This window comes from Escherichia sp. Marseille-Q3837, assembly GCF_916618735.1.
Classification (GTDB): domain Bacteria; phylum Pseudomonadota; class Gammaproteobacteria; order Enterobacterales; family Enterobacteriaceae; genus Escherichia; species Escherichia ruysiae.
This window is the reverse complement of sequence record NZ_CAKAKC010000001.1, coordinates 1-57,671: the sequence shown is the minus strand read 5'-3', so window position 1 is coordinate 57,671 and position 57,671 is coordinate 1. Positions and strand designations below refer to the sequence as shown.

Genomic DNA, 57,671 nt, shown 5'->3' with positions numbered 1-57,671 from the left:
ACCTTGCCAGTATGGACCAGCGATCCTGATTCGTTGTGCCAGCAAAGCGAGATTCAACAGCAGCCGTCGGGCAATCCGTTTGATCAGTCTTCTCAGCCGCAGCAACCTGCGCAACAGGAGCAGAAAGACAGCGACGGCGTAGCAGGCTGGATCAAGGACATGTTTGGCAGTAATTAACGTTCTCAGGCAGTAATGCGTTGATACTAATGGCAGGTTCTCTGTTGATACAGGGAACCTGCTAAATTTAGTGGGATGCAAATATCAGAAGAAATTGACCTGTTTAATATTCAACGCAATGAATTTAAATATTTTTTGCGTGAAACATTCTTCCTTTGATGCCAACAGACATCCTCTCAGAATAGTCGATGAAGCGTATCGACACAGCCTTTGCCGGACTTAATGAGAAAGCGAATCAAAAAGGTAAATAGTGAATGACTATAGCAGTGCACGCTAATGAGGTATCTCTCAACGTTGTTATTGGTATTAATGAGGGGGGCAAAAGATGATGCGCTCTGGTCAGCAAGAATCACATCCTGAGAATCACTATCAGGCATTATTGCAGGAAATTATGGCATTAAGTGGCCTGGATCCGAAAGGCGTGGCGCAGTATCTCGGCACTTCTTACATTTCAGTTGCTCGCTGGATTCGCGGGGATATTGAACCCAGTGCCGATACGATAAAAGAATTGCATGAGCTACTTGCGAAGCTCAATGCGGGTCTGGCGATCGATCTTGCGAATCTGAATACGACACGAACATTCGCCTCTCGTGGGATACGTAAAAAAACGACAGCCGACAAATATGAAGGCACGATTGTGCTGCGCGATGAGCCGAGGCTGCCTCTGCTCTCCCGACTTAAAAAAGGAGAACTTTGGGGCAATGGTGAATACCTGTTGGCTGAAATTCTTTCATCACATTCTGAAGCTGCGCAGACCGTGAAAGAGGCTGTGGCGGAGGGCGTTTCAGCAGGAAAGAATACGTATACTTATGACGCGCATACATATCACACCAAAGTTCCGCCTCAAGGGATTGCCCAGGTGCTGCAAAAATATTTGCCCGAAGGCGGACTGGTGCTTGATCCCTTTGCGGGAAGCGGTATGACAGGGGTCGCGGCACTGACGACCGGTCATGATGTCATTCTCAATGAACTGTCACCTGCAGCCAGTTTTATCGCTAATCGATTTACATCGCAATGCGATCCCGCTGCGCTCGCGGCGGCGGTAAAAGTAGTTACTGAGAGTCTGGAGGATCTGCGTAAAACCCTTTACACAACGCAATGCCGCACCTGTGGAAAAGAGGCGGAGTTGCTCTTTACTGTCTGGTCATACAAAGTCATTTGCAGTGAGTGTAGTAAGGAGTTTGTGCTTTGGGACGAATGCCGTAGCTACGGTAACACTGTGCGCGAACATAAATTTTTGCGCGAGTTCCCGTGCCCTTATTGTCATCATCAGGTCAAAAAATCGCGCCTTGCCCGAACGACGCCAGTGCCGGTTCTCGTGGGGTATAAATGCTGCGGTAAAGCTCAGTCCGAGGTGCCGCCTGTGGAGGCCGATCTTAAGCTCATTGCCGCAATTGACGCAGGCAAATATCTTGCTGAGGGGTTCATCCCGGATTTCGATCTACCAGATGGCGTGAATCTGGCACAGCCCAAGCGTCATGGCCTGACTAACATAAAGCATTTTTATACTGCCAGAAATCTGGCGGCGATGAGCCAGTTGTGGAAAGCGATTCATCGCGTTGAAGATACCAATATTGCCGCATTTCTCGGCTTTGTTTTCACTTCGCTCTATCAGCGTGTGACCCGGCTTTCTGAGTACCGTTTTTGGGGCGGCAGCGGTAATACGGCAAATTTTAATGTCCCGTATATTTTCAATGAAGCGAATATCTTTTTGACCTTCGAACGCAAGGCCAGATCAATTATTGATCACCTTGAAACCACGGCTAAAGCTTACGTTGGCCGTTGTCAGGTTAAAACGGGTTCCGCGACCGATCTTTCGTTTCTGCCGGATAATAGTGTTGATTTGATTTTCACCGATCCGCCGTTTGGAGCCAACATTAACTATAGCGAAATGAATATGTTGTGGGAGTCCTGGTTAATGTCCTATACGGATGCCACGGATGAAGCCATAGTTAATCGCGTACAAAAAAAGGATGCCAACAGATATCAGGAATTAATGACGCAGAGTCTGGCTGAAAGTTATCGTGTGCTAAGACCAGGACACTGGATGGTGTTGGTATTTATGAACTCTTCGGAGGACATCTGGAATCGTCTGCGTAATGCAGTGCTGGATGCTGGTTTTACCATTGAAAGGATCGATATTTTCGACAAGCAGCATGGTACGTTTAAGCAATTTGTTAGCGATAACACCGCAGGTGCTGATCTCATGCTGCATTGTCGTAAAGTTGAAAATGGCAACAAGCAGGAAGTGTCAACGGCGGAGGCGAAAACCATTTCAGTTAAGGAATTCCTGAGCCAGCGAAATGGTACGATCCCCGTGCTTCCTTATCTGCACGTTAAACGTGAGGCTGATATTGATTATCGCACTCTCTACAGCGAATATCTGGCTGAAAGTCTTTTACTGCATGGGAAAATGTTGGACTTCGCGACCTTCAGGTCTCAGGCAATTGCTCTTTTGGAAGGTAATAAGGATCCGTTGTAATGGCATACTTACAAGCATTTACTGATACTGAAAAGGTATTTGCTAAACGGTGGTTGGCAACTCAGGTTGCCGCCATGATGGGCAGAAAGCTGGAGGAAGGTGACTGGAGTCGCGTTTACTGCCTGGCAAAAAATATTCCTGATGGTGGCTGGAGCAATTTACATATTGATGTCAATTATCAGGGATTGGGGCTGGAGATGAAACTCTTGCGCATAGCAGGCCTGCGTGACAGACCGATCAAGTCAGTCTGCGGCACTACGCTTATGCACCCGGCTGCAACGCGTTCGATCCGTATTGATGATACCACTCGTGATGCTAACGACGTGATGCATGACGTCTTCCAGCAATACGCAGAGCTTATAGAACGTCGAACGCAAACGGTAAGAGATGCCGCACCTCATAAGACCCCTGATATGCGTACAGGCTGGCTACTATGGGAGGATAGTCTGACGGAATTCCTCTATTTTGAAGAGCGGATGATCCCGCCAAATCCGGAGCAGTACACAGCAGTATGGAATGTTACTCCAGCTAAAGGGGCACGTAAGGCCAGCAAAAGTTTGTGGATATATGACCGGGATACAAAGCAGAAACGCTATTCCGTGACGACCAGTGCGGGTATCAAGATCCAGCCATATTTTGACGTGCCGCTGCCGTCAGACGAGAATCTTTGCTATTTTCGTGTGCAGAGTGAACCGGTGAATGAAGAGATCGTCCGCATGTGGGTTTCTGCCTCCACCGCTCAGGCACTAAAAAGCCGTCTGGGTTCGCTCGACACTGCCACCATGAATGAAGCAATTTTCCGTGCCATTGAACAGAGTGAGAACAACACTCAGGCGCCGGAAGTTGATGAAGGACTGGCGGTTTCTATAGATATCAGTAAACAAGCGCACGTTCAGCTTGCGGAAGCCTGGGAGACCGTGAGCGATGAGCATCGCGCGCAGCTTCTTCTGAAAGCGTTATCCTGACGCGGCTTGTATAGACTGGGGAATAAATCACTACGCCTTGTGGAATGAATGAACACAGGGCGTAGATAAGTCAATATCAGTAACATCCCGCCTAAACAATTAACCCTTTCTTTTCATCTGATTGTTTATTGACCCTTCAGGGGCGCGCATATTGCGTACCGCTTGCGAACCCGTCAGCCTTTCGAATATTATCTTATCTTTATAATAATCATTCTCGTTTACGTTATCATTCACTTTACATCAGAGATATACCAATGGCGCGTTACAAAACTGCTCAGCCAAAACACTCGCTGCGTAAAATCGCAGTTGTAGTAGCCACAGCGGTTAGCGGCATGTCTGTTTATGCACAGGCAGCGGTTGAACCGAAAGAAGACACTATCACCGTTACCGCTGCACCTGCGCCGCAAGAAAGCGCATGGGGGCCGGCTGCAACTATTGCGGCGCGACAGTCCGCTACCGGCACCAAAACAGATACGCCGATTCAAAAAGTGCCACAGTCTATTTCTGTTGTGACCGCCGAAGAGATGGCGCTGCATCAGCCTAAGTCAGTAAAAGAGGCGCTCAGCTACACGCCAGGTGTCTCTGTTGGTACGCGTGGCGCATCCAACACCTATGACCACCTGATCATTCGCGGTTTTGCGGCAGAAGGCCAAAGCCAGAATAACTATCTGAATGGCCTGAAGTTGCAGGGCAACTTCTATAACGATGCGGTCATTGACCCGTATATGCTGGAACGCGCTGAAATTATGCGTGGTCCGGTCTCCGTGCTTTACGGTAAAAGCAGCCCTGGCGGCCTGTTGAACATGGTCAGCAAGCGTCCGACTACCGAACCGCTGAAAGAAGTTCAATTTAAAGCCGGTACTGACAGCCTGTTCCAGACTGGTTTTGACTTTAGCGATGCACTGGATGATGACGGCGTTTACTCTTATCGCCTGACCGGTCTTGCGCGTTCTGCCAATGCTCAGCAGAAAGGGTCAGAAGAGCAGCGTTATGCTATTGCACCGGCGTTCACCTGGCGTCCGGACGATAAAACCAATTTCACCTTCCTTTCTTACTTCCAGAACGAGCCGGAAACCGGTTATTACGGCTGGTTGCCGAAAGAGGGAACCGTTGAGCCGCTGCCAAATGGTAAGCGTCTGCCGACGGACTTTAACGAAGGGGCGAAGAACAACACCTATTCTCGTAATGAGAAGATGGTGGGCTACAGCTTCGACCACGAATTTAACGATACCTTTACCGTGCGTCAGAACCTGCGCTTTGCGGAAAACAAAACCTCGCAAAACAGCGTTTATGGTTACGGTGTCTGCTCCGATCCGGCGAATGCTTACAGCCAACAATGTGCGGCATTAGCGCCAGCGGACAAAGGCCATTATCTGGCGCGTAAATATGTCGTTGATGATGAGAAGCTGCAAAACTTCTCTGTTGATACCCAGCTGCAGAGCAAATTTGCCACTGGCGATATTGACCACACCCTGCTGACGGGTGTTGATTTCATGCGTATGCGTAACGACATCAACGCCTGGTTTGGTTACGACGACTCCGTACCGCTGCTCGATCTGTACAATCCGGTGAATACCGATTTCGATTTCAATGCGAAAGATCCGGCAAACTCCGGCCCTTACCGCATTCTGAATAAGCAGAAGCAAACGGGTATTTACGTTCAGGATCAGGCGCAGTGGGATAAAGTTCTGGTCACCCTGGGCGGTCGTTATGACTGGGCGGATCAAGAATCTCTTAACCGCGTTGCCGGGACGACCGATAAACGTGATGACAAACAGTTTACCTGGCGTGGTGGTGTTAACTACCTGTTTGATAATGGCGTAACACCTTACTTCAGTTATAGCGAATCGTTTGAACCTTCTTCCCAGGTCGGAAAGGATGGTAATATTTTCGCACCGTCTAAAGGTAAGCAGTACGAAGTCGGCGTGAAATATGTACCGGAAGATCGCCCAATTGTGGTGACGGGTGCACTGTATAATCTCACCAAAACCAATAACCTGATGGCGGACCCTGAGGGTTCCTTCTTCTCGGTTGAAGGTGGCGAGATCCGCGCACGTGGCGTAGAAATCGAAGCAAAAGCGGCATTGTCGGCGAGTGTTAACGTGGTGGGTTCTTATACCTACACCGATGCGGAATACACCACCGATACTACCTACAAAGGCAATACGCCTGCGCAGGTGCCAAAACACATGGCTTCTCTGTGGGCTGACTACACCTTCTTTGACGGCCCGCTTTCAGGTCTGACGCTGGGCACCGGTGGTCGTTATACAGGCTCCAGCTATGGTGATCCGGCTAACTCCTTTAAAGTGGGAAGTTATACGGTCGTGGATGCGTTAGTGCGTTATGATCTGGCGCGAGTCGGTATGGCTGGCTCCAACGTGGCGCTGCATGTTAACAACCTGTTCGATCGTGAATACGTCGCCAGCTGCTTTAACACTTATGGCTGCTTCTGGGGCGCAGAACGTCAGGTCGTTGCAACCGCAACCTTCCGTTTCTAATTTCTCTTTTGGGGCACGGATTTCCGTGCCCGTTTCACAAGTTGGCTGTTATGCAGGAATACACGAATCATTCCGATACCACTTTTGCACTGCGTAATATCTCCTTTCGTGTGCCTGGGCGCACGCTTTTGCATCCGCTGTCGTTAACCTTTCCTGCCGGGAAAGTGACCGGTCTGATTGGTCACAACGGTTCCGGTAAATCCACGTTACTGAAAATGCTCGGTCGTCATCAGCCGCCGTCGGAAGGTGAAATTCTTCTTGATGCCCAGCCGCTGGAAAGCTGGAGCAGCAAAGCGTTCGCCCGCAAAGTGGCTTATTTGCCGCAGCAGCTTCCTCCGGCAGAAGGGATGACGGTGCGTGAACTGGTGGCGATTGGTCGTTACCCGTGGCATGGCGCGCTGGGGCGCTTTGGCGCGGCAGATCGCGAAAAGGTCGAGGAAGCTATCTCGCTGGTTGGCTTAAAACCGCTGGCGCAGCGGCTGGTCGATAGTCTCTCTGGCGGCGAGCGTCAGCGGGCATGGATCGCCATGCTGGTGGCGCAGGATAGCCGCTGTCTGTTGCTGGACGAACCGACCTCGGCGCTGGATATCGCCCACCAGGTTGACGTACTGGCGCTGGTGCATCGTTTAAGTCAGGAGCGTGGCCTGACGGTCATTGCCGTGCTGCACGATATCAATATGGCTGCGCGTTACTGTGATTATCTGGTCGCCCTGCGCGGCGGTGAAATGATTGCTCAGGGAACGCCTGCGGAAATTATGTGCGGCGAAACCCTCGAAATGATTTATGGCATCCCGATGGGTATTTTGCCGCATCCGGCGGGTGCTGCACCTGTGAGTTTTGTTTATTGATGAGCGGCTTATCTCTTATTTCGCGCCGCCGACTGTTAACGGCGATGGCGCTTTCTCCGTTGTTATGGCAGATGAATACCGCCCGTGCGGCGGCTATTGATCCCAATCGTATTGTGGCACTGGAGTGGTTGCCGGTGGAGTTACTACTGGCGCTCGGCATCGTGCCTTACGGCGTGGCGGATACCATCAACTATCGACTGTGGGTCAGCGAGCCACCATTGCCGGAGTCAGTGATTGACGTTGGTTTGCGTACAGAACCTAACCTCGAACTGCTGACCGAAATGAAACCGTCGTTTATGGTCTGGTCGGCGGGATATGGTCCTTCACCAGAAATGTTGGCTCGTATTGCGCCGGGTCGCGGATTTAACTTCAGCGACGGCAAACAGCCATTGGCGATGGCGCGTAAATCGCTGACGGAAATGGCAGATTTACTTAACCTGCAAAGTGCAGCGGAAACGCATTTAGCGCAATATGAAGACTTTATCCGCAGCATGAAACCCCGCTTTGTAAAGCGAGGAGCGCGTCCGTTACTGCTGACGACGCTTATCGATTCGCGCCATATGTTGGTCTTCGGTCCAAACAGCTTATTCCAGGAAATTCTCGATGAGTACGGCATCCCAAATGCCTGGCAAGGGGAAACCAACTTTTGGGGCAGTACCGCCGTCAGTATCGATCGTCTGGCAGCCTATAAAGATGTTGATGTGCTCTGTTTTGATCACGACAACAGCAAAGACATGGACGCGTTAATGGCGACGCCGCTGTGGCAGGCAATGCCGTTTGTCCGTGCCGGACGCTTTCAGCGCGTACCCGCCGTCTGGTTCTATGGTGCGACGCTCTCGGCAATGCATTTTGTGCGTATTCTGGATAACGCCATCGGAGGTAAAGCGTGAGTAAACGAATTGCGCTTTTCCCGGCGTTATTACTGGCGCTGCTGGTGATTGCCGCTGCGGCGTTGACCTGGATGAACTTCTCGCAGGCGCTGCCGCGTAGTCAGTGGGCGCAGGCTGCCTGGTCGCCGGATATCGATGTCATTGAACAGATGATTTTTCACTACAGCTTGCTGCCGCGTCTGGCTATTTCGCTGTTGGTTGGCGCAGGTCTGGGGCTGGTGGGCGTGCTGTTTCAGCAAGTGTTGCGTAACCCTTTGGCAGAACCGACCACGCTGGGCGTCGCAACGGGCGCGCAACTGGGAATTACCGTCACCACGCTCTGGGCGATCCCCGGCGCGATGGCGAGCCAGTTTGCCGCGTTGGCAGGGGCTTGTGTCGTTGGCTTAATTGTCTTTGGCGTCGCGTGGGGCAAGCGCCTTTCGCCGGTAACGCTGATCCTCGCGGGTCTGGTGGTGAGCCTTTATTGCGGGGCAATCAATCAGTTACTGGTTATCTTCCATCACGACCAACTGCAAAGCATGTTCCTGTGGAGTACAGGAACGCTGACGCAAACCGACTGGGGCGGCGTTGAGCGTTTATGGCCGCAGTTGCTGGGCGGTGTGATGCTGACGTTGCTGCTACTTCGTCCATTAACCCTGATGGGGCTTGATGATGGCGTGGCGCGCAATCTCGGGCTGGCCTTGTCGCTCGCGCGTCTGGCGGCGCTGTCGCTAGCGATTGTCATCAGTGCTCTGCTGGTGAACGCGGTAGGGATTATCGGTTTTATCGGGTTGTTCGCACCACTGCTGGCGAAAATGCTGGGGGCGCGGCGTTTGCTGCCACGGTTGATGCTGGCGTCGCTGATTGGTGCGCTGATCCTCTGGCTTTCCGATCAAATCATCCTCTGGCTGACTCGCGTGTGGATGGAAGTTTCCACCGGTTCGGTCACTGCGCTCATCGGTGCGCCGCTGCTGTTGTGGCTGCTGCCGCGTTTACGCAGCATTAGTGCGCCAGATATGAAGGTGAACGATCGTGTCGCGACTGAACGCCAACATGTGCTGGCGTTTGCCCTCGCTGGCGGCGTGCTGCTGTTGATTGCTGTGGTTGTGGCGTTGTCGTTTGGTCGTGATGCGCACGGCTGGACGTGGGCGAGCGGGGCGCTGCTTGATGATTTAATGCCCTGGCGCTGGCCACGAATTATGGCAGCACTGTTTGCGGGCGTCATGCTGGCGGTGGCGGGCTGCATTATTCAGCGGTTGACCGGAAACCCGATGGCAAGCCCGGAAGTGCTGGGGATTAGCTCCGGCGCGGCGTTTGGCGTAGTGTTGATGCTGTTTCTGGTGCCGGGCAACGCCTTTGGCTGGCTGTTGCCTGCGGGAAGTCTTGGCGCGGCGGTGACGCTGTTGATCATTATGATCGCCGCCGGACGCGGTGGATTTTCCCCACACCGCATGTTACTGGCGGGGATGGCGTTAAGCACCGCGTTCACCATGCTTTTGATGATGTTGCAGGCGAGTGGTGACCCGCGAATGGCGCAAGTGCTGACCTGGATTTCCGGTTCGACCTACAACGCGACCGATGCACAGGTCTGGCGCACAGGAATTGTGATGGTGATTTTGCTGGCGATTACCCCGCTGTGCCGCCGCTGGCTGACCATTTTACCGCTGGGTGGTGATACCGCACGAGCTGTGGGAATGGCGCTGACGCCGACGCGAATTGCGTTGCTGCTGTTAGCGGCTTGCCTGACAGCGACCGCGACGATGACTATTGGACCGTTGAGTTTTGTTGGTCTGATGGCACCGCATATCGCGCGGATGATGGGCTTTCGACGAACGATGCCGCATATTGTGATTTCGGCGCTGGTGGGAGGTTTGCTGCTGGTATTCGCTGACTGGTGTGGGCGGATGGTGCTGTTTCCGTTCCAGATCCCAGCGGGGTTGCTATCGACGTTTATTGGCGCGCCGTACTTTATCTATTTGTTGAGAAAGCAGAGCCGTTAATTGAATGCCTCGCCCGGTGGGCGAGGCAAAATCATCACAACTTCGCAAACACCCGACGCGCAGCATCGATGGTGTTATTGATATCTTCCATGCTGTGCGCCACAGACATAAAACCCGCTTCAAACGCTGACGGTGCCAGATATACACCTTCATCCAGCATCATATGGAAGAAACGCTTAAAGCGTTCCACGTCACAGGCCATCACGTCCTGGTAGCACGTCACGGACTCGGCGTCGGTAAAGAAAATACCGAACATGCCGCCAACATGGTTAACGACCAGCGGAATTCCCGCTTCTTCTGCCGCTTCCAGCAGACCTTCCGCCAGACGCGTGGTTAACTCATTCAGCGTTTCGTGAATGCCCGGCTGCGCGACTTCATTCAGACAGGCGAAACCTGCTGCCATCGCAATTGGGTTACCGGAAAGCGTACCAGCCTGATAGACCGGGCCGGTCGGAGCCAGTGCATCCATTACATCACGACGACCGCCGAATGCGCCTACTGGCATCCCACCGCCGATGATTTTGCCCAGGCAGGTGAGATCCGGCACCACGCCGTAATAATCCTGTGCGCCTGCCAGCGCCACGCGGAAACCGGTCATAACTTCATCGATGATCAGCAACGCGCCAAACTCGTCACACAGCGCGCGCAGACCCGGCAGGAACTCTGGCAGCGGAGGAACACAGTTCATGTTGCCTGCCACTGGCTCGACGATAATGCAGGCAATCTCTTGCGGATACTGTTCAAACGCGGCGCGTACAGACGCCAGATCGTTATAGGTACAGGTTAAGGTATGTTTGGCGAAATCTGCCGGAACGCCCGGAGAGTTTGGCTGACCTAACGTGAGCGCGCCAGAACCGGCTTTCACCAGCAGGCAGTCAGCGTGGCCGTGGTAACAACCTTCGAATTTAATGATTTTGTCGCGACCGGTAAAACCACGCGCCAGGCGGATGGCGCTCATCGTTGCTTCGGTGCCAGAGTTCACCATGCGCACCATATCCATCGTCGGCACGAGTTCGGTCACCAGCTCCGCCATTTTTACTTCCATTTCGGTCGGCGCACCAAAGCTCAGACCACGTTCAGCGGCTTCAATCACTGCATTGCGGATCGCCGGATGATTATGACCCAGCACCATCGGCCCCCAGGAACCGACATAATCGATATAGGCTTTGCCATCAACGTCGTACAGATAAGCGCCGTCCGCTTTTTCGATAAACAGTGGAGTACCGCCCACGCCGGTAAAGGCGCGAACAGGAGAGTTCACACCGCCAGGGATCAGCTCGCGCGCTGCGCTGTATAGGTTTTCAGACTTACTCATGGAGGGTTCCTGATTCGTAGAAAAAGTGAATGGCTGCTATTCTATGTTATTCATAACAAGTTAAATACTCGTCAAACATCAGGTTGCTTATACTGCTGCAACCTGGATTTCTAAGAGTATAAAAGTTTTGGGTATTTGAAACATTACGCTTTGCAAAGGATTTTCATGGAACGAGCGAGTAAAATGCCGTCATCTTATTTGTATGACCAATATGTGATCATTGGATGAAAACTGAAACTCCTTCTTATGAAATACCGCAGGCCGCGCGTCTGCGACGCAGACAACTGATTCGCCAACTTCTTGAGCGCGACAAAACACCATTAGCCATTTTGTTTATGGCGGCGGTCGTCGGCACCCTTGTCGGGCTGGCTGCAGTTGCTTTTGACAAAGGCGTCGCCTGGTTGCAAAACCAACGTATGGGTGCGCTGGTACATACTGCTGATAATTACCCACTTCTGTTAACCGTCGCTTTTCTTTGTTCGGCGGTGCTGGCAATGTTCGGCTACTTTCTGGTGCGTAAATACGCGCCAGAAGCAGGTGGTTCAGGGATTCCGGAAATTGAAGGGGCGCTGGAAGATCAACGTCCCGTTCGCTGGTGGCGTGTTTTGCCGGTGAAATTCTTTGGCGGGTTGGGGACACTCGGTGGTGGTATGGTTCTGGGGCGTGAAGGACCAACCGTGCAGATCGGCGGTAACATTGGCCGTATGGTGCTTGATATTTTCCGCATGAAAGGTGATGAAGCTCGCCACACGTTGCTGGCAACCGGTGCAGCGGCGGGGCTGGCGGCGGCCTTTAACGCGCCGCTCGCGGGTATTCTATTTATTATCGAAGAGATGCGTCCGCAGTTTCGCTATACGTTAATTTCGATTAAAGCGGTATTTATTGGCGTCATTATGTCGACCATTATGTACCGGATATTTAATCATGAAGTTGCGCTGATTGACGTCGGTAAACTTTCTGACGCGCCGCTCAATACCCTGTGGCTTTATCTGATCCTCGGCATTATTTTTGGTATCTTCGGCCCTGTTTTTAATAAATGGGTTCTGGGGATGCAGGATTTGCTGCACCGTGTGCACGGCGGCAATATCACTAAATGGGTGTTGATGGGCGGTGCGATTGGCGGTCTGTGCGGGTTGTTGGGTTTCGTTGCACCAGAAACTTCGGGCGGCGGTTTTAACCTGATTCCTATCGCTACGGCGGGGAATTTCAGCATGGGAATGCTGATATTTATTTTTGTCGCGCGTGTGATCACTACGCTGCTCTGCTTCTCTTCTGGCGCGCCGGGCGGTATTTTCGCTCCGATGCTGGCGCTCGGTACGGTTTTGGGAACGGCATTTGGCATGGCTGCCACGGAGATATTTCCGCAATACCACCTTGAAGCAGGGACATTTGCTATAGCTGGAATGGGGGCGTTACTGGCGGCCTCTGTTCGTGCGCCGTTGACCGGGATCATCCTGGTGCTTGAGATGACAGATAACTATCAGCTCATTTTGCCAATGATTATTACCGGTCTTGGCGCAACACTATTAGCACAATTTACTGGTGGGAAACCGTTATACTCGGCGATTCTTGCCCGCACGCTGGCAAAACAGGAAGCGGAGCAGCTGGCGCGAAGCAAGGCCGTGGCTGCCAGCGAGAATACTTGAACGAAATACCAGGGTATTAGATAATGGCAGTTATTATTGGGTTAGAATTTGCCCAATTGCCGATGTCGTTTGGAGCAAAATATGAGTGATGACGTAGCACTGCCGCTGGAGTTTACCGACGCAGCAGCCAACAAAGTTAAAAGCCTGATCGCTGACGAAGATAACCCGAATCTGAAATTACGCGTGTATATCACCGGTGGCGGTTGCAGCGGCTTCCAGTATGGTTTCACCTTTGATGATCAGGTGAACGAAGGCGATATGACCATCGAAAAACAGGGCGTTGGCCTGGTGGTTGATCCGATGAGCCTGCAATATCTGGTCGGCGGTTCCGTTGATTATACCGAAGGTCTGGAAGGTTCACGCTTCATCGTAACCAACCCGAATGCGAAAAGCACCTGCGGTTGCGGTTCTTCCTTCAGCATCTAATCTGCTGTTAATGTGCCGGATAAACTATCCGGCACACCTTCTCTCTTCAACGCCCATTCTCATCCAGCGCAAACGTCGGCAATTTCAGATGCCACCGAATAGCCGCCAGCCGTATCAATAGCGTTACAACCATTCCCATCATACTGGCTGTTTCCAGCGGTACGGAGAAGGTGTAATGAGCTGTAGCGTGGACAATACCGCCGATAATACAGGCCGTCGCGTAGATTTCTGTGCGTAATATCATCGGAACTTCGCGCGCCAGTACATCGCGGATGATCCCGCCGCCAACGCCGGTGATCACACCCATACAAACCGCGATTAACGGACCGGCTTCCGCATTAAAGGCTTTGTTGACACCAATGCCAACAAACACTGCCAGACCAACAGCATCCAGCACCGGCAGCATCCATTTGGGTAAGCGCCTTGGCTGGCGTACCAGAACGATAGTCAGCATACTGGTCACCATCGCGACGACCAGATCGGTGGGATCTTTCACCCAAAATACCGGACCGTGATCCAGCGCCATGTCGCGAATTGTCCCGCCACCTACTGCGGTAACCACGCCCAGAACCAGGACGCCAAAAGGGTCCATACGCAATTTTCCGGCCAGCAAAACGCCGGAGATGGCAAATACCGCTGTACCGACTATATCCAGCCAATAGACGAGCATTTTTCAATCCCCACTGAGCACCTGAAAGGTCAGGCGCTAATCCACTTGTGAAAGCGCATTACAGAGTTGTTGTGCAGCGAGGATAATACGTGGGCTTGCGCGTTCAAACCAGTCACTTGTGAGAGGAATAACGGGAATTTTGAGTTGTTCGCCCCAGTATTGCTTTATTTTAGGAATTTTATCCGCTCCGCCAGTGATGACAATGGCCTGCGGTGCGCGTGCTAATACTTGTTCACGGCTAACCTGCGGCCAGGGAACTCGACTGTCTTTAAAGATGTTTTCTCCGCCGCAAACTTCCAGTATCTGGTTCTGAATCGACTCTTTTCCGCTGGTGAATGGCGGATTAATGCCGAATTGTAAGAAAACACGTTTTTTCGGTTTATCAGCATATTGCGCTTTCAGTTGCGCATACTGTTCCAGTAAGGTTTGCGCGGCTTTTCCGGCCTTGTCAGGTTGCGGACTCCAGGGAGCCAGTTGACGTAACGCATCGGCAATTTGTTCAATGCTTGTCGCATCGACCCACATGACTTTTATTCCCAGCGAAGCAAGTTGGTCAACCTGCCGCTCGGCGTTCCCTCCGCGCCAGGCAACCACCAAATCGGGTTTCAGCGCCACGATGCGTTCCAGATTCATCCCTTGCCAGGTGGAAACCTGCTCAATATTCTGCGCTTCTGGCGGATAGTCGGAATAACTGCTGACCCCTACCGGCGTGATCCCGACGGCAAAGGCAAGTTCAGTGTTGGCGGGAGAAAGTGTGATAACGCGCGGCGCGGCGTTGAGCCACAGCGGTGCGAGAAAAGACAGGGCGACCAGCGCCCTGAACAGTGACTTAGCCATGCGCCAGTTTCTGCACCAGTGACTCAACCATTAGGCTGGACTGTTTGGCTGCAACGGCCAGAAATTCGTCGAAGCTGAGATGAGACTGTTGATCGGCCACGTCGGAGATGGCGCGTACCACCACAAACGGTACATTAAAATTGTGGCAGACATGAGCGATAGCTGTCGCTTCCATCTCTACCGCAATGGCCTGCGGGAAATTGTGGCGGATTTTCGCCAGACCAACAGAGCCGTTGATGAACGCGTCGCCGCTGACAATCAGGCCTCGTACAGCGTTAAGATTCAGTTCGGCAATGCAGGACTCGGCGGCAGCGATCAGTTTATCATCAGCTTTGAAGCCTGCCGGACAGCCAGGTAACTGACCATATTCATAACCAAATGCCGTGACATCCGCGTCGTGATAACGTGCTTCGTCAGAGACAACGATATCGCCCACTTTCAGCGTTGGCGCCAGGCCCCCTGCAGAACCAGTGTTAATAATCACATCTGGTTTGCAGTGTTCCAGCAGCAGAGTTGCACCCAGCGCCGCAGCGACTTTACCGATGCCCGATTTCAGAAGCGCAACCTCGGTTCCGTTCAGTTGACCTGTGTAGATTTCACAGCCACCCAGACGGAGAGTTTGACGGTTTTCGATTTTGTCACGCAGTAGCGTAACTTCTTCTTCCATTGCACCAATGATGCCGATTTTCATAGATTTACTCGCGATAAGCCTGATTTGAGGGCATAGTTTATCATGCGCTTAAGAGGAAGCGTATTTCTCACGCGGGAGAGGACATGGCACAGATTGATTTCCGAAACAAAATAAACTGGCATCGTCGTTATCGTTCACCGCAGGGCGTTAAAACCGAACATGAGATCCTGCGGATCTTCGAAAGCGAGCGCGGGCGTATTATTAACTCTCCGGCGATTCGTCGTCTGCAACAAAAGACCCAGGTTTTTCCACTTGAGCGCAATGCCGCCGTACGCACGCGTCTTACCCATTCAATGGAAGTTCAGCAGGTGGGGCGCTATATCGCCAAAGAGATTTTAAGTCGTCTGAAAGAACTTAAATTGCTGGAGGAGTACGGCCTGGATGAACTGACCGGGCCGTTTGAAAGCATTGTCGAGATGTCATGCCTGATGCACGATATCGGTAATCCACCGTTTGGTCATTTTGGTGAAGCGGCTATAAATGACTGGTTTCGCCAGCGTTTGTACCCAGCGGATGCCGAAAGTCAGCCGCTGACCGACGATCGCTGTAGCGTGACAGCGTTGCGATTGCGGGAAGGGGAGGAACAACTTAACGAGCTGCGGCGCAAAATTCGTCAGGACTTATGTCATTTTGAAGGCAATGCACAAGGTATTCGTCTGGTGCATACATTGATGCGGATGAATCTCACCTGGGCGCAGGTTGGCGGTATTTTAAAATATACTCGTCCGGCGTGGTGGCGTGGTGAAACGCCTGAGACTCACCACTATTTAATGAAAAAACCGGGCTATTATCTTTCTGAAGAAGCCTATATTGCCCGTTTGCGTAAAGAACTTAATTTGGCGCTTTACAGTCGTTTTCCATTAACGTGGATTATGGAAGCAGCTGACGATATCTCTTATTGTGTGGCTGATCTTGAAGATGCGGTAGAGAAAAGAATATTTACCGTTGAGCAGCTTTATCATCATTTGCATGATGCGTGGGGTCAGCATGAGAAAGGTTCTCTGTTTGCACAAGTGGTAGAAAATGCCTGGGAAAAATCGCGCTCAAATAGTTTAAGCCGCAGTACGGAAGATCAGTTTTTTATGTATTTACGGGTGAACACCCTCAATAAGCTGGTGCCCTATGCGGCACAACGATTTATTGATAATTTGCCGACGATTTTTGCCGGAACGTTTAATCATGCCCTGTTAGAAGATGCCAGTGAATGTAGTGAACTTTTAAAATTATATAAAAATGTCGCCGTAAAACATGTGTTTAGCCATCCAGATGTCGAGCAGCTTGAGTTGCAGGGGTATCGGGTGATTAGCGGGTTATTAGAGATTTATCGTCCTTTATTAAGCATGTCATTATCAGACTTTACTGAACTGGTAGAAAAAGAGCGAGTAAAACGTTTCCCCATTGAATCACGCTTATTCCACAAGCTCTCAACGCGCCATCGGCTGGCCTATGTCGAGGCTGTCAGTAAATTACCGTCAGATTCTCCTGAGTTCCCGTTATGGGAATATTATTATCGTTGTCGGCTGTTACAGGATTATATCAGCGGCATGACGGACCTTTATGCGTGGGATGAATATCGGCGGCTTATGGCGGTAGAACAATAACCAGGCTTTTGTAAAGACGGACAATAAATTTTTACTTTTTGCAGAAACTTTAGTTCGGAACTTCGCGCTATAAAACGAATCTGAAGAACACAGCAATTTTGCGTTATCTGTTAATCGAGACTGAAATACATGAAAAAAACCACATTAGCACTGAGTGCATTGGCTCTGAGTTTAGGTTTGGCGTTATCTCCGCTCTCTGCGACGGCGGCTGAGACATCTTCAGCAACGACAGCACAGCAGATGCCAAGCCTTGCACCGATGCTCGAAAAGGTGATGCCTTCGGTGGTCAGTATTAACGTAGAAGGTAGCACAACCGTCAATACGCCGCGTATGCCGCGTAATTTCCAGCAGTTCTTCGGCGATGATTCTCCGTTCTGCCAGGACGGTTCTCCGTTCCAGAGCTCTCCGTTCTGCCAGGGGGGCCAGGGCGGCAATGGCGGCGGCCAGCAACAAAAATTCATGGCGCTGGGTTCCGGCGTTATTATTGATGCCGATAAAGGCTATGTCGTCACCAACAACCACGTTGTTGATAATGCGACGGTAATTAAAGTCCAACTGAGCGATGGCCGTAAGTTCGACGCGAAGATGGTTGGCAAAGATCCGCGTTCTGATATCGCGCTGATCCAAATCCAGAACCCGAAAAACCTGACTGCAATTAAGATGGCGGATTCCGACGCGCTGCGCGTGGGTGATTACACCGTCGCTATCGGTAACCCGTTTGGTCTGGGCGAGACGGTAACTTCCGGTATCGTCTCTGCGTTGGGGCGTAGCGGCCTGAATGCCGAAAACTACGAAAACTTCATCCAGACCGATGCGGCAATCAACCGTGGTAACTCCGGTGGTGCGCTGGTTAACCTGAACGGCGAACTGATTGGTATCAACACCGCAATCCTCGCACCGGACGGCGGCAACATCGGCATCGGTTTTGCTATCCCGAGCAACATGGTGAAAAACCTGACTTCGCAGATGGTGGAATACGGGCAGGTGAAACGCGGCGAGCTGGGTATTATGGGAACCGAACTGAACTCCGAACTGGCGAAAGCGATGAAAGTTGACGCCCAGCGCGGTGCATTTGTAAGTCAGGTTCTGCCGAATTCTTCTGCCGCGAAAGCAGGTATTAAAGCGGGTGATGTGATCACCTCACTGAACGGTAAGCCAATCAGCAGCTTTGCCGCGCTGCGTGCCCAGGTAGGCACCATGCCGGTGGGCAGCAAACTGACTCTGGGCTTACTGCGCGACGGTAAGCAGGTTAACGTGAACCTGGAACTGCAGCAGAGCAGCCAGAATCAGGTTGACTCCAGCTCCATCTTCAACGGCATTGAAGGCGCTGAGATGAGCAACAAAGGCAAAGATCAGGGCGTCGTCGTGAACAACGTGAAAACGGGCACTCCGGCTGCACAGATTGGCCTGAAAAAAGGTGATGTGATTATTGGCGCGAACCAGCAGGCAGTGAAAAACATCGCTGAACTGCGTAAAGTTCTCGACAGCAAACCATCCGTGCTGGCACTGAACATTCAGCGCGGCGACAGCACCATCTACCTGTTAATGCAGTAATCTTCCTCAACCCCTTCCCGTTCAGGGAAGGGGGTCTTCATGCAATCTGTGAACTTCCCCACAACTCCATATATATCTTCGTTCCTTTGGGCATTTTCACAATGCCGTACGTTTCGCACTTCCTTATGCTAAACCGTGCACAAGGGAGGACTTATGGCTGGCTGGCATCTTGATACCAAAATGGCGCAGGATATCGTGGCGCGCACCATGCGCATTATCGATACCAATATCAATGTAATGGATGCTCGCGGGCGCATTATCGGCAGCGGCGATCGTGAACGTATTGGTGAATTGCACGAAGGTGCATTGCTGGTACTCTCGCAGGGGCGAGTTGTCGATATCGATGATGCGGTAGCACGTCATCTGCACGGTGTGCGGCAAGGGATTAATCTACCGTTACGGCTGGAAGGTGAGATTGTCGGCGTAATTGGCCTGACTGGTGAACCAGAGAATCTGCGCAAATATGGCGAACTGGTCTGCATGACGGCTGAAATGATGCTGGAACAGTCGCGGTTGATGCACCTGTTGGCGCAGGATAGCCGTTTGCGGGAAGAACTGGTGATGAACCTGATTCAGGCCGAGGAGAATACACCCGCACTCACTGAATGGGCGCAACGGTTGGGGATAGATCTCAATCAACCGCGAGTGGTGGCTATTGTCGAGGTCGACAGCGGTCAGCTTGGCGTGGACAGCGCAATGGCAGAGTTACAGCAATTGCAAAATGCGCTGATTACGCCGGAGCGTAATAATCTGGTGGCGATTGTCTCGCTGACCGAAATGGTGGTGTTGAAACCGGCGTTGAATCCGTTTGGGCGCTGGGATGCAGAAGAGCATTGTAAGCGAGTTGAGCAGCTCATTACTCGTATGAAAGAGTACGGCCAGCTGCGGTTTCGCGTTTCGCTGGGTAATTATTTTACTGGACCTGGCAGTATTGCCCGCTCTTACCGCACGGCGAAAACAACGATGGTAGTCGGTAAACAGCGAATGCCCGAAAATCGCTGCTATTTTTATCAGGATCTGATGCTACCAGTTTTACTGGATAGTTTGCGCGGCGACTGGCAAGCCAACGAACTGGCGCGACCGCTGGCGCGATTGAAAGCGATGGACAATAACGGATTGCTGCGGCGAACACTGGCGGCGTGGTTTCGCCACAATGTGCAACCGCTGGCAACGTCAAAGGCGCTGTTTATCCATCGAAATACGTTGGAGTATCGACTTAATCGTATATCAGAACTGACCGGCCTGGATTTGGGCAATTTTGATGACAGGTTGCTGCTGTATGTGGCGCTGCAACTGGATGAAGAGCGGTAGGTTCATAACAAAATTAAAGCCGGGTGATACTTTACCCGGCTCGCAGAATGACATCAGTTACTATTATTTGCGTGTCAGCTTTTCCAGATCCGCTTCAATCTCACTGATCTTATTGGTTACCACTGACTCCAGGTGACGCAAGTCATCGAGGATCTTACGCTTAAGATCAACTTCGCTACGGTCACGCTGGCAGATTTGATCAAGCTCATCAATGATATAACGAAGATTTGGGCTGATTTCCTGCACTTCTTTATAACCCTGACCCACACCATCGGCGACCACCGTTTTGCGCTGACGCGGATATTTAAACTTCACGCTCTTGGCGAAAAACTCACCTTTGTCTTTCTGAAAATAGATTTTCAGAATATCGTTGTTGGCTTCCTGCCGGAGGCTGTAACGATCAATTTCTTCAGGATTGGTAATACCCAGACTTTTCAGATTGTCGTACATAGCGTTACCTCAAAATGAGTCAGTAAATTGTGCTTATCTTAGCATTTGGCCTGGCCCGCCCGGCTCGACTGTGATCGCGGAAAGCCTTTTTCTTCCAGACTTCTATCATGGCGTAAAATTTAAAAAATTACCTGCTTTATTCTGGCGATATTCCAGAGGATGGATTAGCACATTTATCTTCGTTTTGCGAATTACATGACAGTCCAAAAAAGATGAAAAAGTATTTAAAAGAAGGGACAAGAATGAGTAGGGCGAATTAATCTGAGTCAGAAAGCACACGGGCAGCATCGTGCTGCCCGTTTGCATACTTTTAGTCGATGGTACGCAGCAGTTCGTTGATACCGACTTTACCGCGAGTTTTCGCGTCAACTTTCTTAACGATAACGGCACAATAAAGGCTGTATTTGCCATCTTTCGACGGCAGGTTGCCAGAAACAACCACAGAGCCTGCCGGAACGCGACCGTAGTGGATTTCGCCGGTTTCACGGTCGTAAATACGGGTGCTCTGACCGATGTATACGCCCATGGAAATAACGGAACCTTCTTCGACAATCACCCCTTCAACCACTTCAGAGCGCGCGCCGATGAAGCAGTTGTCTTCAATGATGGTCGGGTTAGCCTGCAGCGGCTCCAGCACGCCGCCAATGCCTACACCGCCAGACAGGTGCACGTTTTTACCAATCTGCGCACAGGAACCGACGGTCGCCCAGGTATCAACCATGGTGCCTTCATCAACATATGCGCCGATGTTGACGTAAGACGGCATCAGCACGGTGTTACGGGCAATAAACGCACCCTGACGTACCGCCGCTGGTGGTACAACACGGAAGCCTTCTTTCTGGAAACGTGCTTCGTCGTAGTTGGCGAATTTCATCGGCACTTTATCGAAGTAGCGGCTTTCTGCCCCTTCGATCACCTGATTATCATTAATACGGAAAGAGAGCAGCACCGCTTTTTTCAACCACTGATGCGTCACCCACTGACCGTCAATTTTTTCCGCAACACGCAGCGCGCCGGAGTCCAGCAGCGAGATCACCTGATTTACCGCTTCGCGGGTAACAGTGTCTGCATTGGCTGGCGTGATTTCGGCACGGCGTTCAAAAGCGGTTTCAATAATGTTCTGTAACTGCTGCATTGTTAAACTCTTTTCATATCAGTAAACACATCACCCTTTATCGTTTGGATTGAGGGCCTCTGTCAACCGCTGATGCACTTCCTGCTGCAACTCATTATTAAGCGCACGTCGGTCGGCGGTGGCGATTATGAATAAATCTTCTACTCGCTCACCAATGGTTGTAATTCGGGCGCCATGAAGCGAAATTCCCAGATCGGCAAAAATTTTCCCCACCCGTGCCAGCAGTCCTGGTTGGTCGAGGGCGATCAGTTCGAGGAATGATTTGCGGTCGGTATGGGTCGGCAAAAACGTCACTTCGGTTTCAACAGTAAAGTGACGTAATTTGGCGGGTTGACGACGCGGCTGCGGTGGCTGCCAGCTACTTTGTGTCAGTACTTGCTCCAGACCAAAGCGAATAACCTCATGGCGATCTGCGGATAGCGGGCTGCCATCCGGCTCCAGCACAATGAAGGTATCCATCGCCATACCGTCGCGGGTCGTGAAAATTTGCGCGTCATGAACGCTTAAATTGCGGCGGTCTAATTCGGCACACACGGCGGCAAACAGATACGGCCGATCAGGACTCCAGATAAATATCTCCGTACCGCCGCGCGTAGCCTGTGGGCTAAGTAATACCAGCGGCTTGCTTAAATCATGCTGTAATAAATGGCGAGCGTGCCAGGCCAGTTGATTTGGGCTATGGCGGACAAAATAGTTAGCGCGACAGCGTGACCAGATCTGGTGTAGCGCCTCTTCGTCGATATTGTCCATACGCAGCAGCGCCAGTGCCTGAAGCTGGTGATGGCGAACTCGTTCGCGCATATCTGGCGTGTTTTGCATTCCGCGTCGTAGCTGTTTTTCGGTGGCAAAATAGAGTTCGCGCAACAGACTCTGCTTCCAGCTATTCCACAGCGTTTCGTTAGTGGCGCAAATATCGGCTACCGTCAGACAGACCAGAAAACGCAGTCGATTTTCCGTTTGTACTTCTTCGGCGAATTGTTTGATGACTTCCGGATCCTGAATATCGCGGCGCTGGGCGGTGACCGACATCAGCAAGTGCTGGCGAACCAGCCAGGCGACCAGTTGCGTTTCGCGCGAGTTCAGGCCGTGCAGTTCGGCAAAATGCACCACGTCTTGTGCGCCGAGTATGGAGTGGTCACCGCCGCGCCCTTTGGCGATATCGTGAAATAGTGCGGCGATAAAAATCAGCTCTGGTGATGGCAGGCGCGGCCAGACGTCCACACACAACGGATGGCGCTGGCGCGTTTCTTCACTGGCAAAACTCTCCAGTTTCAGCATCACGCGGATAGTATGTTCATCCACTGTGTAAGCGTGGAACAGGTCAAACTGCATCTGCCCGACGATATGCGACCATTGGGGCATATAGGCGCCCAGCACGCTATGGCGATGCATCGGCAGTAACCCGCGACGCATTGCGCCGGGGTGACGCAGAATGCTCAAAAATAGCTTTCGCGCTTCCGGAATGTTGCACAGTGGTTGTTGCAGATGACGGCGGGCGTGACGTAACTGGCGCAGCGTGGTGGAGTAAATGCCGGTGATCGCACTGTTGCGTACCATAGTGTAGAACATACGCAAGATGGCTTCCGGCTGGCGCATAAATAGTGTTTCATCACGCAGGTCGATAAGCGTACCGCGTAGCTGAAACTCATCGTCAATCGGACGCGGCTTTTCATCGGCGGGCAGGGCGAGGATGGCTTCATCAAACAGTTGTAGCAGCATCTGGTTGAGTTCGCTGACGCGGCGCGTGACGCGGAAGTAATCCTTCATCATCCGCTCGACCGGTTCGTTACCTTCACCACTGTAATTCAGACGCTGGGCGACGCTAAGCTGGCGATCAAACAATAGGCGGTTATCGTAACGGCTGACGACCAGATGCAGGGCAAAGCGAATACGCCACAAAATATGCAGGCACTCGTTTAATTCTGCTCGTTCCGCTGAGGTTAAGAAGCCAAACCCGACCATTTCATCCAGCGATGTTGCGCCAAAATGGCGGCGGGCCACCCACTGTAAAGTGTGAATATCACGCAAGCCCCCGGGGCTGCTTTTGATGTCTGGCTCAAGGTTGTAGCTGGTGCCGTGGTAACGCTGGTGGCGCTGGTTCTGTTCTTCAACTTTCGCCGCGTAGAACTTGTCGGAAGGCCAGAATCCTTCGCTGAAAATGTGTTTTTGCAGTTCGAGAAATAGCGCAACATCGCCAATCAACAAGCGTGATTCAATTAAATTGGTGGCTACGGTTAAATCCGATAACCCTTCCAGGATGCATTCTTCAAGTGTCCGCACGCTATGACCGACTTCCAGCTTCACATCCCAGAGCAGCGTTAACAACTCGCCTACTTTTTGTGCCTGGTCGTCCGGCAGTTTCTTGCGGCTTAAGATCAGTAAATCGACGTCCGAAAGTGGATGCAGCTCGCCACGACCATAGCCACCGACAGCGACCAGCGCCAGGTCGGCAATCTGACTGAAACCGGCTTCAATCCACAAGCGTTGCAGGAGTTGGTCGATAAACTCGGTGCGGGCTTCAATCAACTGTTCTGCGGAGATCCCGCTATCAAAGGCATCGCCCAGCCAACGCTGAAAGGTATCAATATGGGCTTTTATCCCAGAGACGGTTAATTCGTCACGGGGCCAGACGCATGGATTTTGCGGTTGACCGGGCAGGGTGGGGAGAGCGGTATTTGCGTACTGTTCTGGAAGGGTATTCATTGTGCGCCACCCATAAGATTAAATTATCGCATTAAAAAAGCCGGCATTCGCCGGCTTCAGATTGTTGACAAAGTGCACGTGTTCATGCCGGATGCGGCGTGAAGGCCTTATCCGTCCTACAACTCCTTGCAAATTCAATATATTGCAGGAGAAAGTAGGCCTGATAAGCGTAGCGCATCAGGCATTTTTGCGTTTGTCTGCCTCTTATTCGTCGTGCGAGATTATCGCCGGGATGGTGTCATCCTTGCGTAGCGTCAGAATTTCGCAGCCGTTATCAGTCACCACAATAGTATGCTCGTATTGTGCAGACAAGCTGCGATCTTTGGTTTTTACCGTCCAGCCATCTTTCATGGTGCGGATCTCTTTTTTACCCGCGTTGACCATTGGCTCGATGGTGAAGGTCATCCCCGGTTTCAGCACGACGTTGGTTTCAGGTGAGTCATAGTGCAGCACTTGCGGCTCTTCGTGGAAGCCGCGACCAATACCGTGTCCGCAATATTCACGAACAACGGAGAAGCCTTCTGCTTCGACAAATTTCTGAATTGCCGCGCCGATTTCGCGCAGATTAATACCTGGTTTTACCATGCGTAGCGCCAGGTACAGGCTTTCTTGCGTGATGCGGCACAGGCGTTCGCCCATGATGGTCGGTTTACCGACGATAAACATTTTCGAGGTGTCGCCGTGGAAACCATCTTTGATTACGGTGACGTCAATGTTAACAATGTCACCGTCTTTCAGCAGTTTGGCGTCGTCCGGGATACCGTGGCACACCACTTCATTAATAGAGATGCAAACGGATTTCGGATAACCGTGATAGCCGAGGCAGGCCGAAACCGCGTGTTGTTCATTAACAATATAATCATTACAGATGCGATCCAGCTCGCCGGTGCTGACGCCCGGTTTAACATAGGGTTCGATCATCTCCAGCACTTCGGCAGCCAGGCGGCCAGCGACGCGCATTTTTTCGATATCTTCAGGGGTCTTGATTGAGATAGCCATTAATTCTGTCCATCAGCGTCGGTGATACCGACAATATATATGTAAGTGCTGTCAATGGTATCACACCCTGTCAAATTGAGAATCATTCTGAACTTCGCGAAACGTGCCACCGAGGGTTTTCTATAATAGAAAATTCAGCGTCTGATGCTGTACACAGCGCCAACAATTATTGGAGTCCACGGCGTATTTGTGGTATAAAGCGCGCCGGACTTCCGATCCATTTCGTATACACAGACTGGACGGGAGCGACAATCTCACTTTGTGTAACAACACACACGTATCGGCACATATTCCGGGGTGCCCTTTGGGGTCGGTAATATGGGATACGTGGAGGCATAACCCCAACTTTTATATAGAGGTTTTAATCATGGCAACTGTTTCCATGCGCGACATGCTCAAGGCTGGTGTTCACTTCGGTCACCAGACCCGTTACTGGAACCCGAAAATGAAGCCGTTCATCTTCGGTGCGCGTAACAAAGTTCACATCATCAACCTTGAGAAAACTGTACCGATGTTCAACGAAGCTCTGGCTGAACTGAACAAGATTGCTTCTCGCAAAGGTAAAATCCTTTTCGTTGGTACTAAACGCGCTGCAAGCGAAGCGGTGAAAGACGCTGCTCTGAGCTGCGACCAGTTCTTCGTGAACCATCGCTGGCTGGGCGGTATGCTGACTAACTGGAAAACCGTTCGTCAGTCCATCAAACGTCTGAAAGACCTGGAAACTCAGTCTCAGGACGGTACTTTCGACAAGCTGACCAAGAAAGAAGCGCTGATGCGCACTCGTGAGCTGGAGAAACTGGAAAACAGCCTGGGCGGTATCAAAGACATGGGCGGTCTGCCGGACGCTCTGTTTGTAATCGATGCTGACCACGAACACATTGCTATCAAAGAAGCAAACAACCTGGGTATTCCGGTATTTGCTATCGTTGATACCAACTCTGATCCGGACGGTGTTGACTTCGTTATCCCGGGTAACGACGACGCAATCCGTGCTGTGACCCTGTACCTGGGCGCTGTAGCTGCAACCGTACGTGAAGGCCGTTCTCAGGATCTGGCTTCCCAGGCGGAAGAAAGCTTCGTAGAAGCTGAGTAATAAGGCTTGATAACTCCCCCAAAATAGTTCGAGTTGCAGAAAGGCGGCAAGCTCGATAATTCTTGGGAGCTTACATCAGTAAGTGACCGGGATGAGCGAGCGAAGACAACGCATCTGCGGCGCGAAATATGAAGGGGGGAGAGCCCTTATAGACCAGGTAGTACACGTTTGGTTAGGGGGCCTGCATATGGCCCCCTTTTTCACTTTTATATCTGTGCGGTTTAATTCCGGGCAGATCACATCTCCGAGGATTTTAGAATGGCTGAAATTACCGCATCCCTGGTAAAAGAGCTGCGTGAGCGTACTGGCGCAGGCATGATGGATTGCAAAAAAGCACTGACTGAAGCTAACGGCGACATCGAGCTGGCAATCGAAAACATGCGTAAGTCCGGTGCTATCAAAGCAGCGAAAAAAGCAGGCAACGTTGCTGCTGATGGCGTGATCAAAACCAAAATCGACGGCAACTACGGCATCATTCTGGAAGTTAACTGCCAGACTGACTTCGTAGCAAAAGACGCTGGTTTCCAGGCGTTCGCAGACAAAGTTCTGGACGCAGCTGTTGCTGGCAAAATCACTGACGTTGAAGTTCTGAAAGCACAGTTCGAAGAAGAACGCGTTGCGCTGGTAGCGAAAATTGGTGAAAACATCAACATTCGCCGCGTTGCTGCGCTGGAAGGCGACGTTCTGGGTTCTTATCAGCACGGTGCGCGTATCGGCGTTCTGGTTGCTGCTAAAGGCGCTGACGAAGAGCTGGTTAAACACATCGCTATGCACGTTGCTGCAAGCAAGCCGGAATTCATCAAGCCGGAAGACGTATCTGCTGAAGTGGTAGAGAAAGAATACCAGGTACAGCTGGATATCGCGATGCAGTCTGGTAAGCCGAAAGAAATCGCAGAGAAAATGGTTGAAGGCCGCATGAAGAAATTCACCGGCGAAGTTTCTCTGACCGGTCAGCCGTTCGTTATGGAACCGGCAAAAACTGTTGGTCAGCTGCTGAAAGAGCATAACGCTGAAGTGACTGGCTTCATCCGCTTCGAAGTGGGTGAAGGTATCGAGAAAGTTGAGACTGACTTTGCAGCAGAAGTTGCTGCGATGTCCAAGCAGTCTTAATTATCGAAAAGGAGCCGCCTGAGGGCGGCTTCTTTTTGCGCCCATCTTGTAAATTCAGCTAACCCTTATGGGGCTGCGCTGAAAAGCGACGTACAATGTCGCTAGTATTAATTCATTTCAATCGTTGACAGTCTCAGGAAAGAAACATGGCTACCAATGCAAAACCCGTCTATAAACGCATTCTGCTTAAGTTGAGTGGCGAAGCTCTGCAGGGCACTGAAGGCTTCGGTATTGATGCAAGCATACTGGATCGCATGGCTCAGGAAATCAAAGAACTGGTTGAACTGGGTATTCAGGTTGGTGTGGTGATTGGTGGGGGTAACCTGTTCCGTGGCGCTGGTCTGGCGAAAGCGGGTATGAACCGCGTTGTGGGCGACCACATGGGGATGCTGGCTACCGTAATGAACGGTCTGGCAATGCGTGATGCACTGCACCGCGCCTATGTGAACGCTCGTCTGATGTCCGCTATTCCATTGAATGGCGTATGCGACAGCTACAGCTGGGCAGAAGCTATCAGTCTGTTGCGCAACAACCGTGTGGTGATCCTCTCCGCCGGTACTGGTAATCCATTCTTTACCACTGACTCCGCAGCTTGTCTGCGTGGTATCGAAATTGAAGCCGATGTGGTGCTGAAAGCAACCAAAGTTGACGGTGTGTTTACCGCTGACCCGGCGAAAGATCCAACTGCAACTATGTACGAGCAGCTGACCTACAGTGAAGTGCTGGAAAAAGAGCTGAAAGTAATGGATCTGGCGGCCTTTACGCTGGCTCGTGACCACAAATTACCGATTCGTGTTTTCAACATGAACAAACCGGGTGCGCTGCGCCGTGTGGTAATGGGTGAAAAAGAAGGGACTTTAATCACGGAATAATTCCCGTGATGGATAAATAAGGGTAAGATTCCGCATAAGTATCGCGGGGGCGTAAGTCTGGTTATAAGGCGTTATTGTTGCAGGCAGTTTGGTCACGGCCAGCGCGCAGCAACCGGAGCGTACATAAGTACGTGAGGATAGCGAGCACTGCCCGGGGTCAAAATGGCAAATAAAATAGCCTAATAATCCAGACGATTACCCGTAATATGTTTAATCAGGGCTATACTTAGCACACTTCCACTGTGTGTGACTGTCTGGTCTGACTGAGACAAGTTTTCAAGGATTCGTAACGTGATTAGCGATATCAGAAAAGATGCTGAAGTACGCATGGACAAATGCGTCGAAGCGTTCAAAACCCAAATCAGCAAAATACGCACGGGTCGTGCTTCTCCCAGCCTGCTGGATGGCATTGTCGTGGAATATTACGGCACGCCGACGCCGCTGCGTCAGCTGGCAAGCGTAACGGTAGAAGATTCCCGCACTCTGAAAATCAACGTGTTTGATCGTTCAATGTCTCCGGCCGTTGAAAAAGCGATTATGGCGTCCGATCTCGGCCTGAACCCGAACTCTGCAGGTAGCGACATCCGCGTTCCGCTGCCGCCGCTGACGGAAGAACGTCGTAAAGATCTGACTAAAATCGTTCGTGGTGAAGCTGAACAGGCGCGTGTTGCAGTACGTAACGTGCGTCGTGATGCGAACGACAAAGTGAAAGCACTGTTGAAAGATAAAGAGATCAGCGAAGACGACGATCGCCGTTCTCAGGACGATGTACAGAAACTGACTGATGCTGCAATCAAGAAAATTGAAGCGGCGCTGGCAGACAAAGAAGCAGAACTGATGCAGTTCTGATTTCTTGAACGACAAAAAACGCCGCTCAGTAGATCCTTGCGGATCGGCTGGCGGCGTTTTGCTTTTTATTCTGTCTCAACTCTGGATGTTTCATGAAGCAACTCACCATTCTGGGCTCGACCGGCTCGATTGGTTGCAGCACGCTGGACGTGGTGCGCCATAATCCCGAACACTTCCGCGTAGTTGCGCTGGTGGCAGGCAAAAATGTCACTCGCATGGTAGAACAGTGCCTGGAATTCTCTCCCCGCTATGCCGTAATGGACGATGAAGCGAGTGCGAAACTTCTTAAAACGACGCTACAACAACAGGGTAGTTGCACTGAAGTCTTAAGCGGTCAGCAGGCTGCCTGCGATATGGCGGCGCTTGAAGATGTTGATCAGGTGATGGCGGCGATTGTCGGTGCTGCAGGCCTGTTACCTACGCTTGCTGCTATCCGCGCGGGTAAAACCATACTGCTGGCCAACAAAGAATCACTGGTCACCTGTGGACGTCTGTTTATGGACGCCGTAAAGCAGAGTAAAGCGCAGTTATTACCGGTCGATAGCGAACATAACGCCATTTTTCAGAGTTTACCGCAACCTATCCAGCACAATCTGGGATACGCTGACCTTGAGCAAAATGGCGTGGTGTCCATTTTACTTACCGGGTCTGGTGGCCCTTTCCGTGAGACGCCATTGCACGATTTGGCAACAATGACGCCCGATCAAGCCTGCCGTCATCCGAACTGGTCGATGGGACGTAAAATTTCTGTCGATTCGGCTACCATGATGAACAAAGGTCTGGAATACATTGAAGCGCGTTGGTTGTTTAACGCCAGTGCCAGCCAGATGGAAGTGCTGATTCACCCGCAGTCAGTGATTCACTCAATGGTGCGTTATCAGGACGGCAGCGTTCTGGCGCAACTGGGAGAACCTGATATGCGTACGCCAATTGCCCACACCATGGCATGGCCGAATCGCGTGAACTCTGGTGTGAAGGCGCTCGACTTTTGCAAACTGAGTGCTTTGACATTTGCCGCACCGGATTATGATCGCTATCCATGCCTGAAACTGGCGATGGATGCTTTCGAACAAGGCCAGGCTGCGACGACTGCATTGAATGCCGCAAACGAAATCACCGTTGCTGCGTTTCTTGCGCAACAAATCCGCTTTACGGATATCGCCGCATTGAATTTATCCGTTCTGGAAAAAATGGATATGCGCGAACCACAATGCGTGGACGATGTGTTGTCTGTCGATGCCTGTGCGCGTGACGTCGCCAGAAAAGAGGTGATGCGTCTCGCAAGCTGAGGATAATCCGGCTACAGAGAGTCGTGCTATTTGTTAGCGTAGGGCTTCAGTGATATAGTCTGCGCCATCTGATCGTAAGTAGTTGGCTTTCTAAGATCAGGTATGCCGTGGTTTTACACGGCTTTTTTTTGTATAGGCTTCAGTATTCCTGAGTACCGTAAACCCTGTCAGGGAATAAGAAACGCGTGATGTTGTCTGCTACTCAACCACTTAGCGAAAAATTGCCAGTTCATGGCTGTCGCCATGTCGCGATCATTATGGATGGCAACGGGCGCTGGGCAAAAAAGCAAGGGAAGATTCGTGCCTTTGGGCATAAAGCCGGGGCTAAATCGGTTCGCCGGGCGGTCTCTTTTGCGGCCAACAACGGTATTGAGGCGTTAACGCTGTATGCCTTTAGTAGTGAAAACTGGAACCGACCAGCGCAGGAAGTCAGTGCGTTAATGGAACTGTTTGTGTGGGCGCTTGATAGCGAAGTAAAAAGCCTGCACCGACATAACGTGCGTCTGCGTATTATTGGCGATACCAGTCGTTTTAACTCGCGTTTGCAAGAGCGTATTCGTAAATCTGAAGCGTTAACTGCCGGGAATACCGGTCTGACGTTGAATATTGCGGCGAACTACGGTGGACGTTGGGATATAGTCCAGGGTGTCAGGCAACTGGCTGAAAAGGTGCAGCAAGGAAACCTGCAACCAGATCAGATAGATGAAGAGATGCTAAACCAGCATGTCTGTATGCATGAACTGGCCCCTGTAGATTTAGTAATTAGGACTGGGGGGGAGCATCGCATTAGTAACTTTTTGCTTTGGCAAATTGCCTATGCCGAACTTTACTTTACAGATGTTCTCTGGCCCGATTTCGATGAACAAGACTTTGAAGGGGCACTAAATGCCTTTGCTAATCGAGAGCGTCGTTTCGGCGGCACCGAGCCCGGTGATGAAACAGCCTGATGGGGGTCGCTTTTGCTGAAGTATCGCCTGATATCTGCTTTTGTTTTAATACCTGTCGTCATCGCGGCGCTGTTTTTATTGCCGCCGGTAGGGTTCGCTATTGTTACGCTGGTAGTCTGTATGCTGGCAGCGTGGGAATGGGGACAGCTTAGCGGTTTTACCTCTCGCTCGCAGCGGGTATGGCTGGCGGTGCTGTGCGGGTTATTGTTGGCGCTGATGCTTTTTCTGTTGCCGGAATATCACCGAAATATCCATCAACCACTGGTTGAGGTCTCACTTTGGGCTTCGCTTGGCTGGTGGGTTGCCGCGCTATTGCTGGTGTTATTCTATCCCGGTTCCGCGACAATATGGCGTAAATCCAAAACATTGCGCATTATCTTTGGCGTGCTAACCATTGTTCCCTTCTTTTGGGGCATGCTGGCGTTACGGGCCTGGCACTATGACGAGAATCATTACAGTGGCGCGATATGGTTGCTCTATGTCATGATCCTGGTCTGGGGCGCTGACTCTGGCGCATATATGTTTGGCAAATTGTTTGGCAAACATAAGCTGGCACCGAAGGTTTCTCCGGGTAAAACCTGGCAAGGCTTTATTGGCGGACTCGCGACCGCAGCGGTAATCTCATGGGGTTATGGCATGTGGGCGAATCTGGACGTTGCACCCGTCACCTTACTCATTTGCTCTATTGTCGCAGCGTTAGCTTCAGTGCTCGGCGATCTGACCGAGAGCATGTTTAAGCGTGAAGCAGGAATTAAGGACAGCGGTCATTTAATTCCAGGACATGGCGGTATTTTGGATCGTATTGATAGCCTGACGGCTGCTGTACCGGTCTTTGCTTGCCTGCTGTTGCTGGTATTCAGGACGCTTTAACGGAAGGTATTATGCTGAGTTTTCTCTGGGATTTGGCTTCGTTCATCGTTGCATTGGGTGTACTCATCACCGTGCATGAATTTGGTCATTTCTGGGTTGCCCGGCGTTGCGGTGTTCGCGTTGAGCGTTTCTCTATAGGTTTTGGTAAGGCGCTCTGGCGCCGAACTGATAAGCTAGGCACCGAATATGTCATCGCCCTGATCCCTTTGGGCGGTTATGTCAAAATGCTGGATGAGCGTGCTGAACCGGTTGTTCCGGAGCTTCGCCACCATGCCTTCAATAATAAATCTGTTGGCCAACGTGCGGCGATCATTGCCGCAGGTCCGGTTGCAAACTTCATTTTTGCTATCTTTGCTTACTGGCTGGTTTTTATCATTGGTGTGCCTGGTGTACGTCCGGTGGTTGGCGAAATAGCAGCCAATTCGATAGCTGCGCAAGCACAAATTGCACCAGGAACGGAACTAAAAGCCGTAGATGGTATCGAAACGCCTGATTGGGATGCCGTGCGTTTGCAGTTGGTCGATAAAATAGGTGATGAAAGCACCACCATTACGGTAGCGCCATTTGGTAGCGACCAACGGCGGGATGTAAAGCTCGATTTACGTCAGTGGGCGTTTGAGCCTGATAAAGAAGATCCAGTATCTTCTTTGGGGATTCGTCCCCGTGGGCCGCAAATTGAACCTGTAGTGGAAAATGTGCAGCCAAATTCGGCGGCAAACAAGGCGGGTTTGCAAGCAGGCGACAGGATCGTTAAAGTCGATGGTCAGCCATTAACGCAATGGGTGACCTTTGTGTTGCTTGTCCGGGATAATCCGGGTAAATCCTTAGCGTTGGAAATCGAAAGGCAGGGGAGTCCCTTGTCTTTGACATTAATCCCGGAGAGTAAACCGGGTAATGGTAAGGCGATTGGTTTTGTCGGTATTGAGCCGAAAGTCATTCCTCTGCCAGATGAGTATAAAGTTGTACGCCAGTATGGGCCGTTCAACGCCATCGTCGAAGCTACGGACAAAACGTGGCAGTTGATGAAGCTGACGGTCAGTATGCTGGGAAAATTGATCACCGGTGATGTGAAACTGAACAACCTCAGTGGGCCGATCTCTATCGCCAAGGGGGCTGGGATGACAGCGGAACTCGGGGTTGTTTATTATCTACCGTTTCTTGCGCTTATTAGCGTGAACTTAGGGATAATTAACCTGTTTCCGTTGCCCGTACTTGACGGGGGGCATCTGCTGTTCCTTGCGATCGAAAAGATCAAGGGCGGACCGGTATCCGAGCGGGTTCAAGACTTTTGTTATCGCATTGGCTCGATTCTGCTGGTGCTGTTAATGGGGCTTGCACTTTTCAATGATTTCTCTCGGTTATGAGAGTTAGTTAGGAAGAACGCATAATAACGATGGCGATGAAAAAGTTGCTCATAGCGTCGCTGCTGTTTAGCAGCGCCACCGTATACGGTGCTGAAGGGTTCGTAGTGAAAGATATTCATTTCGAAGGCCTTCAGCGTGTCGCCGTTGGTGCGGCCCTCCTCAGTATGCCGGTGCGCACAGGCGACACGGTTAATGATGAAGATATCAGTAATACCATTCGCGCTCTGTTTGCTACCGGCAACTTTGAGGATGTTCGTGTCCTTCGTGATGGTGATACCCTTCTGGTTCAGGTAAAAGAACGTCCGACCATTGCCAGCATCACTTTCTCCGGTAACAAATCGGTGAAAGATGACATGCTGAAGCAAAACCTCGAGGCTTCTGGCGTGCGTGTGGGCGAATCTCTTGATCGCACCACCATTGCTGATATCGAAAAAGGTCTGGAAGACTTCTACTATAGCGTCGGTAAATATAGCGCCAGCGTTAAAGCTGTCGTGACCCCGCTGCCGCGCAACCGTGTTGACCTAAAACTGGTGTTCCAGGAAGGTGTGTCAGCTGAAATCCAGCAAATTAACATTGTTGGTAACCATGCTTTCACCACCGACGAACTGATCTCTCATTTCCAACTGCGTGACGAAGTACCGTGGTGGAACGTGGTAGGCGATCGTAAATACCAGAAACAGAAACTGGCGGGCGACCTTGAAACCCTGCGCAGCTATTATCTGGATCGCGGTTATGCCCGTTTCAACATCGACTCGACCCAGGTCAGTCTGACGCCAGATAAAAAAGGTATTTACGTCACGGTGAACATCACCGAAGGCGATCAGTACAAGCTTTCTGGGGTTGAAGTGAGCGGTAACCTTGCCGGGCACTCCGCTGAAATTGAGCAGCTAACTAAGATCGAGCCGGGCGAGCTGTATAACGGCACCAAAGTGACCAAAATGGAAGATGACATTAAAAAGCTTCTCGGTCGCTATGGTTATGCCTATCCGCGCGTACAGTCGATGCCTGAAATTAACGATGCTGACAAAACCGTTAAATTACGTGTGAACGTTGATGCGGGTAACCGTTTCTATGTGCGTAAGATCCGTTTTGAAGGTAACGATACCTCGAAAGATGCCGTCCTGCGTCGCGAAATGCGTCAGATGGAAGGTGCATGGCTGGGTAGCGATCTGGTCGATCAGGGTAAGGAGCGTCTGAATCGTCTGGGCTTCTTTGAAACGGTCGATACCGATACCCAACGTGTTCCGGGTAGCCCGGACCAGGTTGATGTAGTCTACAAGGTGAAAGAACGTAACACCGGTAGCTTCAACTTCGGTATTGGTTACGGTACTGAAAGTGGCGTGAGCTTCCAGGCTGGCGTGCAACAGGATAACTGGTTAGGTACGGGTTATGCCGTTGGTATCAACGGAACCAAAAACGATTACCAGACCTATGCTGAATTGTCGGTAACCAACCCGTACTTCACCGTAGATGGCGTAAGCCTCGGTGGTCGTCTCTTCTATAATGACTTCCAGGCAGATGACGCCGACCTGTCCGACTATACCAACAAGAGTTATGGTACAGACGTGACGTTGGGCTTCCCGATCAACGAATACAACTCGCTGCGAGCAGGTCTGGGTTATGTACATAACTCCCTGTCCAACATGCAGCCGCAGGTTGCGATGTGGCGTTATCTGTACTCTATGGGTGAACATCCGAGCACCTCTGATCAGGATAACAGCTTCAAAACGGACGACTTCACGTTCAACTATGGTTGGACCTATAACAAGCTTGACCGTGGTTATTTCCCGACAGATGGTTCACGTGTCAACCTGACCGGTAAAGTGACCATTCCGGGATCGGATAACGAATACTACAAAGTGACGTTAGACACGGCGACCTATGTACCGATCGACGACGATCACAAATGGGTTGTTCTGGGTCGTACCCGCTGGGGTTATGGTGATGGTTTAGGCGGCAAAGAGATGCCGTTCTACGAGAACTTCTATGCCGGTGGTTCCAGCACCGTGCGTGGCTTCCAGTCCAACACCATCGGTCCAAAAGCGGTTTACTTCCCGCATCAGGCCAGTAATTATGACCCAGACTATGATTACGAATGTGCGACTCAGGACGGCGCGAAAGACCTGTGTAAATCGGATGATGCTGTAGGCGGTAACGCCATGGCAGTTGCCAGCCTCGAACTCATCACCCCGACGCCGTTCATTAGCGACAAGTATGCTAACTCTGTTCGTACTTCCTTCTTCTGGGATATGGGCACCGTTTGGGATACAAACTGGGATTCCAGCCAATATTCTGGATATCCGGACTATAGTGATCCAAGCAATATCCGTATGTCTGCGGGTATCGCATTACAATGGATGTCCCCATTGGGGCCGTTGGTGTTCTCCTACGCCCAGCCGTTCAAAAAGTACGATGGAGACAAGGCAGAACAGTTCCAGTTTAACATTGGTAAAACTTGGTAAGTGTTCTCCACAAAGGAATGTAGTGGTAGTGTAGCGATGACTTTAGGCGATCAATATAAGATCGCCGGGCCACGCAAAGAACTGCACCCTCCGGTGCAAATGGGATGGTAAGGAGTTTATTGTGAAAAAGTGGTTATTAGCTGCAGGTCTCGGTTTAGCACTGGCAACTTCTGCTCAGGCGGCTGACAAAATTGCAATCGTCAATATGGGCAGCCTGTTCCAGCAGGTAGCACAGAAAACCGGTGTTTCTAACACGCTGGAAAATGAGTTCAAAGGCCGCGCCAGCGAACTGCAGCGTATGGAAACCGACCTGCAAGCTAAAATGAAAAAGCTGCAGTCTATGAAAGCCGGTAGTGATCGTACTAAGCTGGAAAAAGACGTGATGGCTCAGCGCCAGACTTTTGCTCAGAAAGCGCAGGCTTTTGAACAAGATCGCGCACGTCGTTCCAACGAAGAACGCGGCAAACTGGTTACTCGTATCCAGACTGCTGTGAAATCCGTTGCCAACAGCCAGGATATCGACCTGGTTGTTGATGCAAACGCCGTTGCTTACAACAGCAGCGATGTAAAAGACATCACTGCCGACGTACTGAAACAGGTTAAATAAGTAATGCCTTCAATTCGACTGGCTGATTTAGCGCAGCAGTTGGATGCAGAACTACACGGTGATGGCGATATCGTCATCACCGGCGTTGCGTCCATGCAATCTGCACAAACAGGTCACATCACGTTCATGGTTAACCCAAAATACCGTGAGCATTTAGGCTTGTGCCAGGCGTCTGCGGTTGTCATGACCCAGGACGATCTTCCTTTCGCGAAAAGTGCCGCGCTGGTAGTGAAGAATCCCTACCTGACTTACGCGCGCATGGCGCAAATTTTAGATACCACGCCACAGCCCGCGCAGAACATTGCACCCAGTGCAGTGATCGATGCAACGGCGAAGCTGGGTAACAACGTCTCAATTGGTGCTAACGCGGTGATTGAGTCCGGCGTTGAGCTGGGCGATAACGTGATTATCGGTGCCGGTTGCTTCGTTGGTAAAAATAGCAAAATCGGCGCAGGTTCGCGCCTTTGGGCGAACGTAACCATTTACCACGAGATCCTGATCGGTCAGAATTGCCTGATTCAATCCGGAACGGTGGTAGGTGCGGACGGCTTTGGCTATGCCAACGATCGTGGTAACTGGGTGAAGATCCCTCAGATTGGTCGCGTGATTATTGGCGATCGCGTGGAGATCGGCGCCTGTACTACCATCGATCGCGGTGCGCTGGATGACACCATTATCGGCAATGGCGTGATCATTGATAACCAGTGCCAGATTGCACATAACGTCGTGATTGGCGACAATACGGCGGTTGCCGGTGGCGTCATTATGGCGGGCAGCCTGAAAATTGGTCGTTACTGCATGATCGGCGGTGCCAGCGTAATCAACGGGCATATGGAAATATGCGATAAAGTGACGGTTACGGGCATGGGGATGGTGATGCGTCCCATCACTGAACCTGGCGTCTATTCCTCAGGCATTCCGCTGCAACCCAACAAAGTCTGGCGCAAAACCGCTGCACTGGTGATGAACATTGATGATATGAGCAAGCGTCTGAAATCGCTTGAGCGCAAGGTTAATCAACAAGACTAACGTTCCATCTTTTGTTCGCCAAACTTTACGGCCTGTCTCATTCTTACGATTGCGGCAGGCCGTGTTATTATTGTCGTTTCTTATATTTTGACAGGAAGAGTATCTTGACTACTAACACTCATACTCTGCAGATTGAAGAGATTTTAGAACTTCTGCCGCACCGTTTCCCGTTCTTATTGGTGGATCGCGTGCTGGATTTTGAAGAAGGTCGTTTTCTGCGCGCAGTAAAAAATGTCTCTGTCAATGAGCCATTCTTCCAGGGCCATTTCCCTGGAAAACCGATTTTCCCGGGTGTGCTGATTCTGGAAGCAATGGCACAGGCAACAGGTATTCTGGCGTTTAAAAGCGTAGGAAAACTGGAACCGGGTGAGCTGTACTACTTCGCTGGTATTGACGAAGCGCGCTTTAAGCGCCCGGTCGTGCCAGGCGATCAAATGATCATGGAAGTCACTTTCGAAAAAACGCGCCGTGGCCTGACCCGCTTTAAAGGGGTTGCTCTGGTCGACGGTAAAGTAGTTTGCGAAGCAACGATGATGTGTGCTCGTAGCCGGGAGGCCTGATACGTGATTGATAAATCCGCCTTTGTGCATCCAACCGCCATTGTGGAAGAGGGCGCGTCGATTGGTGCCAACGTTCACATTGGTCCTTTTTGTATCGTTGGACCCCATGTTGAAATTGGTGAGGGGACCGTACTGAAATCTCACGTTGTCGTGAATGGCCATACTAAAATTGGTCGCGACAATGAGATTTATCAGTTCGCCTCCATCGGCGAAGTTAACCAGGATCTGAAATATGCTGGTGAACCGACCCGTGTGGAAATCGGCGATCGTAACCGCATTCGCGAAAGCGTCACCATTCATCGTGGCACAGTCCAGGGCGGTGGATTGACGAAGGTGGGCAGCGACAACTTACTGATGATCAATGCGCACATTGCGCACGATTGTACGGTAGGTAACCGCTGTATTCTCGCCAACAACGCAACGCTGGCGGGGCACGTATCGGTAGATGACTTCGCGATCATCGGCGGCATGACTGCAGTCCATCAGTTCTGCATCATTGGTGCGCACGTGATGGTTGGCGGTTGCTCCGGTGTGGCGCAGGACGTCCCTCCTTATGTCATTGCGCAGGGTAACCACGCAACGCCGTTCGGTGTCAATATCGAAGGGCTGAAGCGTCGCGGTTTTAGCCGTGAGGCGATTACTGCTATCCGCAATGCGTATAAGCTGATTTATCGCAGCGGTAAAACGCTCGATGAAGTGAAACCGGAAATTGCTGAACTGGCGGAAACATATCCGGAAGTGAAAGCGTTTACCGATTTCTTTGCACGCTCAACGCGCGGTCTGATTCGTTAATGACTAAACAGCGTCCATTAACGATTGCCCTGGTCGCCGGAGAAACCTCCGGCGATATCCTGGGAGCCGGTTTAATCTGCGCTCTGAAAGAACGTGTGCCCAACGCCCGCTTTGTTGGTGTTGCCGGGCCACGAATGCAGGCTGAAGGCTGCGAAGCCTGGTACGAAATGGAAGAATTGGCGGTGATGGGCATTGTTGAAGTGCTCGGTCGTCTGCGTCGCTTACTGCATATTCGTGCCGATTTGACAAAGCGTTTTGGTGAACTGAAGCCAGATGTTTTTGTCGGCATTGATGCGCCTGATTTCAACATTACCCTCGAAGGTAACCTCAAAAAGCAGGGTATCAAAACCATTCATTACGTCAGTCCGTCCGTGTGGGCGTGGCGACAGAAACGCGTTTTCAAAATAGGCAGAGCCACCGATCTGGTGCTCGCATTTCTGCCTTTCGAAAAAGCGTTTTATGACAAATACAACGTGCCGTGTCGTTTTATCGGTCACACCATGGCTGATGCCATGCCGTTAGATCCAGATAAAAACGCCGCCCGTGATGTGTTGGGGATCCCCCACGATGCCCACTGCCTGGCGTTGCTGCCTGGCAGTCGTGGCGCGGAAGTTGAGATGCTTAGTGCCGATTTCCTGAAAACGGCTCAGCTTTTGCGCCAAACATATCCCGATCTTGAGATTGTGGTGCCGCTGGTGAATGCCAAACGCCGCGAGCAGTTTGAACGCATCAAAGCTGAAGTTGCGCCAGACCTTGCTGTTCATCTCTTAGATGGATTGGGGCGTGAGGCGATGGTGGCAAGCGATGCGGCGCTACTGGCGTCGGGTACGGCAGCACTGGAGTGTATGCTGGCAAAATGCCCGATGGTGGTGGGATATCGCATGAAGCCTTTCACCTTCTGGCTGGCGAAGCGACTGGTGAAAACTGATTATGTCTCTCTACCCAATTTGCTGGCGGGCAGAGAGTTAGTCAAAGAGTTATTGCAGGAAGAGTGTGAGCCGCAAAAACTGGCAGAGGCGTTGTTACCGCTGTTGGCGAACGGGAAAACCAGCCACGCGATGCACGACACCTTCCGCGAACTGCATCAGCAGATCCGCTGCAATGCCGATGAGCAGGCGGCACAAGCCGTTCTGGAGTTAGCACAATGATCGAATTTGTTTATCCGCACACGCAGCTCGTTGCGGGTGTGGATGAAGTCGGACGTGGGCCGTTGGTTGGCGCGGTTGTCACCGCTGCCGTAATCCTCGACCCGGCGCGCCCGATTGTCGGGCTGAATGATTCCAAAAAGCTGAGCGAAAAACGCCGTCTGGCGTTGTATGAAGAGATTAAAGAGAAAGCGTTAAGCTGGAGTCTGGGTCGCGCTGAACCTCATGAAATCGACGAACTGAATATTCTACACGCGACCATGCTGGCGATGCAGCGTGCGGTTGCGGGGCTGCATATCGTCCCGGAATATGTGTTGATTGATGGCAACCGCTGTCCGAAATTACCGATGCCGTCGATGGCTGTAGTTAAAGGCGACAGCCGCGTGCCGGAAATCAGTGCGGCGTCTATTCTGGCGAAAGTCACGCGTGACGCTGAAATGGCGGCGCTGGACATCGTTTATCCACAATATGGCTTTGCCCAACACAAAGGGTATCCAACAGCTTTTCATCTTGAAAAACTGGCTGAACACGGCGCGACCGAACACCATCGGCGCAGCTTTGGCCCTGTCAAACGCGCACTGGGACTTGCGTCCTGATTCTTGTGTCGAGATTAAGTAAACCGGAATCTGAAGATGTCTGAACCACGTTTCGTTCACCTGCGGGTGCACAGCGACTACTCGATGATCGATGGCCTGGCAAAAACCGCGCCGCTGGTAAAAAAGGCGGCGGCGTTGGGTATGCCTGCTCTGGCGATCACCGATTTCACCAACCTTTGCGGTCTGGTGAAGTTCTACGGAGCGGGACATGGCGCGGGGATTAAGCCCATCGTCGGGGCAGATTTTAATGTCCAGTGCGACCTGCTGGGTGATGAGTTAACCCACCTGACGGTACTGGCGGCGAACAATACCGGCTATCAGAATCTGACGTTGCTGATCTCAAAAGCGTATCAGCGCGGGTACGGTGCCGCCGGGCCGATCATCGATCGCGACTGGCTTATCGAATTAAACGAAGGGTTGATCCTTCTTTCCGGTGGGCGCATGGGCGATGTCGGACGCAGCCTTTTGCGTGGTAACAGCACGCTGGTAGATGAGTGCGTTGCGTTTTATGAAAAACACTTCCCGGATCGCTATTTTCTCGAACTGATCCGCACCGGCAGGCCGGACGAAGAAAGCTATCTGCACGCGGCGGTAGAACTGGCGGAAGCGCGCGGTTTGCCCGTCGTGGCGACCAACGACGTTCGCTTTATCGACAGCAGCGACTTTGACGCGCATGAAATCCGCGTCGCTATCCACGACGGCTTTACCCTGGATGATCCTAAACGCCCGCGTAACTATTCGCCGCAGCAATATATGCGTAGCGAAGAGGAGATGTGCGAGCTGTTTGCCGACATCCCCGAAGCCCTTGCCAACACCGTTGAGATCGCCAAACGCTGTAACGTAACTGTGCGTCTTGGTGAATACTTCCTGCCACAGTTCCCGACCGGGGACATGAGCACCGAAGATTATCTGGTCAAGCGCGCAAAAGAAGGGCTGGAAGAGCGTCTGGCATTTTTATTCCCTGACGAGGAAGAGCGTCTTAAGCGTCGCCCGGAATATGACGAACGTCTGGATACTGAACTTCAGGTTATCAACCAGATGGGCTTCCCGGGCTACTTCCTCATCGTTATGGAATTTATCCAGTGGTCGAAAGATAACGGCGTACCGGTAGGGCCAGGCCGTGGCTCCGGTGCGGGTTCTCTGGTGGCTTATGCGCTGAAAATCACCGACCTCGATCCACTGGAATTTGACCTGCTGTTCGAACGTTTCCTTAACCCGGAACGTGTCTCCATGCCTGACTTTGACGTTGACTTCTGTATGGAGAAACGCGACCAGGTTATCGAACACGTGGCGGACATGTATGGTCGTGATGCGGTATCGCAGATTATCACCTTCGGTACGATGGCGGCAAAAGCGGTGATCCGCGACGTAGGTCGCGTGCTAGGGCATCCATATGGCTTTGTCGATCGTATCTCGAAACTGATCCCGCCCGATCCGGGGATGACGCTGGCGAAAGCGTTTGAAGCTGAACCGCAACTGCCAGAAATCTACGAAGCGGATGAAGAAGTTAAGGCGCTCATCGACATGGCGCGCAAGCTGGAAGGGGTCACCCGTAACGCTGGTAAACACGCCGGTGGGGTGGTTATCGCGCCGACCAAAATTACTGATTTTGCGCCGCTTTATTGCGATGAAGAGGGCAAACATCCGGTCACCCAGTTTGATAAAAGCGACGTTGAATACGCCGGGCTGGTGAAGTTCGACTTCCTCGGTTTGCGTACGCTCACCATCATCAACTGGGCGCTGGAGATGATCAACAAGCGGCGGGCGAAGAATGGCGAGCCGCCGCTGGATATCGCCGCGATCCCGCTGGATGACAAGAAAAGCTTCGACATGCTGCAACGCTCGGAAACCACGGCGGTATTCCAGCTTGAATCGCGCGGCATGAAGGACCTGATCAAGCGTCTGCAACCTGACTGCTTCGAAGATATGATCGCACTGGTGGCACTGTTCCGCCCCGGCCCGTTGCAATCAGGGATGGTGGATAACTTTATCGACCGTAAACATGGTCGCGAAGAAATCTCCTATCCGGACGTACAGTGGCAGCATGAAAGCCTGAAACCGGTACTGGAGCCAACCTACGGCATCATCCTGTATCAGGAACAGGTCATGCAGATTGCGCAGGTGCTTTCTGGTTATACCCTCGGTGGCGCGGATATGCTGCGCCGTGCGATGGGTAAGAAAAAGCCGGAAGAGATGGCTAAGCAGCGTTCTGTATTTGCTGAAGGTGCAGAAAAGAACGGAATCAACGCCGAACTGGCGATGAAAATCTTCGACCTGGTGGAGAAATTCGCTGGTTACGGATTTAACAAATCGCACTCCGCAGCCTATGCTTTGGTGTCATATCAAACGTTATGGCTGAAGGCGCATTATCCGGCGGAGTTTATGGCGGCGGTAATGACCGCCGATATGGACAACACCGAGAAGGTGGTTGGCCTGGTGGATGAGTGCTGGCGGATGGGGCTGAAAATCCTGCCACCAGATATAAACTCCGGTCTTTACCATTTCCACGTCAACGACGACGGCGAAATCGTGTATGGTATTGGCGCGATCAAAGGGGTCGGTGAAGGTCCGATTGAGGCCATCATCGAAGCCCGTAACAAAGGCGGCTACTTCCGCGAGCTGTTTGATCTCTGCGCCCGTACCGACACGAAAAAGTTGAACCGGCGGGTGCTGGAAAAACTGATCATGTCCGGGGCGTTTGACCGTCTGGGGCCACACCGTGCGGCGCTGATGAACTCGCTGGGCGATGCGTTAAAAGCGGCAGATCAACACGCGAAAGCAGAAGCCATCGGCCAGGCCGATATGTTTGGCGTACTGGCGGAAGAGCCTGAGCAAATTGAACAATCCTACGCCAGCTGCCAACCGTGGCCGGAGCAGGTGGTGTTAGATGGGGAACGTGAAACGTTAGGTCTGTACCTGACGGGACACCCTATCAACCAGTATTTAAAAGAGATTGAGCGTTATGTCGGAGGCGTAAGGCTGAAAGACATGCACCCGACAGAACGTGGTAAAGTCACCACGGCTGCGGGGCTCGTTATTGCCGCGCGGGTTATGGTCACCAAGCGCGGCAATCGTATCGGTATCTGCACGCTGGATGACCGTTCCGGGCGCCTGGAAGTCATGTTGTTTACTGACGCCCTGGATAAATACCAGCAATTGCTGGAAAAAGACCGCATACTTATCGTCAGCGGACAGGTCAGCTTTGATGACTTCAGCGGTGGGCTTAAAATGACCGCTCGCGAAGTGATGGATATTGACGAAGCCCGGGAAAAATATGCTCGCGGGCTTGCTATCTCGCTGACGGACAGGCAAATTGATGACCAGCTTTTAAACCGACTCCGTCAGTCTCTGGAACCCCACCGCTCTGGGACAATTCCAGTACATCTCTACTATCAGAGGGCGGATGCACGTGCGCGGTTGCGTTTTGGCGCGACGTGGCGTGTCTCTCCGAGCGATCGTTTATTAAACGATCTCCGTGGCCTCATTGGTTCGGAGCAGGTGGAACTGGAGTTTGACTAATACAGGAATACTATGAGTCTGAATTTCCTTGATTTTGAACAGCCGATTGCAGAGCTGGAAGCGAAAATCGATTCTCTGACTGCGGTTAGCCGCCAGGATGAGAAACTGGATATTAACATCGATGAAGAAGTGCATCGTCTGCGTGAAAAAAGCGTAGAACTGACGCGTAAAATCTTCGCCGATCTCGGTGCATGGCAAATTGCGCAACTGGCTCGCCATCCACAGCGTCCTTATACCCTGGATTACGTTCGCCTGGCATTTGATGAATTTGACGAACTGGCAGGTGACCGCGCGTATGCAGATGACAAAGCTATCGTCGGTGGCATCGCACGTCTTGATGGTCGTCCGGTGATGATTATTGGTCACCAGAAAGGTCGTGAAACCAAAGAGAAAATTCGCCGTAATTTTGGTATGCCAGCGCCAGAAGGTTACCGCAAAGCACTGCGTCTGATGCAAATGGCTGAACGCTTTAAGATGCCAATCATCACCTTTATCGACACACCGGGGGCATATCCGGGCGTGGGCGCAGAAGAGCGTGGTCAGTCAGAAGCCATCGCACGCAACCTGCGTGAAATGTCTCGCCTGAGCGTACCGACTATTTGTACCGTTATTGGTGAAGGTGGTTCTGGCGGCGCGCTGGCGATTGGCGTGGGCGATAAAGTGAATATGCTGCAATACAGCACCTATTCTGTTATCTCGCCGGAAGGTTGTGCGTCCATTCTGTGGAAGAGCGCCGATAAAGCGCCGCTGGCGGCTGAAGCGATGGGCATCATCGCTCCGCGTCTGAAAGAACTGAAATTGATCGACTCCATCATCCCGGAACCGCTGGGCGGCGCTCACCGTAACCCGGAAGCGATGGCGGCGTCTTTGAAAGCGCAACTGCTGGCGGATCTGGCCGATCTCGACGTGTTAAGCACTGAAGATTTAAAAAATCGTCGTTATCAGCGCCTGATGAGCTACGGCTACGCGTAATCAGCAAATGTTCTGAAAAGGGTCACTTCGGTGACCTTTTTTGTATGTAGTTTATTTAGTCATATTATAAATACATTTAGATAATCTCACTTTCATTTTCCCCATCCCAAAAATTCTTGAACTCATGTTGATAACTCCGATTTCGGAGGCATATACCAATATACACAGTGGTTAAAAATAATATAAATTTATCAGGCTCATAGAATTTTTAAGGATAAAATATGAAAGCAATTTTAGGATTTGATCGTCTTCTTATGCCGCGTGTGCTGGTGTTTTTTTACTGGCTGGCTATGGTGCTGACACTGATAGGCGGTGTCTTCTCCATATTTAGCGGAAACTTTCTCTTAGGGTTAGCTTATACCGTCATTGGTCTTATAAGCTGTCGTATGACTTTCGAATTAATTATGATAGCGTTTAAGAATAACGAATATTTGCGCCGCATTGCTGAGAGTGTTAGCAAGAATAGCGCAGAGTAATCTCCCGTAAAACGCTTCACCAAACCGCATCTCAACCGCTATTACAGGCGTTTGAGATGTTGTTTTAAAGTCAGTGTAAATGTCTGATTCATCTTTCCTGCAATTTATGCGTATTATCAATATATCGCGATGCACGTGCGTATCATATCAATGCAGGAGATTCTATGTTGGGTTTAAAACAGGTTCACCATATTGCGATTATTGCGACGGATTATGCGGTGAGCAAAGCTTTCTACTGCGATATTCTCGGCTTCACGCTGCAAAGCGAAGTCTATCGTGAAGAGCGCGATTCGTGGAAAGGGGATTTGGCGCTTAACGGGCAATATGTGATTGAACTTTTCTCATTTCCGTTCCCGCCGGAGCGCCCCAGCCGACCGGAAGCCTGCGGCTTGCGGCATCTGGCGTTTAGTGTTGATGATATCGATGTGGCAGTGGCGCACCTTGAAAGCCATAACGTGAAGTGTGAAGCCATACGTGTCGATCCATACACGCAAAAACGGTTCACCTTCTTTAACGATCCTGACGGGCTGCCGCTGGAACTGTATGAGCAGTAAGGCTTGTCATTGCCGCATTTGCCCGGTAACGTGCCGGGCAACGACCTTGTAGATTTCCACCATCATGACACTCACGCTCAATAGACAACTTCTCACCTCCCGCCAGATTTTGGTGGCCTTTAGCGGCGGGCTTGACTCCACCGTTCTGCTGCATCAGTTGGTGCAGTGGCGGGCGGAAAATCCAGGCGTCACTCTACGCGCTATCCATGTGCATCACGGTTTAAGTGCCAATGCCGATGCCTGGGTTACGCATTGCGAGAACATCTGCCAGCATTGGCAGGTGCCGCTGGTGGTCGAGCGCGTACAACTTGCGCAAGAGGGGCTAGGCATTGAGGCCCAGGCGCGGCAGGCGCGTTATCAGGCATTTACCCGTACACTTCTGCCTGGCGAAGTGCTGGTTACCGCGCAGCATCTTGACGATCAATGTGAAACCTTTCTGCTGGCGCTAAAACGCGGTAGCGGCCCTGCCGGGCTTTCGGCTATGGGGGAAGTCTCCGATTTTGCCGGAACGCGGCTTATCCGCCCGTTGCTCGCTCGCACGCGGGGAGAACTGGAGCTGTGGGCCCGTGAGCATGATTTACGCTGGATTGAAGACGAAAGTAATCAGGACGACTCATACGATCGTAACTTCCTGCGTCTGCGCGTGGTGCCGTTATTGCAGCAGCGTTGGCCGCATTTTACCGAAGCAACGGCTCGCAGCGCCGCACTTTGCGCTGAACAAGAGAGCCTGTTAGATGAACTGCTGGCGGATGATTTAGCGCACTGTCAAACGCCGCAGGGGACGTTGCAGATTGCGCCAATGATGACGATGAGCGACGCCCGTCGAGCGGCGATTATCCGCCGCTGGCTGGCAGGGCAGAATGCTCCGATGCCTTCCCGCGACGCGCTGGTGCGGATCTGGAAGGAAGTGGCGCTGGCGCGAGAAGATGCTTCTCCTTGCTTGCGATTTGGTGCGTTTGAAATACGTCGCTATCAGTCGCAATTGTGGTGGATTAAATCCGTTGCCGGACAAAGCGAAACGGTTGTGCCGTGGCAGGCGTGGCAACAGCCGCTGGAATTACCGGCAAGTCTGGGAAGTGTGCAACTTATTGCGGGTGGAGATATTCGCCCTCCGCGTGCAGACGAAGCGGTCAGCGTGCGTTTTAAAGCGCCAGGATTGCTGCATATTGTCGGGCGCAACGGCGGGCGCAAGCTAAAGAAAATCTGGCAGGAGCTGGGCGTGCCGCCGTGGCTACGTGACACCACGCCACTACTGTTTTATGGCGAAACGCTGATTGCGGCGGCGGGGATTTTTGTGACGCAAGACGGTGTGGCTGAAGATGAGAATGGCGTAAGTTTTGTCTGGCAGAGAAACGCTTGGTTAAGTGAAAGCCGGATAAGACGTATCAAACGTCGCATCCGGCAAAAGTGAATCAGGACTCGCTCACCACCACCGTACCGATTTCCGGATGGCTAAAGCTGGTAATTTTATCCAGACGCAGCTCGCGGGTTTCGCCAGCGGCTTCGACGACCAGATACTCCACATTTTTGCGGGAGACTAAATCGCTGGCCTTCCCCTGCAATTTTTCGCCATCTTTCATCTCAAGTGTCAGCATTAAATGATGCTGGCAGGCGAGCTCAAGATTATCGTAATCATCACAATTGATTGGTTGATACGTATCATTCATTGACATAATCGCTCACCAGTAAGTTTGCCGCAGCGTATGCTGCTTTTTCCCTGACAGCCTCAGAAAGGGCGTCGTCGGCAGCCATTTCATTCAGCACTTTCAAAACGCAGCCCAGCGCGTCCGGAACGTATCCTAAGTCTCCGCTGGCGATTTCCGCGTACCGCTTGCGTATTAACTCACAATATTTTTCCACATGCCCTCCTGTCAGCACTCTGACTTAACCGTGGATGCAAGTCTAAGCCTACGAAGATAAACTCTGTTTCGCAAGGTGACTATACCACACTCATTTCTGCAATATCAGCGCCGCAACTGCACGTATTCCGTTACAATGGCCTCCTGATTCGAAAGGAGTTTTCTTATGGCGCTTAAAGCGACAATTTATAAAGCGACGGTTAATGTGGCCGATCTCGACCGCAACCAGTTTCTCGATGCCTCTCTGACGCTGGCGCGCCATCCTTCAGAAACCCAGGAGCGTATGATGCTGCGCCTGCTGGCGTGGCTGAAATATGCCGATGAACGTCTGCAATTTACCCGTGGCTTGTGTGCCGATGATGAGCCGGAAGCGTGGCTGCGTAACGATCACCTGGGCATTGATTTGTGGATTGAGCTGGGGCTGCCGGATGAGCGGCGGGTTAAGAAAGCCTGCACCCAGGCCGCAGAAGTGGCGCTGTTTGCCTATAATAGTCGGGCGGCGCAAATCTGGTGGCAGCAAAATCAGAGCAAATGCGCGCAGTTTGCCAATCTTTCCGTCTGGTATCTGGATGACGAGCAACTGGCGAAAGTAAGCGCCTTTGCCGATCGTACCATGACGCTGCAGGCAACAATTCAGGATGGCGTGATCTGGTTATCGGATGATAAGAATAATCTGGAAGTGAACTTAACCGCCTGGCAACAACCTTCATGATTGTGATTTCCCGACATATTGCTATTCCTGATGGTGAGCTTGAGATCACCGCCATTCGTGCGCAGGGCGCGGGCGGGCAGCATGTTAATAAGACCTCAACGGCTATTCATCTGCGTTTTGACATTCGGGCGTCCAGCCTGTCAGAGTATTACAAAGAGCGCCTGCTCGCCGCCAGCCATCATCTGATTAGCAGCGATGGGGTGATAGTCATTAAGGCACAGGAATACCGCAGCCAGGAGCTGAACCGCGAAGCGGCGCTGGCCCGGCTGGTGACAGTGATTAAAGAATTAACAACAGAACAAAAAGCCCGGCGACCGACACGACCTACCCGCGCATCGAAAGAGCGCAGGTTGGCATCGAAAGCACAAAAATCAAGCGTGAAGGCGATGCGTGGCAAAGTGCGCAGCGGTCGGGAATAAAAAGAAGGAATGGATGGTGAAAAAAGCGATTGTGACAGCGATGGCTGTAATCAGCCTCTTTACACTGATGGGATGTAATAATCGGGCCGAAGTCGATACGCTTTCCCCGGCGCAGGCTGCCGAACTGAAACCGATGCCGCAAAGTTGGCGCGGCGTGCTGCCGTGTGCCGATTGCGAAGGAATCGAAACCTCTCTGTTCCTCGAAAAAGATGGAACCTGGGTGATGAATGAGCGTTATCTCGGTGCTCGTGAAGAACCTTCCTCCTTCGCTTCCTACGGTACATGGGCGCGAACCGCTGACAAGCTGGTATTAACCGACAGCAAAGGTGAAAAGTCATATTATCGGGCGAAAGGGGATGCGCTGGAGATGCTCGATCGTGAAGGTAATCCAATTGAGTCGCAGTTCAACTACACGCTGGAACCTGCAAAGTCCAGCCTCCCCATGACACCGATGACTCTGCGTGGCATGTATTTTTATATGGCTGATGCGGCGACCTTTACTGATTGCGCGACTGGAAAACGTTTCATGGTGGCGAATAACGCAGAGCTGGAACGTGGCTACCTGGCTGCTCGCGGTAACAGTGAAAAACCCGTGTTACTGTCTGTAGAAGGTCACTTTACGCTTGAGGCTAACCCGGATACCGGTGCGCCGACCAAAGTATTCGCGCCCGATACGGCAGGGAAATTTTACCCAAACCAGGATTGCAGTAGTTTGGGGCAGTAATTGAAAGCCGGAGCATTCTCCGGCTTTCATCACTGAGTCAGCCCAACAAAGCGACCCGCCTTGATATAAATCCCAGGCTTCAGGTGTCCAACATACTGTAACTGCGTTTCTGGCTTAAACGCAGAGACATCGCCAGTACGCATATGCATCAGATCGGCAGGGCTAATCCAGCCCGATTGCGCCAGCGTAAGCGGATGCCCGGCTTTGGCAAATGCATCAGTGACAAATTCTGAACAAAACCACGACTTTTTGTCTCCTTCGCCCACACCGCTTAACTGCGCTTTTGCCAGCCCGCTGATGCACTGTTGCCGAAAATCTGTGGAAAAAGGATTTAGTGAGCACATCTGGCGAGTCACCATAAACGGAATGAACTCGACAATGCCACGATAGTTGTAACCGCTGTCTTTGATTTTATTGGCGAAAGCGGTGATTTCTGTGGCTTGTTGCGGGGTAAGATCCGGGACTCGTAAGACGAAAAGCTTATCACTGTGCTTCATGGCTTTTTTAAGGGGAACAATCTGGACGCCATCTCCAGTCGCTTCTGCAACGTTATTTTCACCCAAATATATTGCAACGTGACTTACAGAGGAAGTGCTGAAGACGCGGATACCAAATGAGGTTACCCCAAGGCTTGAGGAGAACAGCAAATCGCCGGGTTTAAGGTCAGGCTCGGTTATTTCTTTTATTGATTGTTCGGTGAAAGAGCTTTGATGCTGGAATTTGACTGCCCATGTTTTCGCCTCGGCATCCACCGCTGTTGCTGATGAGTCTGGCTGGCTGATATCAACGGTACAGGCCGAAAGTAAAAGAAAGAAGGGGAGAAGCAGGCGGCAGTACGCCTTTGGTTTATCCATTTTATACAATCCATGTAAAAAAGGGCCCTGAAATTCAGGACCCTTTCTGGCATCAGCCTTTAATCTGTTTCACCAGATATTCGACGATGTCACCAGTCTTAATTAACTGTTTCTCGCCGTTACGACGATATTTGTATTCGATATCGTCGTTGTCGAGGTTACGGTCGCCAAGCACAATAGTGTGCGGAATACCGATCAGTTCCATATCAGCAAACATCACGCCCGGACGCTCTTTACGGTCATCCAGAAGCACTTCGATGCCCTGCGCGCGCAGTTCGCTGTACAGTTTCTCAGCAAGCTCCTGTACGCGGAAGGATTTGTGCATGTTCATCGGCAGAATTGCGACCTGGAACGGCGCGATAGCGTCAGGCCATACGATGCCGCGTTCGTCGTAGTTCTGCTCAATTGCCGCAGCGACTACGCGCGTTACCCCGATACCGTAGCAACCCATAGTCAGAATTTGGTTACGCCCATCTTCGCCCTGTACGGAGGCTTTCAGTGCTTCGGAGTACTTAGTACCCAGCTGGAAGATGTGACCGACTTCGATACCACGTTTGATCAGCAGCGTACCCTGACCATCCGGGCTTGGATCGCCAGCCACTACATTACGAATATCAGCAACTTCCGGGGTAGCAACATCGCGATCCCAGTTGATACCGAAGTAGTGTTTGCCATCAATGTTAGCACCGGCAGCAAAATCACTCATCGCCGCAACGGTACGGTCAATCACCACCGGAATCGGCATGTTTACCGGACCCAGTGAACCCGGACCGGCTTTAACCACGGCACGAATTTCTTCTTCGGTCGCGAAAGTCAGCGGGCTGGCAACCTGTGGCAGTTTTTCTGCTTTAACTTCGTTCAGCTCGTGGTCACCACGCACCAGCAGCGCAACCAGCGGGAAGCTACTGCCTTCAACCGCTTTAACCAACAGAGTCTTAACCGTTTTCTCAATCGGCAGATTGAACTGTTCAACCAGTTCAGCGATGGTTTTCGCGTTAGGCGTATCAACCAGCGTCATTTCCTGGGTAGCAGCAGCGCGCGGTTCTTTCGGCGCGATAGCTTCTGCCAGTTCAATGTTCGCTGCATAGTCAGAGGTATCGGAGAAGACCACATCGTCTTCACCGCTCTGCGCCAGCACCTGGAATTCGTGAGAGGCGCTGCCGCCGATAGAACCAGTGTCGGCCTGTACGGCGCGGAAATCCAGCCCCATGCGGCTGAAGATTTTGCTGTAGGCCGCATACATTGCATCGTAGGTTTCCTGCAGGGATTCCTGAGAAGTATGGAAAGAGTAAGCATCTTTCATCAGGAATTCGCGGGAGCGCATGACGCCGAAACGCGGACGCACTTCGTCGCGGAACTTGGTCTGGATCTGATAGAAGTTCAGCGGCAGCTGTTTGTAAGAGCTAAGCTCGTTACGAATCAGGTCAGTGATCACTTCTTCATGAGTTGGGCCGAGTACGAACGGACGCTCGCCACGGTCAACAAAACGCAGCAGTTCCGGACCGTACTGTTCCCAACGACCACTCTCTTGCCACAAATCGGCTGGCTGAACCACCGGCATCGACACCTCGATCGCACCGGCGTTGTTCATCTCTTCACGCACGATGTTTTCGACTTTTTTCAGAACGCGCACGCCGGTCGGCAGCCAGGTATATAACCCGGAGGCCAGCTTGCGGATCATCCCGGCGCGTAGCATCAGCTGATGGCTGATCACCTCGGCGTCGGCAGGTGTCTCCTTGAGAGTGGAGAGCAGGTATTGGCTAGTACGCATGTTGTTACGGTTCCAGTTGGAAGGTAGAACAGGCTCAAGGTGAGCCTGGGACAAAAAAAGTGATTTAGTTTACCAGTGCAGGAGAAATGTCAAAAGAGAAGGGCGTGAATTTAACGCGGTTCCAGCGCAAAGACTTCAAAACCTGCGTCGGTGACGCGCCAGCGAACATTAAAATCATGCAGCCAGACGGCATAGGTTTTGCCCGTTTCCTCACCTTTACGATAGGCCGGACGCGGATCCTGCGCCAGTACTTCGCGGATAAACAGCGTTAACTGCGGATAACGCTTCTCCAGCATCAATAGTTGCTTTTCAACATCTGCGGTAAAGGTCACAGACATCTCTGCCGTTGGCGCACTTTGCGCATAGCTGGCACTGGCATCGGGAAGCGATTCGGCAAAGGGGAGATACGGTTTGATATCCACCACTGGCGTACCATCAACCAGATCCAGGCTACCGAGCTTCAGAATCACGCTGTCTTTATGGCAAACAACCTCTTTCAGTTCTACCAGCGACATACCAATTGGGTTAGGGCGGAAAGTAGAGCGTGTGGCGAAAACGCCCATTCTGGCGTTACCGCCGAGGCGCGGAGGGCGTACAGTCGGACGCCAGCCGCCTTCCATCGTTTGATGAAAGACGAAAAGGATCCATAAATGGCTGAATGCTTCCAGGCCGCGCACGGCGTCGGCCTGGTTGTAGGGAGCAATGAGATGCAGTTCGCCGTTGACGCTTTTTACCAGACCTGGCTGGCGCGGAACGGCGAATTTTTCTTTATAGGGCGAGCGAATAACGCCTATTTGCTCAAACTGGAAACTGCTCATTTTGCCGTAATGTTAAGCGCAGAACCGATACATACAGCCTGACGGTAGCAGCCTGGCGTACCGCTGGTGACTTCACAGCTATGCAGTAAAACAGCATTGGCTTTCATTTTGGAGGCATTGATCTGCATCCGCTTACGCGCGGTTGGAATGCTCGGTGGAGAGTCCTGATTAGAGGCCTGGCAAGAGTCGCCACTGACTTCACCGAGATCGCGGAACGGTTTGCCGACTAATTCTTCTGCATTGGTATAAATTCGGACCGGCGTGGCGCGCGGTGCTTTCGGTTTTGCAGGCTCCGCTTTCGGCTGGGGTGCAGTGCTTTGAACGGGTTCGACAGGGGATCTGCTTAACATGGAACAGCCGCTTAGCATGAGTGCTACTAAACAGATCGGTAAAGCACGCATAGTATTTCCTCAATGTATGATCAAAACGTCAATATTGAATCAGGCGCTTGTAAAAATGACAAGACGGGCAAGCGCCCGTCCTGAATGATATTACAAATTGTGGAAACAGCCTAAATATTACCAGCCTTTAACAGCGCCGCCGTTAAACACTTTGTTTGCCGCTTCGTACACTTCATCAGATTGATAAGCCTGCACGAATTTCTTCACGTTCTCTGCGTCTTTGTTGTCTTCACGAGTTACGATCAGGTTAACGTACGGGGACTCTTTGTCTTCTACAAAGATGCCGTCTTTCGCCGGAGTCAGGCCAATCTGGCTGGCATAGGTGGTGTTGATAACTGCCAGAGCGATTTGCGCGTCGTCCAGAGAACGCGGCAGTTGCGGTGCTTCCAGTTCAACAATTTTCAGGTTTTTTGGGTTCTCAACAACATCAAGAACGGTCGGCAGCAGGCCAACGCCATCTTTCAGTTTGATCAAGCCCACTTTTTGCAGCAGCAGCAGTGAACGACCGAGGTTAGTCGGATCGTTTGGAACTGCAACCTGCGAACCATCCTGCAGTTCATCCAGCGATTTGATTTTCTTGGAGTAACCAGCAATTGGATAAACAAAAGTATTGCCTACAGCGACCAGTTTGTAGCCACGATCTTTCAGTTGCTGATCAAGGTACGGTTTGTGCTGGAAAGCGTTAGCGTCGATATCGCCTTTGCTCAATGCTTCGTTTGGCAGAACATAGTCGTTGAAGGTTACCAGCTCAACGTCCAGGCCATATTTGTCTTTCGCGACTTTCTGCGCGACTTCTGCAACCTGCTGTTCGGCACCGACAATCACGCCGACTTTAATGTGGTTCGGATCTTTTTCATCCTGGCCGCAGCCTACCAGTGCCAGTGATCCAATCAGGGCTCCCACTGCCGCAAAGGTTTTGAATTTGAACGCCATACCTTATTCCTTCTTCAATTATTTATGTTGTGTTGAACGTTACTTGCGAGTGACAGCCCGGACGATGCGGTCGCCTGCGAACTGAATTAAATAAACCAGAATGACCAGCAATACCAGTACCGTATTCATCACCGTCGCGTTATAGCCGATGTAGCCATACTGATAGCCAATCTGACCTAAACCACCGGCACCGACTGCACCACCCATCGCGGAATAACCGACCAGGGTAATCAGGGTGATAGTTGCCGCATTCACCAGACCCGGCAGCGCTTCCGGTAACAGCACCTTACGGACGATCTGCATCGGCGTGGCACCCATTGCGCGGGAAGCTTCAATTAACCCAGTTGGGATCTCCAGCAGAGCGTTCTCGACCATACGGGCAATAAACGGTGCTGCACCAACGGTTAACGGAACAATCGCTGCCTGCAAACCAATCGATGTACCGACAATAACGCGGGTAAACGGAATCATCCATACCAGTAAGATAATGAACGGGATGGAGCGGAAAATGTTCACAATCGCAGAAACAGTACGGTAAAGCTTCGCGTTAGCAATAATTTGCCCCGGACGCGTGACATAAAGCAGGACGCCAACCGGCAGACCAATCACAAAGCCAAAAAAACCGGATACGAAGGTCATTGCCAGCGTTTCCCATACGCCACGAACCAGCAGCCACATCATCGGCTCAGACATAACCCAGTACCTCTACTTTTACATGGTGTTCTTGCAGCCAGGCAATAGCGGCTTGCGTATCTTGTTGTGTGCCGTGCATTTCGGTCAGCATAATGCCGAACTTAACGCCACCGGCGTAATCCATCTGCGCGCTAATAATGTTGTTGTTGACGTTGAAACGACGCGCGGTTTCAGAAAGCAGCGGGGCATCGACCGACTGGCCGGTAAACTCCAGGCGCAGCATCGGCACACAGTCAGTAAATGGCTCCGCTTGCAGACGTTCCTGATAATCTTCCGGGATATCCAGATGCAGGGTTGACTGAATAAACTTCTGCGCCAGCGGCGTTTTCGGATGCGAGAACACTTCGCTTACCGTGTCTTGCTCGATCAGTTCGCCATTGCTGATGACTGCCACACAATCACAAATGCGCTTCACAACGTCCATTTCGTGGGTGATCAAAAGAATCGTCAAACCCAGACGGCGGTTGATGTCTTTTAGTAGTTCGAGAATAGAACGCGTGGTTGCCGGGTCCAGCGCGCTGGTGGCTTCATCGCACAGCAATACTTTGGGATTGCTGGCTAATGCACGGGCAATCGCCACACGTTGTTTCTGCCCACCGGAAAGATTCGACGGGTAGCTATCATGCTTATCGCCAAGACCAACCAATGACAGCAATTCCGTCACGCGACGTTTGATCTCGTCTTTCGGTGTATTGTCCAGCTCCAGCGGCAGAGCCACGTTGCCAAAAACAGTACGCGAAGAGAGCAGGTTAAAATGCTGGAAAATCATACCAATCTGGCGACGAGCTTTGGTCAACTCGGATTCTGACAGCGTGGTCAGTTCCTGGCCATCGACCAGCACGCTACCCTTGGTTGGGCGCTCCAACAGGTTTACACAACGTATAAGCGTACTCTTACCCGCGCCTGAGGCACCGATAACGCCATAAATTTGTCCAGCTGGCACATGCAGGCTGACGTTGTTCAACGCCTGGATGGTGCGGGTGCCCTGGTGGAACACTTTGGTGATATTCGAAAGTTTTATCATTGATTATTTATTATCGTCATTAAGTTAGTCGTGGCATTTCGAATGCCTGGAACGGGCAACGCCGTCAATGAAATGGATGTTAAGGCATCCAGACGTCTAAATCAATCAGGTTTATGCGAAGAGCACTTTCTTGCAGGTCGAAACATGCGATACTAGCGTCACATGCCTTATTAAGGAGCTATAAAAGGTGGCGAAGAGCGTACCCGCAATTTTTCTTGACCGTGATGGCACCATTAATGTCGATCACGGCTATGTCCATGAGATCGACAATTTTGAATTTATCGACGGTGTTATTGACGCCATGCGCGAGCTAAAAAAAATGGGCTTTGCGCTGGTGGTAGTAACCAACCAGTCTGGCATTGCTCGCGGTAAATTTACTGAAGCGCAGTTTGAAACGCTGACCGAGTGGATGGACTGGTCGCTGGCGGATCGAGATGTCGATCTGGATGGCATCTATTATTGCCCGCATCATCCGCAGGGTAGTGTTGAAGAGTTTCGCCAGGTCTGCGACTGCCGCAAACCACATCCTGGGATGCTTTTGTCGGCACGCGATTATTTGCATATTGATATGGCCGCTTCTTATATGGTGGGCGATAAATTAGAAGATATGCTGGCAGCGGCTGCGGCGAACGTGGGAACAAAAGTGCTGGTGCGTACGGGTAAACCTGTTACGCCTGAAGCAGAAAATGCAGCGGATTGGGTGTTAAATAGCCTGGCAGACCTGCCGCAAGCGATAAAAAAGCAGCAAAAACCGGCGTAATGATTAAAAGATGAGCGGTTGAAATAAAAATGCATTTTTCCGCTTGTCTTCCTGAGACGACTCCCTATAATGCGCCTCCATCGACACGGCGGATGTGAATCACTTCACACAAACAGCCGGTTCGGTTAAAGAGAAAAATCCTGAAATTCAGGGTTGACTCTGAAAGAGGAAAGCGTAATATACGCCACCTCGCGACAGTGAGCTGAAAGCCGCGTCGCAATTGCTCTTTAACAATTTATCAGACAATCTGTGTGGGCACTCGAAGATACGGATTCTTAACGTCGCAAGACGAAAAATGAATACCAAGTCTCAAGAGTGAACACGTAATTCATTACGAAGTTTAATTCTTTGAGCATCAAACTTTTAAATTGAAGAGTTTGATCATGGCTCAGATTGAACGCTGGCGGCAGGCCTAACACA

General features: G+C 51.5%; 55 protein-coding genes (1 of these 55 running past the window's edge). 38 read left to right on the top strand and 17 right to left on the bottom strand.

The annotated features are described in order from the left end of the window. From mrcB to fhuB, 7 genes are all read left to right on the top strand, one after another. Positions 1–177 carry the end of a bifunctional glycosyl transferase/transpeptidase gene (gene mrcB, locus LG381_RS00275; RefSeq protein WP_000918200.1) on the top strand. 2,328 nt of this gene lie to the left of the window's left edge, so only the last 177 of its 2,505 coding nucleotides appear in the window; its start codon lies off the left edge, out of view; the stop codon is at positions 175–177. 325 nt (positions 178–502) lie between these two features. Further along, on the top strand, positions 503–2,659 hold the full coding sequence (locus tag LG381_RS00270) for a DNA methyltransferase (protein ID WP_225761889.1): 2,157 nt from the start codon (positions 503–505) through the stop codon (positions 2,657–2,659). Then, positions 2,659–3,624, top strand: coding sequence for a hypothetical protein (locus LG381_RS00265; RefSeq protein ID WP_000323819.1), 966 nt, complete (start codon positions 2,659–2,661; stop codon positions 3,622–3,624). The genes LG381_RS00270 and LG381_RS00265 overlap by 1 nt, the downstream gene beginning before the upstream one ends. A 254-nt stretch (positions 3,625–3,878) precedes the next feature. After that, positions 3,879–6,122, top strand: coding sequence for a ferrichrome porin FhuA (fhuA, locus tag LG381_RS00260; RefSeq protein ID WP_000135208.1), 2,244 nt, complete (start codon positions 3,879–3,881; stop codon positions 6,120–6,122). 50 nt (positions 6,123–6,172) lie between these two features. Beyond that, complete coding sequence (fhuC, locus tag LG381_RS00255; protein WP_225761888.1) at positions 6,173–6,970, top strand: Fe3+-hydroxamate ABC transporter ATP-binding protein FhuC; 798 nt, start codon at positions 6,173–6,175, stop codon at positions 6,968–6,970. Beyond that, entirely contained in the window at positions 6,970–7,860 is an 891-nt protein-coding gene (gene fhuD / locus LG381_RS00250; RefSeq protein ID WP_225761887.1) for a Fe(3+)-hydroxamate ABC transporter substrate-binding protein FhuD, read from the top strand. Before fhuC ends, fhuD begins: the two co-directional genes overlap by 1 nt. Then, the gene (gene fhuB / locus LG381_RS00245; protein ID WP_105290121.1) at positions 7,857–9,839 is read left to right on the top strand and encodes a Fe(3+)-hydroxamate ABC transporter permease FhuB; all 1,983 of its coding nucleotides are present in this window, start codon (positions 7,857–7,859) and stop codon (positions 9,837–9,839) included. Before fhuD ends, fhuB begins: the two co-directional genes overlap by 4 nt. A gap of 34 nt (positions 9,840–9,873) precedes the next feature. Here the strand turns inward: fhuB and hemL are convergent, their stop codons facing one another. Next, positions 9,874–11,154 carry a glutamate-1-semialdehyde 2,1-aminomutase gene (gene hemL / locus LG381_RS00240; RefSeq protein ID WP_000045244.1) on the bottom strand — a complete coding sequence of 427 codons (1,281 nt, stop codon included), beginning with the start codon at positions 11,152–11,154 and terminating at the stop codon, positions 9,874–9,876. Between the two features lie 165 nt (positions 11,155–11,319). Between hemL and LG381_RS00235 the strand changes: the two genes are divergently transcribed. The 4 genes from LG381_RS00235 to erpA are packed head-to-tail and all read left to right on the top strand — an operon-like array spanning position 11,320 to position 13,226. Then, entirely contained in the window at positions 11,320–11,382 is a 63-nt protein-coding gene (locus LG381_RS00235) for a hypothetical protein (protein WP_212741837.1), read from the top strand. Then, positions 11,379–12,800, top strand: a complete 1,422-nt coding sequence (gene clcA, locus LG381_RS00230) for a H(+)/Cl(-) exchange transporter ClcA (protein ID WP_000846361.1) — start codon at positions 11,379–11,381, stop codon at positions 12,798–12,800. The genes LG381_RS00235 and clcA overlap by 4 nt, the downstream gene beginning before the upstream one ends. Before the next feature lie 23 nt (positions 12,801–12,823). After that, positions 12,824–12,889 (top strand): small protein YadW, encoded by a 66-nt coding sequence (gene yadW / locus LG381_RS00225; RefSeq protein WP_122998795.1) that lies wholly within the window; start codon positions 12,824–12,826, stop codon positions 12,887–12,889. Next, positions 12,882–13,226, top strand: a complete 345-nt coding sequence (erpA, locus tag LG381_RS00220) for an iron-sulfur cluster insertion protein ErpA (protein WP_001295564.1) — start codon at positions 12,882–12,884, stop codon at positions 13,224–13,226. Before yadW ends, erpA begins: the two co-directional genes overlap by 8 nt. A 46-nt stretch (positions 13,227–13,272) precedes the next feature. Here erpA and LG381_RS00215 read toward each other — a convergent pair whose 3' ends face one another. The 3 genes from LG381_RS00215 to mtnN are packed head-to-tail and all read right to left on the bottom strand — an operon-like array spanning position 13,273 to position 15,424. After that, complete coding sequence (locus tag LG381_RS00215) at positions 13,273–13,896, bottom strand: TRIC cation channel family protein (protein ID WP_000964226.1); 624 nt, start codon at positions 13,894–13,896, stop codon at positions 13,273–13,275. 36 nt (positions 13,897–13,932) lie between these two features. Next, positions 13,933–14,733, bottom strand: a complete 801-nt coding sequence (btuF, locus tag LG381_RS00210) for a vitamin B12 ABC transporter substrate-binding protein BtuF (protein ID WP_222680652.1) — start codon at positions 14,731–14,733, stop codon at positions 13,933–13,935. Beyond that, entirely contained in the window at positions 14,726–15,424 is a 699-nt protein-coding gene (gene mtnN / locus LG381_RS00205) for a 5'-methylthioadenosine/S-adenosylhomocysteine nucleosidase (RefSeq protein ID WP_000689855.1), read from the bottom strand. Before mtnN ends, btuF begins: the two co-directional genes overlap by 8 nt. A gap of 83 nt (positions 15,425–15,507) precedes the next feature. Here mtnN and dgt point away from each other — a divergent pair, with 83 nt between their 5' ends. The 3 genes from dgt (at position 15,508) to cdaR (ending at position 19,890) form a co-directional block, all read left to right on the top strand. Further along, complete coding sequence (dgt, locus tag LG381_RS00200) at positions 15,508–17,025, top strand: dGTPase (protein WP_225761886.1); 1,518 nt, start codon at positions 15,508–15,510, stop codon at positions 17,023–17,025. A 129-nt stretch (positions 17,026–17,154) separates the two neighbouring features. Beyond that, positions 17,155–18,579 carry a serine endoprotease DegP gene (gene degP / locus LG381_RS00195; protein ID WP_000753934.1) on the top strand — a complete coding sequence of 475 codons (1,425 nt, stop codon included), beginning with the start codon at positions 17,155–17,157 and terminating at the stop codon, positions 18,577–18,579. Positions 18,580–18,732: 153 nt separating this feature from the next. Continuing rightward, on the top strand, positions 18,733–19,890 hold the full coding sequence (gene cdaR / locus LG381_RS00190; protein ID WP_137325973.1) for a DNA-binding transcriptional regulator CdaR: 1,158 nt from the start codon (positions 18,733–18,735) through the stop codon (positions 19,888–19,890). Between the two features lie 63 nt (positions 19,891–19,953). Here the strand turns inward: cdaR and LG381_RS00185 are convergent, their stop codons facing one another. From LG381_RS00185 to map, 4 genes are all read right to left on the bottom strand, one after another. Continuing rightward, the gene (locus LG381_RS00185; RefSeq protein WP_000272188.1) at positions 19,954–20,340 is read right to left on the bottom strand and encodes a DUF3461 family protein; all 387 of its coding nucleotides are present in this window, start codon (positions 20,338–20,340) and stop codon (positions 19,954–19,956) included. A gap of 310 nt (positions 20,341–20,650) precedes the next feature. After that, positions 20,651–21,475 (bottom strand): 2,3,4,5-tetrahydropyridine-2,6-dicarboxylate N-succinyltransferase, encoded by an 825-nt coding sequence (dapD, locus tag LG381_RS00180; protein ID WP_001186663.1) that lies wholly within the window; start codon positions 21,473–21,475, stop codon positions 20,651–20,653. A gap of 30 nt (positions 21,476–21,505) precedes the next feature. Then, positions 21,506–24,178 (bottom strand): bifunctional uridylyltransferase/uridylyl-removing protein GlnD, encoded by a 2,673-nt coding sequence (gene glnD / locus LG381_RS00175; RefSeq protein WP_001094592.1) that lies wholly within the window; start codon positions 24,176–24,178, stop codon positions 21,506–21,508. Between the two features lie 204 nt (positions 24,179–24,382). After that, a complete protein-coding gene (gene map / locus LG381_RS00170) occupies positions 24,383–25,177 on the bottom strand; it encodes a type I methionyl aminopeptidase (RefSeq protein WP_001018190.1) in 795 nt (264 codons plus the stop codon). Between the two features lie 367 nt (positions 25,178–25,544). Here map and rpsB point away from each other — a divergent pair, with 367 nt between their 5' ends. The 20 genes from rpsB to tilS all read left to right on the top strand — a co-directional run bounded on the left by rpsB (position 25,545) and on the right by tilS (position 47,694). After that, a complete protein-coding gene (gene rpsB / locus LG381_RS00165; RefSeq protein ID WP_000246882.1) occupies positions 25,545–26,270 on the top strand; it encodes a 30S ribosomal protein S2 in 726 nt (241 codons plus the stop codon). 258 nt (positions 26,271–26,528) lie between these two features. Beyond that, entirely contained in the window at positions 26,529–27,380 is an 852-nt protein-coding gene (tsf, locus tag LG381_RS00160) for a translation elongation factor Ts (RefSeq protein ID WP_000818112.1), read from the top strand. 146 nt (positions 27,381–27,526) lie between these two features. Then, positions 27,527–28,252 (top strand): UMP kinase, encoded by a 726-nt coding sequence (gene pyrH / locus LG381_RS00155; protein WP_000224573.1) that lies wholly within the window; start codon positions 27,527–27,529, stop codon positions 28,250–28,252. A 291-nt stretch (positions 28,253–28,543) separates the two neighbouring features. Continuing rightward, positions 28,544–29,101 (top strand): ribosome recycling factor, encoded by a 558-nt coding sequence (gene frr / locus LG381_RS00150; RefSeq protein ID WP_000622418.1) that lies wholly within the window; start codon positions 28,544–28,546, stop codon positions 29,099–29,101. Between the two features lie 92 nt (positions 29,102–29,193). Then, entirely contained in the window at positions 29,194–30,390 is a 1,197-nt protein-coding gene (gene ispC / locus LG381_RS00145; protein WP_000811945.1) for a 1-deoxy-D-xylulose-5-phosphate reductoisomerase, read from the top strand. Between the two features lie 188 nt (positions 30,391–30,578). After that, a complete protein-coding gene (gene ispU / locus LG381_RS00140) occupies positions 30,579–31,337 on the top strand; it encodes a (2E,6E)-farnesyl-diphosphate-specific ditrans,polycis-undecaprenyl-diphosphate synthase (RefSeq protein ID WP_001517776.1) in 759 nt (252 codons plus the stop codon). A gap of 12 nt (positions 31,338–31,349) precedes the next feature. Then, a complete protein-coding gene (cdsA, locus tag LG381_RS00135) occupies positions 31,350–32,207 on the top strand; it encodes a phosphatidate cytidylyltransferase (RefSeq protein ID WP_032224486.1) in 858 nt (285 codons plus the stop codon). An 11-nt stretch (positions 32,208–32,218) separates the two neighbouring features. Then, positions 32,219–33,571 carry a sigma E protease regulator RseP gene (gene rseP / locus LG381_RS00130; protein ID WP_000948224.1) on the top strand — a complete coding sequence of 451 codons (1,353 nt, stop codon included), beginning with the start codon at positions 32,219–32,221 and terminating at the stop codon, positions 33,569–33,571. Between the two features lie 29 nt (positions 33,572–33,600). Continuing rightward, a complete protein-coding gene (bamA, locus tag LG381_RS00125) occupies positions 33,601–36,033 on the top strand; it encodes an outer membrane protein assembly factor BamA (protein ID WP_001240898.1) in 2,433 nt (810 codons plus the stop codon). A gap of 121 nt (positions 36,034–36,154) precedes the next feature. After that, positions 36,155–36,640, top strand: a complete 486-nt coding sequence (skp, locus tag LG381_RS00120; protein ID WP_000758956.1) for a molecular chaperone Skp — start codon at positions 36,155–36,157, stop codon at positions 36,638–36,640. A 3-nt stretch (positions 36,641–36,643) separates the two neighbouring features. Next, positions 36,644–37,669 carry a UDP-3-O-(3-hydroxymyristoyl)glucosamine N-acyltransferase gene (lpxD, locus tag LG381_RS00115; RefSeq protein ID WP_203053432.1) on the top strand — a complete coding sequence of 342 codons (1,026 nt, stop codon included), beginning with the start codon at positions 36,644–36,646 and terminating at the stop codon, positions 37,667–37,669. Positions 37,670–37,773: 104 nt separating this feature from the next. After that, positions 37,774–38,229 (top strand): 3-hydroxyacyl-ACP dehydratase FabZ, encoded by a 456-nt coding sequence (fabZ, locus tag LG381_RS00110; RefSeq protein ID WP_000210739.1) that lies wholly within the window; start codon positions 37,774–37,776, stop codon positions 38,227–38,229. Between the two features lie 3 nt (positions 38,230–38,232). Continuing rightward, a complete protein-coding gene (gene lpxA / locus LG381_RS00105; RefSeq protein WP_000565979.1) occupies positions 38,233–39,021 on the top strand; it encodes an acyl-ACP--UDP-N-acetylglucosamine O-acyltransferase in 789 nt (262 codons plus the stop codon). Further along, positions 39,021–40,169 (top strand): lipid-A-disaccharide synthase, encoded by a 1,149-nt coding sequence (gene lpxB / locus LG381_RS00100; protein ID WP_225761885.1) that lies wholly within the window; start codon positions 39,021–39,023, stop codon positions 40,167–40,169. Before lpxA ends, lpxB begins: the two co-directional genes overlap by 1 nt. Then, a complete protein-coding gene (gene rnhB, locus LG381_RS00095) occupies positions 40,166–40,762 on the top strand; it encodes a ribonuclease HII (protein ID WP_000569438.1) in 597 nt (198 codons plus the stop codon). The genes lpxB and rnhB overlap by 4 nt, the downstream gene beginning before the upstream one ends. A gap of 36 nt (positions 40,763–40,798) precedes the next feature. Continuing rightward, positions 40,799–44,281 (top strand): DNA polymerase III subunit alpha, encoded by a 3,483-nt coding sequence (dnaE, locus tag LG381_RS00090; protein ID WP_225761884.1) that lies wholly within the window; start codon positions 40,799–40,801, stop codon positions 44,279–44,281. Between the two features lie 12 nt (positions 44,282–44,293). Then, positions 44,294–45,253: an acetyl-CoA carboxylase carboxyl transferase subunit alpha gene (gene accA / locus LG381_RS00085; RefSeq protein ID WP_000055746.1), complete on the top strand. Its 960-nt coding sequence runs from the start codon at positions 44,294–44,296 to the stop codon at positions 45,251–45,253. 221 nt (positions 45,254–45,474) lie between these two features. Continuing rightward, entirely contained in the window at positions 45,475–45,729 is a 255-nt protein-coding gene (locus tag LG381_RS00080; protein ID WP_000644313.1) for a DUF4282 domain-containing protein, read from the top strand. A gap of 164 nt (positions 45,730–45,893) precedes the next feature. Next, entirely contained in the window at positions 45,894–46,283 is a 390-nt protein-coding gene (locus LG381_RS00075; protein ID WP_105290115.1) for a VOC family protein, read from the top strand. Positions 46,284–46,347: 64 nt separating this feature from the next. After that, positions 46,348–47,694, top strand: coding sequence for a tRNA lysidine(34) synthetase TilS (gene tilS, locus LG381_RS00070; RefSeq protein ID WP_225761883.1), 1,347 nt, complete (start codon positions 46,348–46,350; stop codon positions 47,692–47,694). A gap of 1 nt (position 47,695) precedes the next feature. Here the strand turns inward: tilS and rof are convergent, their stop codons facing one another. Together rof and LG381_RS00060 are read right to left on the bottom strand one after the other, a co-directional pair. Further along, positions 47,696–47,956 (bottom strand): Rho-binding antiterminator, encoded by a 261-nt coding sequence (rof, locus tag LG381_RS00065; protein WP_000062320.1) that lies wholly within the window; start codon positions 47,954–47,956, stop codon positions 47,696–47,698. Next, the gene (locus LG381_RS00060) at positions 47,943–48,143 is read right to left on the bottom strand and encodes a YaeP family protein (protein ID WP_000417058.1); all 201 of its coding nucleotides are present in this window, start codon (positions 48,141–48,143) and stop codon (positions 47,943–47,945) included. Before LG381_RS00060 ends, rof begins: the two co-directional genes overlap by 14 nt. Positions 48,144–48,308: 165 nt before the next feature. Here LG381_RS00060 and LG381_RS00055 point away from each other — a divergent pair, with 165 nt between their 5' ends. From LG381_RS00055 to nlpE, 3 genes are read left to right on the top strand one after another with little or no spacing between them, the layout of a single operon-like run. Continuing rightward, on the top strand, positions 48,309–48,854 hold the full coding sequence (locus tag LG381_RS00055; RefSeq protein ID WP_001185297.1) for a YaeQ family protein: 546 nt from the start codon (positions 48,309–48,311) through the stop codon (positions 48,852–48,854). Next, entirely contained in the window at positions 48,851–49,273 is a 423-nt protein-coding gene (gene arfB / locus LG381_RS00050; protein ID WP_225761882.1) for an alternative ribosome rescue aminoacyl-tRNA hydrolase ArfB, read from the top strand. The genes LG381_RS00055 and arfB overlap by 4 nt, the downstream gene beginning before the upstream one ends. A 13-nt stretch (positions 49,274–49,286) precedes the next feature. Continuing rightward, complete coding sequence (gene nlpE, locus LG381_RS00045; protein WP_225762962.1) at positions 49,287–49,997, top strand: envelope stress response activation lipoprotein NlpE; 711 nt, start codon at positions 49,287–49,289, stop codon at positions 49,995–49,997. A gap of 29 nt (positions 49,998–50,026) precedes the next feature. Here the strand turns inward: nlpE and LG381_RS00040 are convergent, their stop codons facing one another. From LG381_RS00040 to metN, 7 genes are all read right to left on the bottom strand, one after another. Beyond that, a complete protein-coding gene (locus LG381_RS00040; RefSeq protein WP_222680645.1) occupies positions 50,027–50,851 on the bottom strand; it encodes a YaeF family permuted papain-like enzyme in 825 nt (274 codons plus the stop codon). 52 nt (positions 50,852–50,903) lie between these two features. Then, the gene (proS, locus tag LG381_RS00035) at positions 50,904–52,622 is read right to left on the bottom strand and encodes a proline--tRNA ligase (RefSeq protein WP_001260712.1); all 1,719 of its coding nucleotides are present in this window, start codon (positions 52,620–52,622) and stop codon (positions 50,904–50,906) included. A 110-nt stretch (positions 52,623–52,732) separates the two neighbouring features. Next, the gene (gene tsaA, locus LG381_RS00030) at positions 52,733–53,440 is read right to left on the bottom strand and encodes a tRNA (N6-threonylcarbamoyladenosine(37)-N6)-methyltransferase TrmO (RefSeq protein WP_032224505.1); all 708 of its coding nucleotides are present in this window, start codon (positions 53,438–53,440) and stop codon (positions 52,733–52,735) included. Then, entirely contained in the window at positions 53,437–53,841 is a 405-nt protein-coding gene (rcsF, locus tag LG381_RS00025) for an Rcs stress response system protein RcsF (protein WP_001202329.1), read from the bottom strand. Before rcsF ends, tsaA begins: the two co-directional genes overlap by 4 nt. 117 nt (positions 53,842–53,958) lie before the next feature. Continuing rightward, positions 53,959–54,774 (bottom strand): methionine ABC transporter substrate-binding lipoprotein MetQ, encoded by an 816-nt coding sequence (gene metQ, locus LG381_RS00020; protein WP_000874226.1) that lies wholly within the window; start codon positions 54,772–54,774, stop codon positions 53,959–53,961. A gap of 39 nt (positions 54,775–54,813) precedes the next feature. Next, positions 54,814–55,467, bottom strand: coding sequence for a methionine ABC transporter permease MetI (locus LG381_RS00015; protein ID WP_001294600.1), 654 nt, complete (start codon positions 55,465–55,467; stop codon positions 54,814–54,816). Next, entirely contained in the window at positions 55,460–56,491 is a 1,032-nt protein-coding gene (metN, locus tag LG381_RS00010) for a methionine ABC transporter ATP-binding protein MetN (RefSeq protein ID WP_000594012.1), read from the bottom strand. The genes LG381_RS00015 and metN overlap by 8 nt, the downstream gene beginning before the upstream one ends. Before the next feature lie 187 nt (positions 56,492–56,678). On the opposite strand from metN, the gene gmhB reads away from it, so the two are divergent. After that, positions 56,679–57,251, top strand: a complete 573-nt coding sequence (gene gmhB, locus LG381_RS00005) for a D-glycero-beta-D-manno-heptose 1,7-bisphosphate 7-phosphatase (RefSeq protein WP_032224508.1) — start codon at positions 56,679–56,681, stop codon at positions 57,249–57,251. The last annotated feature ends 420 nt before the right edge of the window (positions 57,252–57,671 follow it).

What these genes read in the sequence shown, in the direction of transcription:
- LG381_RS00075 (WP_105290115.1), top strand. Translation starts at nt 45,894, where the DNA reads ATGTTGGGTTTAAAACAGGTTCACCATATTGCGATTATTGCGACGGAT.
- arfB (WP_225761882.1), top strand. Translation starts at nt 48,851, where the DNA reads ATGATTGTGATTTCCCGACATATTGCTATTCCTGATGGTGAGCTTGAG.
- LG381_RS00080 (WP_000644313.1), top strand. Translation starts at nt 45,475, where the DNA reads ATGAAAGCAATTTTAGGATTTGATCGTCTTCTTATGCCGCGTGTGCTG.
- ispU (WP_001517776.1), top strand. Translation starts at nt 30,579, where the DNA reads ATGTTGTCTGCTACTCAACCACTTAGCGAAAAATTGCCAGTTCATGGC.
- bamA (WP_001240898.1), top strand. Translation starts at nt 33,601, where the DNA reads ATGGCGATGAAAAAGTTGCTCATAGCGTCGCTGCTGTTTAGCAGCGCC.
- dgt (WP_225761886.1), top strand. Translation starts at nt 15,508, where the DNA reads ATGGCACAGATTGATTTCCGAAACAAAATAAACTGGCATCGTCGTTAT.
- btuF (WP_222680652.1), bottom strand. Translation starts at nt 14,733, where the DNA reads ATGGCTAAGTCACTGTTCAGGGCGCTGGTCGCCCTGTCTTTTCTCGCA.
- tsf (WP_000818112.1), top strand. Translation starts at nt 26,529, where the DNA reads ATGGCTGAAATTACCGCATCCCTGGTAAAAGAGCTGCGTGAGCGTACT.
- rnhB (WP_000569438.1), top strand. Translation starts at nt 40,166, where the DNA reads ATGATCGAATTTGTTTATCCGCACACGCAGCTCGTTGCGGGTGTGGAT.
- rcsF (WP_001202329.1), bottom strand. Translation starts at nt 53,841, where the DNA reads ATGCGTGCTTTACCGATCTGTTTAGTAGCACTCATGCTAAGCGGCTGT.
- rseP (WP_000948224.1), top strand. Translation starts at nt 32,219, where the DNA reads ATGCTGAGTTTTCTCTGGGATTTGGCTTCGTTCATCGTTGCATTGGGT.
- fhuA (WP_000135208.1), top strand. Translation starts at nt 3,879, where the DNA reads ATGGCGCGTTACAAAACTGCTCAGCCAAAACACTCGCTGCGTAAAATC.
- rpsB (WP_000246882.1), top strand. Translation starts at nt 25,545, where the DNA reads ATGGCAACTGTTTCCATGCGCGACATGCTCAAGGCTGGTGTTCACTTC.
- degP (WP_000753934.1), top strand. Translation starts at nt 17,155, where the DNA reads ATGAAAAAAACCACATTAGCACTGAGTGCATTGGCTCTGAGTTTAGGT.
- fhuC (WP_225761888.1), top strand. Translation starts at nt 6,173, where the DNA reads ATGCAGGAATACACGAATCATTCCGATACCACTTTTGCACTGCGTAAT.
- cdaR (WP_137325973.1), top strand. Translation starts at nt 18,733, where the DNA reads ATGGCTGGCTGGCATCTTGATACCAAAATGGCGCAGGATATCGTGGCG.
- mtnN (WP_000689855.1), bottom strand. Translation starts at nt 15,424, where the DNA reads ATGAAAATCGGCATCATTGGTGCAATGGAAGAAGAAGTTACGCTACTG.
- LG381_RS00015 (WP_001294600.1), bottom strand. Translation starts at nt 55,467, where the DNA reads ATGTCTGAGCCGATGATGTGGCTGCTGGTTCGTGGCGTATGGGAAACG.
- map (WP_001018190.1), bottom strand. Translation starts at nt 25,177, where the DNA reads ATGGCTATCTCAATCAAGACCCCTGAAGATATCGAAAAAATGCGCGTC.
- pyrH (WP_000224573.1), top strand. Translation starts at nt 27,527, where the DNA reads ATGGCTACCAATGCAAAACCCGTCTATAAACGCATTCTGCTTAAGTTG.
- fhuD (WP_225761887.1), top strand. Translation starts at nt 6,970, where the DNA reads ATGAGCGGCTTATCTCTTATTTCGCGCCGCCGACTGTTAACGGCGATG.
- LG381_RS00270 (WP_225761889.1), top strand. Translation starts at nt 503, where the DNA reads ATGATGCGCTCTGGTCAGCAAGAATCACATCCTGAGAATCACTATCAG.
- LG381_RS00040 (WP_222680645.1), bottom strand. Translation starts at nt 50,851, where the DNA reads ATGGATAAACCAAAGGCGTACTGCCGCCTGCTTCTCCCCTTCTTTCTT.
- hemL (WP_000045244.1), bottom strand. Translation starts at nt 11,154, where the DNA reads ATGAGTAAGTCTGAAAACCTATACAGCGCAGCGCGCGAGCTGATCCCT.
- LG381_RS00055 (WP_001185297.1), top strand. Translation starts at nt 48,309, where the DNA reads ATGGCGCTTAAAGCGACAATTTATAAAGCGACGGTTAATGTGGCCGAT.
- LG381_RS00185 (WP_000272188.1), bottom strand. Translation starts at nt 20,340, where the DNA reads ATGTACGACAATCTGAAAAGTCTGGGTATTACCAATCCTGAAGAAATT.
- tsaA (WP_032224505.1), bottom strand. Translation starts at nt 53,440, where the DNA reads ATGAGCAGTTTCCAGTTTGAGCAAATAGGCGTTATTCGCTCGCCCTAT.
- lpxB (WP_225761885.1), top strand. Translation starts at nt 39,021, where the DNA reads ATGACTAAACAGCGTCCATTAACGATTGCCCTGGTCGCCGGAGAAACC.
- dnaE (WP_225761884.1), top strand. Translation starts at nt 40,799, where the DNA reads ATGTCTGAACCACGTTTCGTTCACCTGCGGGTGCACAGCGACTACTCG.
- proS (WP_001260712.1), bottom strand. Translation starts at nt 52,622, where the DNA reads ATGCGTACTAGCCAATACCTGCTCTCCACTCTCAAGGAGACACCTGCC.
- rof (WP_000062320.1), bottom strand. Translation starts at nt 47,956, where the DNA reads ATGTCAATGAATGATACGTATCAACCAATCAATTGTGATGATTACGAT.
- clcA (WP_000846361.1), top strand. Translation starts at nt 11,379, where the DNA reads ATGAAAACTGAAACTCCTTCTTATGAAATACCGCAGGCCGCGCGTCTG.
- tilS (WP_225761883.1), top strand. Translation starts at nt 46,348, where the DNA reads ATGACACTCACGCTCAATAGACAACTTCTCACCTCCCGCCAGATTTTG.
- glnD (WP_001094592.1), bottom strand. Translation starts at nt 24,178, where the DNA reads ATGAATACCCTTCCAGAACAGTACGCAAATACCGCTCTCCCCACCCTG.
- LG381_RS00215 (WP_000964226.1), bottom strand. Translation starts at nt 13,896, where the DNA reads ATGCTCGTCTATTGGCTGGATATAGTCGGTACAGCGGTATTTGCCATC.
- ispC (WP_000811945.1), top strand. Translation starts at nt 29,194, where the DNA reads ATGAAGCAACTCACCATTCTGGGCTCGACCGGCTCGATTGGTTGCAGC.
- LG381_RS00265 (WP_000323819.1), top strand. Translation starts at nt 2,659, where the DNA reads ATGGCATACTTACAAGCATTTACTGATACTGAAAAGGTATTTGCTAAA.
- metQ (WP_000874226.1), bottom strand. Translation starts at nt 54,774, where the DNA reads ATGGCGTTCAAATTCAAAACCTTTGCGGCAGTGGGAGCCCTGATTGGA.
- erpA (WP_001295564.1), top strand. Translation starts at nt 12,882, where the DNA reads ATGAGTGATGACGTAGCACTGCCGCTGGAGTTTACCGACGCAGCAGCC.
- nlpE (WP_225762962.1), top strand. Translation starts at nt 49,287, where the DNA reads ATGGTGAAAAAAGCGATTGTGACAGCGATGGCTGTAATCAGCCTCTTT.
- metN (WP_000594012.1), bottom strand. Translation starts at nt 56,491, where the DNA reads ATGATAAAACTTTCGAATATCACCAAAGTGTTCCACCAGGGCACCCGC.
- accA (WP_000055746.1), top strand. Translation starts at nt 44,294, where the DNA reads ATGAGTCTGAATTTCCTTGATTTTGAACAGCCGATTGCAGAGCTGGAA.
- dapD (WP_001186663.1), bottom strand. Translation starts at nt 21,475, where the DNA reads ATGCAGCAGTTACAGAACATTATTGAAACCGCTTTTGAACGCCGTGCC.
- lpxD (WP_203053432.1), top strand. Translation starts at nt 36,644, where the DNA reads ATGCCTTCAATTCGACTGGCTGATTTAGCGCAGCAGTTGGATGCAGAA.